This window comes from Sphingomonas sp. A2-49, from assembly GCF_025548555.1.
Lineage (GTDB): Bacteria > Pseudomonadota > Alphaproteobacteria > Sphingomonadales > Sphingomonadaceae > Sphingomonas.
In genome coordinates, this window is record NZ_JAJLPA010000001.1 from 619,845 (window position 1) to 677,515 (window position 57,671).

General features: G+C 65.2%; 48 protein-coding genes (2 of these 48 cut by a window edge). 25 read left to right on the forward strand and 23 right to left on the reverse strand.

What is annotated here, in order from left to right:
* From LPN01_RS02985 to LPN01_RS03010, 6 genes are all read left to right on the forward strand, one after another.
* Positions 1–210, forward strand: the 3' portion of a protein-coding gene (locus LPN01_RS02985; RefSeq protein ID WP_262826849.1) for a type II toxin-antitoxin system Phd/YefM family antitoxin. 24 nt of this gene lie to the left of the window's left edge; the window shows 210 of its 234 coding nt (coding positions 25–234); its start codon lies off the left edge, out of view; the stop codon is at positions 208–210.
* Positions 207–665 (forward strand): PIN domain-containing protein, encoded by a 459-nt coding sequence (locus LPN01_RS02990; protein ID WP_262826850.1) that lies wholly within the window; start codon positions 207–209, stop codon positions 663–665. The genes LPN01_RS02985 and LPN01_RS02990 overlap by 4 nt, the downstream gene beginning before the upstream one ends.
* A 105-nt stretch (positions 666–770) precedes the next feature.
* Positions 771–2,780, forward strand: coding sequence for a ParB/RepB/Spo0J family partition protein (locus LPN01_RS02995; protein ID WP_262826851.1), 2,010 nt, complete (start codon positions 771–773; stop codon positions 2,778–2,780).
* A gap of 124 nt (positions 2,781–2,904) precedes the next feature.
* Entirely contained in the window at positions 2,905–3,822 is a 918-nt protein-coding gene (locus LPN01_RS03000; RefSeq protein WP_262826852.1) for an ArdC family protein, read from the forward strand.
* A gap of 64 nt (positions 3,823–3,886) precedes the next feature.
* Positions 3,887–4,531 carry a hypothetical protein gene (locus LPN01_RS03005; protein ID WP_262826853.1) on the forward strand — a complete coding sequence of 215 codons (645 nt, stop codon included), beginning with the start codon at positions 3,887–3,889 and terminating at the stop codon, positions 4,529–4,531.
* A 231-nt stretch (positions 4,532–4,762) separates the two neighbouring features.
* Positions 4,763–5,734, forward strand: a complete 972-nt coding sequence (locus LPN01_RS03010; RefSeq protein WP_262826854.1) for a DUF2493 domain-containing protein — start codon at positions 4,763–4,765, stop codon at positions 5,732–5,734.
* A 95-nt stretch (positions 5,735–5,829) separates the two neighbouring features.
* Here the strand turns inward: LPN01_RS03010 and LPN01_RS03015 are convergent, their stop codons facing one another.
* Positions 5,830–6,531, reverse strand: a complete 702-nt coding sequence (locus LPN01_RS03015) for a DUF2161 domain-containing phosphodiesterase (protein ID WP_262826855.1) — start codon at positions 6,529–6,531, stop codon at positions 5,830–5,832.
* A 102-nt stretch (positions 6,532–6,633) separates the two neighbouring features.
* Here LPN01_RS03015 and LPN01_RS03020 point away from each other — a divergent pair, with 102 nt between their 5' ends.
* Both LPN01_RS03020 and LPN01_RS03025 read left to right on the forward strand, forming a co-directional pair.
* Positions 6,634–7,089: a thermonuclease family protein gene (locus LPN01_RS03020; RefSeq protein WP_262826856.1), complete on the forward strand. Its 456-nt coding sequence runs from the start codon at positions 6,634–6,636 to the stop codon at positions 7,087–7,089.
* Between the two features lie 260 nt (positions 7,090–7,349).
* Complete coding sequence (locus LPN01_RS03025) at positions 7,350–7,757, forward strand: single-stranded DNA-binding protein (RefSeq protein ID WP_262826857.1); 408 nt, start codon at positions 7,350–7,352, stop codon at positions 7,755–7,757.
* Positions 7,758–7,806: 49 nt separating this feature from the next.
* Here the strand turns inward: LPN01_RS03025 and LPN01_RS03030 are convergent, their stop codons facing one another.
* Positions 7,807–8,022, reverse strand: a complete 216-nt coding sequence (locus LPN01_RS03030) for a hypothetical protein (RefSeq protein WP_262826858.1) — start codon at positions 8,020–8,022, stop codon at positions 7,807–7,809.
* Positions 8,015–8,302 carry a DUF6437 family protein gene (locus LPN01_RS03035; RefSeq protein WP_262826859.1) on the reverse strand — a complete coding sequence of 96 codons (288 nt, stop codon included), beginning with the start codon at positions 8,300–8,302 and terminating at the stop codon, positions 8,015–8,017. Before LPN01_RS03035 ends, LPN01_RS03030 begins: the two co-directional genes overlap by 8 nt.
* Before the next feature lie 411 nt (positions 8,303–8,713).
* Here LPN01_RS03035 and LPN01_RS03040 point away from each other — a divergent pair, with 411 nt between their 5' ends.
* The 4 genes from LPN01_RS03040 (at position 8,714) to mobF (ending at position 14,996) form a co-directional block, all read left to right on the forward strand.
* Positions 8,714–8,956, forward strand: a complete 243-nt coding sequence (locus LPN01_RS03040; protein WP_262826860.1) for a hypothetical protein — start codon at positions 8,714–8,716, stop codon at positions 8,954–8,956.
* A gap of 479 nt (positions 8,957–9,435) precedes the next feature.
* Positions 9,436–9,726, forward strand: coding sequence for a hypothetical protein (locus tag LPN01_RS03045; RefSeq protein ID WP_262826861.1), 291 nt, complete (start codon positions 9,436–9,438; stop codon positions 9,724–9,726).
* The gene (locus LPN01_RS03050; RefSeq protein WP_262826862.1) at positions 9,716–12,043 is read left to right on the forward strand and encodes a type IV secretion system DNA-binding domain-containing protein; all 2,328 of its coding nucleotides are present in this window, start codon (positions 9,716–9,718) and stop codon (positions 12,041–12,043) included. The genes LPN01_RS03045 and LPN01_RS03050 overlap by 11 nt, the downstream gene beginning before the upstream one ends.
* Before the next feature lie 10 nt (positions 12,044–12,053).
* Positions 12,054–14,996 (forward strand): MobF family relaxase, encoded by a 2,943-nt coding sequence (gene mobF, locus LPN01_RS03055; RefSeq protein ID WP_262826863.1) that lies wholly within the window; start codon positions 12,054–12,056, stop codon positions 14,994–14,996.
* Between the two features lie 46 nt (positions 14,997–15,042).
* Here the strand turns inward: mobF and LPN01_RS03060 are convergent, their stop codons facing one another.
* Complete coding sequence (locus tag LPN01_RS03060; protein WP_262826864.1) at positions 15,043–15,963, reverse strand: HNH endonuclease; 921 nt, start codon at positions 15,961–15,963, stop codon at positions 15,043–15,045.
* Between the two features lie 77 nt (positions 15,964–16,040).
* Here LPN01_RS03060 and LPN01_RS03065 point away from each other — a divergent pair, with 77 nt between their 5' ends.
* The 4 genes from LPN01_RS03065 to LPN01_RS03080 all read left to right on the forward strand — a co-directional run bounded on the left by LPN01_RS03065 (position 16,041) and on the right by LPN01_RS03080 (position 25,415).
* On the forward strand, positions 16,041–17,798 hold the full coding sequence (locus LPN01_RS03065) for a class I SAM-dependent methyltransferase (RefSeq protein ID WP_262826865.1): 1,758 nt from the start codon (positions 16,041–16,043) through the stop codon (positions 17,796–17,798).
* A gap of 263 nt (positions 17,799–18,061) precedes the next feature.
* Positions 18,062–24,130: a hypothetical protein gene (locus LPN01_RS03070; RefSeq protein WP_262826866.1), complete on the forward strand. Its 6,069-nt coding sequence runs from the start codon at positions 18,062–18,064 to the stop codon at positions 24,128–24,130.
* A 10-nt stretch (positions 24,131–24,140) separates the two neighbouring features.
* Positions 24,141–24,782: a hypothetical protein gene (locus tag LPN01_RS03075; RefSeq protein WP_262826867.1), complete on the forward strand. Its 642-nt coding sequence runs from the start codon at positions 24,141–24,143 to the stop codon at positions 24,780–24,782.
* Positions 24,783–24,839: 57 nt separating this feature from the next.
* Positions 24,840–25,415: a hypothetical protein gene (locus LPN01_RS03080; RefSeq protein WP_262826868.1), complete on the forward strand. Its 576-nt coding sequence runs from the start codon at positions 24,840–24,842 to the stop codon at positions 25,413–25,415.
* Between the two features lie 33 nt (positions 25,416–25,448).
* On the opposite strand, the gene LPN01_RS03085 is transcribed toward LPN01_RS03080, so the two are convergent.
* Positions 25,449–26,237, reverse strand: a complete 789-nt coding sequence (locus tag LPN01_RS03085) for a hypothetical protein (protein WP_262826869.1) — start codon at positions 26,235–26,237, stop codon at positions 25,449–25,451.
* Positions 26,238–26,336: 99 nt separating this feature from the next.
* Between LPN01_RS03085 and LPN01_RS03090 the strand changes: the two genes are divergently transcribed.
* From LPN01_RS03090 to LPN01_RS03100, 3 genes are all read left to right on the forward strand, one after another.
* Complete coding sequence (locus LPN01_RS03090) at positions 26,337–26,942, forward strand: hypothetical protein (protein WP_262826870.1); 606 nt, start codon at positions 26,337–26,339, stop codon at positions 26,940–26,942.
* 11 nt (positions 26,943–26,953) lie between these two features.
* Entirely contained in the window at positions 26,954–27,517 is a 564-nt protein-coding gene (locus LPN01_RS03095) for a hypothetical protein (RefSeq protein ID WP_262826871.1), read from the forward strand.
* A 674-nt stretch (positions 27,518–28,191) separates the two neighbouring features.
* Positions 28,192–29,127 (forward strand): hypothetical protein, encoded by a 936-nt coding sequence (locus LPN01_RS03100; protein WP_262826872.1) that lies wholly within the window; start codon positions 28,192–28,194, stop codon positions 29,125–29,127.
* A 188-nt stretch (positions 29,128–29,315) separates the two neighbouring features.
* Here the strand turns inward: LPN01_RS03100 and LPN01_RS03105 are convergent, their stop codons facing one another.
* The gene (locus LPN01_RS03105; RefSeq protein ID WP_262826873.1) at positions 29,316–30,188 is read right to left on the reverse strand and encodes a hypothetical protein; all 873 of its coding nucleotides are present in this window, start codon (positions 30,186–30,188) and stop codon (positions 29,316–29,318) included.
* A gap of 208 nt (positions 30,189–30,396) precedes the next feature.
* Positions 30,397–31,683, reverse strand: a complete 1,287-nt coding sequence (locus tag LPN01_RS03110) for a DUF5623 domain-containing protein (RefSeq protein WP_262826874.1) — start codon at positions 31,681–31,683, stop codon at positions 30,397–30,399.
* A gap of 244 nt (positions 31,684–31,927) precedes the next feature.
* On the opposite strand from LPN01_RS03110, the gene LPN01_RS19105 reads away from it, so the two are divergent.
* Both LPN01_RS19105 and LPN01_RS03120 read left to right on the forward strand, forming a co-directional pair.
* Positions 31,928–32,587 (forward strand): helix-turn-helix domain-containing protein, encoded by a 660-nt coding sequence (locus tag LPN01_RS19105; RefSeq protein WP_410482779.1) that lies wholly within the window; start codon positions 31,928–31,930, stop codon positions 32,585–32,587.
* Between the two features lie 93 nt (positions 32,588–32,680).
* Positions 32,681–33,022: a hypothetical protein gene (locus tag LPN01_RS03120; RefSeq protein WP_262826876.1), complete on the forward strand. Its 342-nt coding sequence runs from the start codon at positions 32,681–32,683 to the stop codon at positions 33,020–33,022.
* A gap of 50 nt (positions 33,023–33,072) precedes the next feature.
* Here LPN01_RS03120 and LPN01_RS03125 read toward each other — a convergent pair whose 3' ends face one another.
* Complete coding sequence (locus LPN01_RS03125; RefSeq protein WP_262826877.1) at positions 33,073–33,945, reverse strand: hypothetical protein; 873 nt, start codon at positions 33,943–33,945, stop codon at positions 33,073–33,075.
* Between the two features lie 134 nt (positions 33,946–34,079).
* Here LPN01_RS03125 and LPN01_RS03130 point away from each other — a divergent pair, with 134 nt between their 5' ends.
* From LPN01_RS03130 to LPN01_RS03140, 3 genes are read left to right on the forward strand one after another with little or no spacing between them, the layout of a single operon-like run.
* Complete coding sequence (locus LPN01_RS03130; protein WP_262826878.1) at positions 34,080–34,796, forward strand: helix-turn-helix domain-containing protein; 717 nt, start codon at positions 34,080–34,082, stop codon at positions 34,794–34,796.
* A gap of 5 nt (positions 34,797–34,801) precedes the next feature.
* Entirely contained in the window at positions 34,802–35,749 is a 948-nt protein-coding gene (locus LPN01_RS03135; protein WP_262826879.1) for a nucleotide-binding protein, read from the forward strand.
* A gap of 48 nt (positions 35,750–35,797) precedes the next feature.
* Positions 35,798–36,304: a hypothetical protein gene (locus tag LPN01_RS03140; protein WP_262826880.1), complete on the forward strand. Its 507-nt coding sequence runs from the start codon at positions 35,798–35,800 to the stop codon at positions 36,302–36,304.
* 14 nt (positions 36,305–36,318) lie between these two features.
* Here the strand turns inward: LPN01_RS03140 and LPN01_RS03145 are convergent, their stop codons facing one another.
* Entirely contained in the window at positions 36,319–40,890 is a 4,572-nt protein-coding gene (locus LPN01_RS03145) for a hypothetical protein (RefSeq protein ID WP_262826881.1), read from the reverse strand.
* A gap of 461 nt (positions 40,891–41,351) precedes the next feature.
* Between LPN01_RS03145 and LPN01_RS03150 the strand changes: the two genes are divergently transcribed.
* Positions 41,352–41,612 carry a hypothetical protein gene (locus tag LPN01_RS03150; protein ID WP_262826882.1) on the forward strand — a complete coding sequence of 87 codons (261 nt, stop codon included), beginning with the start codon at positions 41,352–41,354 and terminating at the stop codon, positions 41,610–41,612.
* Positions 41,613–41,614: 2 nt separating this feature from the next.
* Here the strand turns inward: LPN01_RS03150 and LPN01_RS03155 are convergent, their stop codons facing one another.
* From LPN01_RS03155 to LPN01_RS03220, 14 genes are all read right to left on the reverse strand, one after another.
* On the reverse strand, positions 41,615–44,407 hold the full coding sequence (locus LPN01_RS03155) for a conjugal transfer protein TraG N-terminal domain-containing protein (RefSeq protein ID WP_262826883.1): 2,793 nt from the start codon (positions 44,405–44,407) through the stop codon (positions 41,615–41,617).
* Positions 44,408–44,477: 70 nt separating this feature from the next.
* Complete coding sequence (locus tag LPN01_RS03160) at positions 44,478–45,872, reverse strand: conjugal transfer protein TraH (RefSeq protein ID WP_262827062.1); 1,395 nt, start codon at positions 45,870–45,872, stop codon at positions 44,478–44,480.
* Positions 45,873–46,005: 133 nt separating this feature from the next.
* Positions 46,006–46,833, reverse strand: coding sequence for a conjugal transfer protein TraF (locus LPN01_RS03165; RefSeq protein WP_262826884.1), 828 nt, complete (start codon positions 46,831–46,833; stop codon positions 46,006–46,008).
* Positions 46,833–48,593, reverse strand: coding sequence for a conjugal transfer protein TraN (locus tag LPN01_RS03170; RefSeq protein ID WP_262826885.1), 1,761 nt, complete (start codon positions 48,591–48,593; stop codon positions 46,833–46,835). Before LPN01_RS03170 ends, LPN01_RS03165 begins: the two co-directional genes overlap by 1 nt.
* Positions 48,590–49,348, reverse strand: coding sequence for a type-F conjugative transfer system pilin assembly protein TrbC (gene trbC, locus LPN01_RS03175; protein WP_262827063.1), 759 nt, complete (start codon positions 49,346–49,348; stop codon positions 48,590–48,592). Before trbC ends, LPN01_RS03170 begins: the two co-directional genes overlap by 4 nt.
* On the reverse strand, positions 49,348–50,361 hold the full coding sequence (traU, locus tag LPN01_RS03180) for a conjugal transfer pilus assembly protein TraU (RefSeq protein WP_262827064.1): 1,014 nt from the start codon (positions 50,359–50,361) through the stop codon (positions 49,348–49,350). The genes trbC and traU overlap by 1 nt, the downstream gene beginning before the upstream one ends.
* A 77-nt stretch (positions 50,362–50,438) precedes the next feature.
* Complete coding sequence (traW, locus tag LPN01_RS03185; protein WP_262826886.1) at positions 50,439–51,083, reverse strand: type-F conjugative transfer system protein TraW; 645 nt, start codon at positions 51,081–51,083, stop codon at positions 50,439–50,441.
* Positions 51,080–51,619 carry a S26 family signal peptidase gene (locus tag LPN01_RS03190; protein WP_262826887.1) on the reverse strand — a complete coding sequence of 180 codons (540 nt, stop codon included), beginning with the start codon at positions 51,617–51,619 and terminating at the stop codon, positions 51,080–51,082. Before LPN01_RS03190 ends, traW begins: the two co-directional genes overlap by 4 nt.
* Positions 51,606–51,944 (reverse strand): type-F conjugative transfer system protein TrbI, encoded by a 339-nt coding sequence (locus tag LPN01_RS03195; protein ID WP_262826888.1) that lies wholly within the window; start codon positions 51,942–51,944, stop codon positions 51,606–51,608. Before LPN01_RS03195 ends, LPN01_RS03190 begins: the two co-directional genes overlap by 14 nt.
* A gap of 62 nt (positions 51,945–52,006) precedes the next feature.
* Complete coding sequence (locus LPN01_RS03200; protein WP_262826889.1) at positions 52,007–52,366, reverse strand: hypothetical protein; 360 nt, start codon at positions 52,364–52,366, stop codon at positions 52,007–52,009.
* Entirely contained in the window at positions 52,353–54,938 is a 2,586-nt protein-coding gene (gene traC / locus LPN01_RS03205; protein ID WP_262826890.1) for a type IV secretion system protein TraC, read from the reverse strand. The genes LPN01_RS03200 and traC overlap by 14 nt, the downstream gene beginning before the upstream one ends.
* The gene (locus tag LPN01_RS03210) at positions 54,935–55,852 is read right to left on the reverse strand and encodes a hypothetical protein (protein WP_262826891.1); all 918 of its coding nucleotides are present in this window, start codon (positions 55,850–55,852) and stop codon (positions 54,935–54,937) included. The genes traC and LPN01_RS03210 overlap by 4 nt, the downstream gene beginning before the upstream one ends.
* Complete coding sequence (locus LPN01_RS03215) at positions 55,849–56,745, reverse strand: DsbC family protein (RefSeq protein WP_262826892.1); 897 nt, start codon at positions 56,743–56,745, stop codon at positions 55,849–55,851. The genes LPN01_RS03210 and LPN01_RS03215 overlap by 4 nt, the downstream gene beginning before the upstream one ends.
* Positions 56,742–57,671 carry the 3' portion of a TrbI/VirB10 family protein gene (locus tag LPN01_RS03220; protein ID WP_262827065.1) on the reverse strand. 411 nt of this gene lie beyond the right edge of the window, so only the last 930 of its 1,341 coding nucleotides appear in the window; the start codon falls outside the window, past its right edge; it ends in the stop codon at positions 56,742–56,744. Before LPN01_RS03220 ends, LPN01_RS03215 begins: the two co-directional genes overlap by 4 nt.

A 57,671-nucleotide genomic window follows, 5' to 3' on the forward strand; every position in this document is an offset into this window, starting at 1 on the left:
GACGCCAACCAGCATTTCTCCGAGATGCTGCGCGACGTGCAGGACGGCGAAACCTTCGTCGTCACATCGCGTGGCCGCCCGGTCGCAAAGGTCACGCCGATCGATGATCTCGACCGGCAGGGCCCCGCGCTCGATGCGCTGCTCGACTTCGTCGCCACTCTGCCGCGCCGACGGGCGGACGCGTGGCGCCGCGAAGATCTGTACGAGTGACCCGCGTCGCCTTCGACACCAACGTGCTGGCCTATGTCGCGGGCGTTGACCGGCATGCCGATGATGCAGTGAAGATCGACGCCAGCCGCATGCTCCTGAAGCAGCTGCGCGGTCGTGCCGCCCTCGTCGTGCCAGTCCAGGTCCTGGGTGAGCTCTATGTCGTCCTCACCCGCTCGGGTGCATCACGCGACGAGGCGCGCGATGCGGTGCTGCGCATGGCGCAGGCTTTCGGAACCGCGGACAGCAACGCCTCGGCTTCCCTGTCGGCGCTCGACCTGGCCACAACCCACAAGCTGCAGTTCTGGGACTCGCTGATCGTGAACGCCGCCGCCGAAGCCGGCTGCACGGTCCTCCTCTCCGAAGACATGAGCGATGGTTTCTCATGGCGCGGGACCGTCGTGGTCAATCCGTTCGCGACGTCGGTCGATGAGCGTCTGACCCGCCTCATCGCCTGAGTTCGGGCAACCCGCCACCCTCCCACGACTTAGAAGAGGAAAGGAGGCGTCGAGGACGCGAGCCGGCGCAGGCGCGCCCGAGGCTCGTGACCAAGGAGACCGACGATGATCCAGACTATTGCGCTCGGCAAGCTCGTGCCGTCCAAGCGGAACGTCCGCCGCCGCAGCGATGCCGCAGCCGATGCCCAGCTCCGTGCCGATATCGAGGCACGCGGGCTGCTCCAGAACCTGATCGTGACCGCCAACAAGAAGCCGAGGGGCACCTACGCCGTCGAGGCCGGGGGACGGCGGCACAGCGCGCTGAAGGCTCTCGCCGACGAAGGGAAGCTCCCGACCGACTTCGCCGTTCCCTGCCTTGTCCTTGACGACCTCGGCAGCGCCGTGGCGGAAGCGAGCCTGGCCGAGAACTTCCAGAAGCTTGCGCTGAACCCGGCAGACGAGTGCCTCGCCTTCCAGCACTTCATCGAGCAGGGATCTGATGTCGAAGGCGTCGCTCGCCGCTTCGGGGTCACCGTGCGGTTCGTCGAAGGTCGGCTGCGGCTGGCGAGCCTCGCACCCATGGTCTTCCAGGCGCTCGCCGATGGCGAGATCACGCTCGATATCGCCAAGGCCTACGCCTCAACCCCGGATCGCGAGCGTCAGGCCCACGTGTTCGACCAGATGAGCCGCGGCTATGGCGGTGCACATCCGGACAGCATCCGGCGCATGATGACGCAGGCGACGGTCTCCGGCGCTGACCCGCGCGCCCGCCTCGTCGGGGAAGATGCGTATCTCGCCGCGGGTGGGCGGATCGATCGCGACCTGTTCGCCGACGACAGCACCACGCGCTGGCTCGACATCGCCATCCTCGAGCGTCTCGCCACCGAGAAGATGGAAGCCACTGCCGCTGCGGTGGCAGCCGAGACGGGATACGCCTGGGTGCGCCCGACGCTGGATCGCTACGTCGACTGGCAGCAGACCGAGGGCCTGCAGCGCGTCGATCTCGCGCCGCCGTCGCTGACGGAATCCGAGCAGGACCAGATCGCAACCCTGGAGGCGGACGCTGCGGACAAGATGGCGCTGATCGAGGACGAGAACAGCAGCGACGACGAGCGCGCCGTCGCAGAAACCGAACTCGAGAGCATCGAAAAGGCGATCGAGACGCTCACCGAGAAGCCTCCCGTCCTGCCTGAGGAGCTGCGACCCACGGTGGGTGCCTTCCTCGTGCTGGGCCCGGACGGCACCCCGCGTCTCCATCAGACGCTCTATGTCGAACCGGCCCAGGCACCAGAGGCGGTGACAGAGAGTGAAGCCGGCGACGAAGGGCCAGCCTCGCCCACCCGCGCAGTGGGACTGTCACAGCGCCTGACCGACGAACTCGCGATCCAGCGCCGCGATATCCTCGCCGTCCATGTCGCCGCCGACCCGGACTTCGCCCTCGATCTGGCGATCTTCCTGATGATCGATCGCAAGCCTGGACACGGGGTCGAGCGGTACGGCTCGTCGCTCAGCGCCCGAGCGCCTCAGGAGCCTGTGATCGGCTTCAAGACACCGGAGGCCGCGGCAACGCTCGCGAGGATCGAGGCCGAGCAAGCACTCGACCGAAGCTGGACCATGCTGGAGACGGCGAGCGCCCGCTTCGATGCCTTCCGGGCGCTTGGCGCCGATGAGCGCGCCGCGTGGCTCGGACACGCTGTCGCTTCCACACTCGAGGCGAGCGTGCTCGGTGCCGGCGCGAGCGGCTGTGACTTTCACGATCATCTAGGCCAGCTGCTCGGCATCGACGTCGCGGCATGGTGGCGGCCGACAGCCGCCAACTTCTTCGACAAGGTCACCAAGCCCGTCATGTTCGACGCGCTTGCCGAGATCGACGGGCCGGCGCTCGCCGCGCGGTATGGCAACGCCAAGAAGTCCGACCTCGCCGCCGCGTGCGAGAAGATCTGCGCTGGCGACTTCATCGGTGAGGTCGGCACGAAGCACTTGGCGCGTGGGTGGCTGCCGACGGCGATGCGCTTCACACCGGCTCAGGCTGCCGAGGCAGCGCCGGAGAGCACACCTGCTCTGGACGGCACGTCTATGAGCCACGCGGACGCCGGCGACGGGGAGGACAACGCGGTCGACCGCGAAGCAGCCTGAACGACTACGACGCGGGGGCGGCCTCTACTGGAGGCCGCCCCTTTGTCTTGGGGCCGGTGAGAGAGGGGAGACGGCTGTCGCCGGGGGCGAGCCGATCCGGCTCTTATCCGAGAGGAGATGCGCGATGCGCCCCACACGTTCTTCCGCCGTGTCCGTCAGTCCCGCCGAAACGATCACCAACGCCATAATCGAGCGCCTGGAGGCTGGCGTTAGGCCGTGGCGCCAGCCCTGGACCGGTGGCCCGGTCTCACGGCCGCTGCGCGTCTGCGGAACGCCCTACCGCGGCGCGAACGTCATCTGGCTGTGGATGGCCGCCCAGGCACGCGGCTTCATCTCACCGACCTGGATGACCTACCATCAGTCACAACTGCTCGGAGGTCAGGTCCGCAAGGGCGAACGCGGCACCTGCGCGATCTTCTACAAGAGCTACAGCAAGGAGGTCGAAGATCCCGCGACAGGCGAGCGCGAGGACGAAGCACGCCGGGTCCTGAAGAGCTTCACCGTCTTCAACGTCGACCAGATCGACGGCCTGCCCGAACGCTTCAGGCATGAGCCCATCCCGCTGCCCGAGCCGACCGCGCGCGACCACGCGCTCGACGCCTTCTTCGGCGTGATCCCCGCCTCGATCCGTCACGGCGGCGGCGAAGCCTATTATTTGCCGAGTGCCGACCAGATCACGATGCCCGATCCTGCCGCGTTCCGGTCACGTGACCTTTACCGGTCCACGCTCGCCCATGAGTTGGCGCACTGGACGGGACACCACAGCCGGCTCGCGCGCTCGCTGGGCAATCGGTTCGGCAGCGATGCCTATGCCATGGAAGAACTGGTCGCCGAACTCGCCTCCGCCATGGTTGGCGCCGAACTCGGCCTGCCGGTCGATCACCTCGACGACCATGCGAGCTACCTCGCGTCCTGGCTAAAGGTGCTGAAGGCCGACAATCGGGCGATCCTGACAGCTGCCGCCAAGGCCGAAGAGGCGTCTGCCTTCCTGCTGGGCTTCGCTCGCGTTGCGCACGCGCCGGACGCCCTCCTCGCTGCCTGATCCTGCCGCCGGGAGCGAAAGCACGCGTCCGCTCCCGACACTCTCTTTCCGTCGGAGACACCCCATGACCTACGATGTCGGTTATCGCTTCGCGCAGGCGCTCGATCCGAGTGGCCTCGACACCATCGCTGCCTGCCTGCACGCCATCCAGGCCGCGGCCAAGGACTGCCGCAACGCAGGCAAACCGTTCGAAACCGATCCTGCCGTCGTGCTCCTGGCGCAGCATCTCGGGGCCGTCGCACGCGCCAAGATGCCCGACCGGGCCGCGCTGCGGTCGTTATGCGGGCAGGCGGTGGCCGAGATCGCCCGCACACCCCTGCTGACCGTGCTTGCCGCTCGCGGCGTCGACCATGATGCAGACGCCAAGCGGACCTTTCATACGGAGGCACGCCGCGCGCTCCGGCGGCTTGCGGAAGCGCTCCAACTCGCCAGCGGCACGTACGAGATACGGGTCTGCGCGGGCGGGCCGGCGGTCTCCGGCGAGGTCATCCTGCACGGCGAAGAGCTCTATGTGCAGGTCTCGATCGGCGGCTTCGGCCGAGGTGAGATCCTGCTCCGCAGATGCCGCGGCCGCTTCGACTATGTCGGCGAACGCAACCACTGGGCACGGATGGCGGAGTTGGTGGATCCCGCCACACTGGCGGCCCGTATCGCCCGCGAACTCGGGCTTGCCATGCCCGTTGAACTCCAGCCGCGGCTGGTTGCCTGAGGTCACAAGAGAAGGTCTCTCAGACCCCACCTGCGGCCGCAGAGGCCCTCTACCCGCCGGCGGTCCACGCGCAACCCGCCCGCCTGCGGCCCGTGTTGCCTCACCCGGTTCCGGGCACCGGGTGAGGCTGCCCGCGCCAGCCTTGTCGGTGGGTGGCGCTGCGTCCCTGCTGCCGGCGGGTCGGAGGGCTCGCGTCGCCGCAAGGATGCGGCGTCTGACAGGAGACCTCCCATGCCGACCACCCTCGCCGCCCAGCTCGCCGCCCTGGAGCTCGGCCATCTCTCGATCACTACTGCTCGCGGAACGCGTGCTCTCGCCCGTCCCGAACCCGAGGCGATCGACCATACACTGGCCGCCGTCTGGTCCGACCTGTTCGCGCTGTTCACCGACACGATCCTCGAGGATCAGGCCGAGGAACTCGGCTGGGGCTTCGTGAACCTTTTCCACCGTGCGGCAACGAAGGCCTCGACCCGGATCGACCGTGCGACCGACGAGATCCGCTTGTTGCTGGCAACGGCCGACGGCTCAGAAGTCCATACGTCCGAGCTTGAGCAGCAGGTCGAACGTGCCCAGGATGCCGAGGCCGAGATGCTCGCACTCGAGAACCTGCGAGAGACCGCGGCATCCTTGTACCTCGCCGAGACGGGGTCCTCGTGGAAGCCCGCCGGCGGCTCTCGGCTCAGTCACGACGCGCTGACGACATCGGCGGTCGTGCAGGGTCGCGAGTTCCTGAAAGCGCGCGCTGAAGGCAAGCGCCGAGCCGCCATGCCCGAAGGTACCCCGGTCGTGTTCGCCGGTGGGCGGCAGACCTTCCAGACGACCGATGATGCCAAGGCCTATGGCGATGCGATCTGGCAGACGCTCGACCGCGTCCGCGCCAACGTCGCCGACATGGTCCTCGTCCACGGCGGCGACGGCAAGGGCGCCGACCGCCTCGCAGCGTCATGGGCCGAGCGTCACAAGGTGCCCCAGATCAGCTTCAGCCTCGACACGCGCCTGGGCGCACGTGCCGGCTTCCGTCGCAACGAGCAGATGCTCGGACTGAAGCCCCGCTATGTCGTGGCATTCGCCGGCAATGGCGTGCTGGAGCGGCTCGTCATTCAGGCCAAGGAGCGGAGCATTGCCGTGGTCGATCGTCGCGGACCGCTCGGCACCAATCCCAAGCACAACGCACGGGTGACCGGCGCTTCCGTAGCGGGTTGACCGCTCGCTTGGGCGTCGCTTCGGCGGCGCCCTTGCCCCTGTGATCAAGCTCTGTGTGAAGGGCCGAGGCGCAACGGAGGGCGCGTCGCTCAGGACTACGCCGCCTCGCGCTGATCGGTTGCCGCGGCCGCGACATCCCCGCTCCCGACGGCATCCCACCCGGCTGGACTCAGGGCGTACAGCCCCCGCTCCGTGCGCTCGAACCAGCCATAAACATCGCGCAACAGGATCGCGCCAGCATCATCGGCAAGGGCCTTCAGATCGCGCGAGCGTTTCGCTCCATCCCGCATGGCTTCAGCGCACGCGATCGCCCGCTGGCGATAGGCGGTCATGATCGGCCGGCGGGTCGATCCGCCCGCAGTCGGATCTCCTTTGCGCCGGCGATGCTCGGCCACAAGTCGCCGCCGCTGCGGCAGGTTTGGCCTCGGCCTATAGGGAGTCGGTTCGGAGATGACGGTCACGCTGCTCAGCCGCAGATCGACCGTGAGCAGACCGATGCCGAGCATCCGGCAAAGCCGATGCACCCTTCTGTCCTTGTCACGGCCCCGACGTGTTGCGGGCACCGCGACATAGACGAGGTCCGAGGATCGCGTCCGCTCGACGGCCTGGAGCAGGAGCTCGAGCGAGAAGGATAGCTTCAGCTCGGTGATCACCACCAGCGGCGGCTCGCCATCGGCCAGGCCGACGATATCGCAGCCACAGACCTCGCCTTTGACCTCGAACCCGCAGGTCTCAAGGTAGCGCTTGATCGGCGCGTAAAGCGATGTCTCGGTAGTGGCGGCCGACCTGTTCGTCATCCTCTGTGCAGTAGCTGCCGCGCGTTCGGCATCAAGCGCTTCGCGAGCGCTCGACCATCGATCCTGCTGGTCCCGAAACCACTACCGGGTAAGAGGCCGTGAATGCTTCTGCTTCTTCTTTTGGCAAACGCCGTTGCGCCCGGCACGACCTTTACCTGCACGCCCGTGGCGGTGTGGGATGGTGACGGACCGATCTGGTGCGCCGAAGGGCCGCGTATTCGTTTGGCGGGGATCGCCGCGCGCGAAATCGACGAGACTTGCCGGCCCGGCCACCCCTGCCCGTCGGCAAGCGGACGCACCGCACGTGACTACCTCGTCTCACTCTTGGGCGGTGCCCGCGGTACCCGTCGCACCGGCCACGTCGTGGTTCGCGGACCACGCCTCACCTGCGTGTCGAACGGGTCTGCCAGGGGCGATCGGACCGGCGCGTTGTGCCGTTCGCCGCAAACGGGCGACCTCTCCTGTGCGATGGTCCGGGGCGGCTATGCGCTGGCGTGGAAGCGCTATGGCGGCGACCGGCTCTGTAAGTCGGCGGGTCTGTTCTCCAGGCGAAGGTGAAGCGTCAGGGCTTGACCATCGGCTTGGTCAGGACCGCTCCCATCGACTTCTCACCCCTATGGCGGGCGCCATCCGAAGCAACCCGCTCGAGCCCAGGCCCGTGTTGCTCGGGGCTTCGCCCCTCCCTGCCCGCGCCAGCCTTGGTCTCGGGGGTTCCCCTCCGGCCCTGACGGGCCTGCGGTGCGTCGTCTCGGCTTGCCTCGCCATGGCCGGGGCTCCGTCGATCGGGACGGTCCCGACGACCCTTTGGAGTGAGCCCCATGACCAACGCCGTTCTTCTCGTCGGCAATCTCGGCACCGATCCCGAGACCCGCACCACCCGCGGCGACACCCGCGTCACCTCGCTAAGCCTGGGCACCAGCCGCCCCAAGCGCGACAGCGAGGGCAAGACCTTCAAGGATGCGAACGGCTTTACGGCCAAGGAAACCGAGTGGCACCGCATCACCTGCTTCAACGGGCTCGGCAAGACGGTCTCGCAGTTCGCGACCAAGGGCATGCTGGTGTCGGTGCGCGGCCGGATCCACTACAGCAAGTGGACCGACAAGGAGGGCGTCGAGCGGTACGGCTGCGAGATCATCGCGGACGACGTGCAGTTCCTGAGCCGGGGCAAGCCTGCGGCCGAAGGCGGGGCGAGCCAGTCCGACATCGACGACGATCTCCCCTTCTGACCTCAGCGGATCACCCCGGCGGCAATCTGCCGCCGGGGCTCTCCTCACGCTATTTGCGGCTCGGGAAATGCCGGGCGACGATCGCGTCCAGCCGGCGGGTCAGCAGCGCCGCCAGTGTCATCGCATCACGCTCGGCATCGAATGGATCGCGCGCGCAGGCGGACATGATCGCATCGCGCAGCCAGTAGCTGGTTGCCGGATCGGCGATGATCGCGATGACCTCCGCCACATCGCCAACATCGTGTCTCTCGAGGGGCTCAGCCATGGCTGTTCTCCTCGCTTTCGACTGCCGCACCGGTGCGAGGCACAGCAGCCTTGCCAGCCCGTTCGCGAGCCGCACGGTCTTGCGAGGGAGCAGCCACGGCGTCGGCGATAAGACGCCGCAATGCGTCGGCACCGAGCCGTGATCCGCCAGCGTCGAGCACGATTAGACCCAGCTCGAGTGCTGCCGCGCGCCTGAGTTCGGCGCCCTTCGTCTGCATCGCGAGACGCTCTTCGTCATGTCGGGTGAGCGCTTCCAAGGCGCTCGGCTTCTTCTTGGCCACGACCAATCTCCTTACGGTCGAAGCCCCTTCCGCTGGCGATAATGGATCCGCACCCAAGGTGTAGGAAAGCGATTCCTGTGCAGGCGGGCGAAAGAGGTCTCCGCCTCAGGGCTCACCGCATCCAATCGGCCGGGACGGGCATCGAGCCCGCCCCGGCCGAACTCTTCTACTCGCTCAACGATGGGCAGGATGACAGCGGCGAAGACCGGGCCTCAAGGACGACGGGGCCCCACCATTTTTCCGGCCGCGATCAGGCGGTGGGGCCTAATCTCGAGCCGGGTGGCGCGGCCGAAAAAATCGTGACCCCCATCGCCGCTGCGCGGCCGCCCCCTGCGGGTGCGGTCCCTGACCCCCGATCTTCCCCGCTGTCGCGAGACCTCCGTCTTTCACGTGAGATTGAGGAGATGGACGATGACTTACCTCAGCCCGATCAGCATCAACGACAGCAACACCGTGCTGGAGCACGAGGCTTTCATGGCCGCCTACGCCAAGGCAGCGGCCCGGGCGCCCTACAGCTACTTCGACCAGCACATCATCCGGACCGACGATGCCCACTACTGGGTGGCCGATGAAGGGGATTACGAGACGCTGATGCAGGACCTGATAGACCGGATCGTCCACACCGTACCCGCCGGCCGGGACGACGAATACTGACGACGGAGGGGGCGCAACGCTCCCTCTTGTCGTGCTCGTCCAGAGCCCAATCTTCATTGCTGTTGGTCTCTGATCGCGAACTGGCTTACCCGTCCGACCAGCCTTCCACCCCGCCGCGTAAGTGCTTCGATCGCCAAGCTTCGAGCACCGCCTCACTCGGCCCTGGGCTCCTCCGGTATCGACTGATCATCCCGGGTTAAGGCAGCGAGATGACCGCAACCAGCAATCTCTGGGCATAGGGGGACAGGGAGCACACCTTACGCGGTGCACCGCCGGAATATAGTGGGTAGATCAACAGCTTAGTGCCTGACCACCAGTGGCGCGTATCATGGTCAAAGACCACCAGCTCACCATTGATCACCACCCTCGGAAAACTGCGGGAATCCTGCCGCTGGTCCTTGACGCAGAGCCCGTGTTCCGTCTATGTTCTCGCTGCCTTGCGTAGTGCCCACCACGCTCCATGCGAATGGATGCGTGATATGCAACGACGATTTCAGCTCGCCTGCTATGTAACGGATGACCTCAGCACCGCCTTCGCGGCACGTGCTCGGGCGCGGGACCTAACGGTCGCGGCAGCGCTCCGCCAGCTCGTCATCAACGACGTGTTCGGAATGGCCTACGACCCGCGAGAACAGCGCAATCACATCCTCTTCATGACGATCGCAATGGACGGTTTGCTGACCGAACATCCCAATCGAGAACTGCGGTCCCGCCTGATCAAGGAATGGCAGGAGCGCGTCGCACGGGAGGACCAGTCCCATGCGGCATAAGTTCACCAACTTCACCCGGGGCAGCCAGTTGCTCGGCCACTTCGGCTTTATGTTCGCAGCGGGTCTGAAAGGGCCGCTGATGGTGACGGCCGCGACCTTCACCGGCTTGTGCTGGTGGCGGGTATCGGCGGCTCTGTCCGATCATGAAAGCTATCTCTGCTGGATGCGGCTTTATGCCGGCATCTACACCTGGTTCGAGTTCGATCCGGCAAGGGCCGTCAACCTCGAGACGCTGTCGGGCGCACACGTCCTGCTGCCGATGGCCGACGTCACTGCGCACCCGATCGTGCTCGCCGCGTGGGACCGGATGACCTCGGCTGCCGGAAATGCCGCAATGCTCGCCGCGATCATCACCGTCCCCGCGATCGCGGCCTTCGCCTGGCTGGCAGCGTGGTTCGGCCGACGCTCCAAGGAAAGCCGCCACGAGCGCGGCGCAACCCTGGCCGAACTGCCCGCGCTGGTGACTGAAATCGAAGCGCATAACGCCCGCGAGCGGGCATCCGAATATCGCCGCCTGCTGGGTTCGGGATGGCGCTACGCGTCCGCCGCAGAGCTCCGCGAAGCCGGCTTGTACGAGCCCTATTCGCTCGCTGGCGTGCCCTACCCGTGGCGCCTCGAGCAGAGCCACGCAATGCTGATCGGCACCACTGGCACCGGCAAGACCGTCGCCCTGCGAGACCTGCTCGCGCAGGTCCGCGCAAAGGGTGCGAGGGCGGTGGTGTTCGACCTCACCGGTGCCTTCATCGAGGCGTTCTTCGACGAGGCGACCGACACCATCCTCAACCCGCTCGATGCACGCTGTCCGATGTGGTCGATCTTCGAGGATTGCAGCGACGAGGCCGAGCTGACGGCCGCGTCCGAGGCGCTGGTGCCGCACGATGGCGGAGGCTCCGAACAATTTTGGGTGCTCGCCGCACGCATGCTGTTCGTGGAGATGTGCCTGAAGCTTATCCGGGACGGTCGCGCGACCAACGCAGCGCTCAGCACGGAGCTGATGACGGCCAGTCTCGCCCACGTCCACAAGCTGATGGAAGGCACCGTCGCCGACCCGCTCACCGCCCCTGAAGCAGCCCGCATGGCAGAATCAATCCGCGCCGTGTTCAACGCCAACGCCAAGGCGCTCCGGATGCTGCCGACGACGGGGACGCCCTTCTCGGTCAAGCGCTGGGTCATCGGCGACAGCAAGCCCGGAGCGATCCTGTTCGTCTCGGCGCGCTACGTCGACATGTCGGTCGCATCGCGCCTGCTGACGGTGTGGATGGACACCGCGATGAACACGCTGATGACGCTCGAACGCTCGAGCGACCTGCGGCTCTGGTTCCTGTTCGACGAGCTCGGCGCGCTGCACCGTCTGCCCGCGATCGAAAAGGGCCTTCAGACCGTGCGCAACTATGGCGGCGCGATCGTCGCCGGCGTCCACGCCTATGCCAAGCTGAAGGAGACCTACGGCGAGAACATGGCGATGACGCTATCATCGCTCGCGCGCACCAAGATGTTCCTGGCGACCGCCGACCGGGAGTCCGCCACCTGGTGCTCGGACTTCATCGGCCACCGCCAATATCGCGAGATGGAGGAAGGCTATAGCTACGGCTACAACAACGCCCGCGACGCCGTCAGCCTGACGCCAAGGCGCCAGATCGAGCCGCTCCTGCTCCCAGATCAGCTCATGAACCTGCAGCGGCTTCGCGGTTATCTGAAGTTCCCGGACGGCTTTCCGGCAGCCCCGATCCGGCTCACTTACGTCGACTTCCCGCGCCGAGCTGAGGCGTTCGTCGCGCGGCCTAAACTGGCGCTCTCGGAAGCCGGGAACGGGATTGCCGGACGTCCAGACGAGCCTCCTGCCGACGGCGCTGATGCACCCGGGGCGACCGACCAAGGACCAGGTCCGAGCAGCGATGCTCGAGAGCAATCGGTGCCGTCAGACGCCCGATCCGGCCCCTTGTTCGACTATGCCGATCGACGTCCCACAGAGCCCCCGATCCAGCCGGCGGACGTGCCTGCCAGCGCGTCCAATCCCGCCTTGGCGCCGCTACGCCCGGCCTTCATGAAGCCTCCGACTCCGCCTGCATCGCGCGCGGTGAAGATGGGCGGAACAGCACCGCGCGGCGGCCAGGGAGAAGACGCCGAACCGGCGACCCGTCCGGCGTCCGGGAAGGAGCGATCTCCCTTCGCGCCGCCGCCCGGCACCCCGGGAAACGTCGATGCGGGCCGCAGTGTACGGCCCCTCCCCGGCCAGGAAAACATCTCGCTGCGCGAGCTGAAGTCCGGGGTCGCGCCGGGGGACACACCGGCACCGGATGACGGCATCGAGCTCTGAGAGGTGTGCCATGCTGTCGGTCGCAACCGTCCGCTCCGCCAAGGGCGCCGCCGGCTATTTCGCCGCCGATAACTACTACTCGCCCGGCGAAGCGGAGACATCGGGCGAGTGGTTCGGTAAGGGCGCCGACGCGCTCGGGCTGACCGGCAATGTCGACAAGGAGACGTTCGAGGCGCTGCTGAAGGGCAGCCTTGCCGACGGATCGCAGGTCGGCACCCCCGAGCGCCACCGCGCCGGCATCGACCTCACTTTCTCGCTGCCCAAAAGTTGGTCGCTGCTCACGCTGGTTGGTGGTGATCGACGCATCCTCGACGCTTATCGTGCCGCGGTAAAGGAGACGCTCGGGTGGGCGGAGCGCAACGCCGCCGAGACCCGGATGGAGGTCAAGGGCAAGGAAAAGGTGGTCGCTACCGGCAACCTGATCGTGGCCCTCTTCGAGCACGACACAAGCCGGGAACAGGAGCCGCAGGCGCACCTTCACGCTATTGTCGCGAACGCCACCCAGGGGCCGGACGGCAAGTGGCGCGCGCTCCACAACGACAAGCTCTGGTCCTTGAACACCCTGTTCAACGCGATGACGATGGCGAGCTTCCGCGACAAGGTTGAGGCGCTGGGTTACGCCGTCGGTGACCGCGGCAAGCATGGCAATTTCGAAGCCGAGGGGATCCGCCGCAACCTGATCATGGCGTTCAGCACCCGGCGCCAGCAGATCCTCGCCAAGGTCGCCGAGATGGCGCAGAAGACGCCTGAGGCGTTCGCCGCCGCGACGCTGATGACGCGGTCCAAGAAGGCGCCCGTCGCGGACCGTGAGGCGCTCTACGAGGGCTGGCGGGAGAGCGCCCGATCAGTCGGTCTCGACCTTCCCGAACTCATCGAGCAAGCCCGGGCTCGGGTGATTGCTGCGCCTTCTCCTTGGGAGCGTCTGGCACAGGCTGCGGGTGCCGCGACGACACGCGGTCGGGATCTCGTCAGTGCGCTGGCCGATCGGCTCGGCCTTGCCAGGTCCGATCCTTATCTGCCCCGCAATATGCGCTCCAAGGGCCCGGCCGAGGTCGCCGCGGCGCATGCGGTGGCCTCTGCGCTGCGTCACCTCGTGCAGCGTGAAGCCGCCTTCAAGACAACCGACATCTACAAGGCTGCGCTGGACACAGGCCTGCCCACGGGCATCGATCAGATCGAGGCGCGCGTGGCCGCCCTCACGCGGACCGGTCAGCTCGTTGCAGGTACTGGGCGCGCCGAGGACATGATGACGACGGCCCAGAGTCTCGCGGTCGAACGACGGATCCTCTCGGCCGTGGATGCAGGGCGCGGCGCCGGCACCAGCTTCCTGCCTCTCGGCGATGCCGGTGCCGCTCTGCGCCACAAGGCGCAGTCTAGTTCAGGCATCGTGCTCAACCCCGGTCAGGAGGCTGCCGGCGTCCTCCTGCTGTCCTCCACCGACCGCATCATCGCCGTGCAGGGGGTCGCCGGCGCGGGCAAAAGCAGCATGCTGGCGCCCGCCGCCAGACTGATCGAGGAGCGCGGCCAGAAGGTGCTCGGGCTCGCCGTCCAGAACACGCTCGTCCAGATGCTCGAGCGCGCGACCGGCATTCGGTCGATGACCGTTGCCCGATTCCTGCGGGCCAACGCACCGCTCCTTGGCGAGCGCCCAGACAGGGGCGCGCTGACCGCGGCGCTGGCGACGTTCGGCGGAACCGCCATCCTCGTCGATGAGGCCTCGATGCTGTCGAACGCCGATCAACTGAAGCTGGTCGAACTCGCCAACCTGCTCGGCGTCGGTCGGATGGCCTTCGTCGGCGATGCGAGACAGCTCGGGGCGGTCGATGCGGGCAAACCGTTCTCGGTCATGCAGCAGGCCGGCGCGACCACCGCGCATATGCCTCAGAATATCCGCGCACGCGGCGAGGCGGTGAAAGCTGCTGCGGCAGCGGCGCAGATCGGCAATGTCGAGAAGGCCATGGCCGCACTGGCGCCATTCACGGTGGAGGCGCCGGGCCGTGGTGCGGAGGAGGCTGCGGACAGATGGCTGTCGCTGGGGTCGGATGAACGATCACGCACCGCCATCTATGCATCCGGTCGACGGTTGCGCGGCGACATAGACCGCACGGTTCAGGAAGGCTTGTTGGCACGCGGCGAGATCGGCCCCGCTAGCCTCGCCCTGATCGTGCTGGAGCGGGTCAATGTCACCAATGAGGAACTGCGGTACGCGCAGAACTATGCTCCCGGCATGGTGCTCGATGTGTCGGAACGCCGCGACGGAGTTCGGCTCGCCAAGGGTCGCGCCGAGGTCGTCGCGGTCGATGCCTCCGCGGGCACGGTCCGGGTGCGCGGGGCCGATGCAAAGGAGCGGACGTTCCGGCCTGATCGGCTCAGACCCACGCGCGATACCGGGCTGCAGTTGTACGAGCGCAAGGATCTCACGATCCATGAGCGCGATCGCATTCGCTGGACGGCGAGCGACCATAACCGGGGGCTGTTCAATGCGGACCGGGCACAGATCGTCGGGATCGATCGTGGCGTGGTCAGCATCGAAACCTCACTCGGCGTGAAGCTGGATTTGAAGCGGGCTGATCCGATGCTCCAGCGGCTCGATCTCGCCTACGCGCTCAACGCCCATATGGCGCAGGGGTTGACCTCCGACGCCGGTATCGCCGTCATGGAAACGCGCGATACCAAGCTCGTCAACCAGCAGACCTTCCTGGTCACGGTCACGCGGCTTCGGGATACGCTGACCCTGATCGTTGATCGCGCCGATGGCCTGCAGCGTCAGCTTGTTCGCAACGCTGGCGGCAAGACCTCGTCACTCGAGACTGCCGGCGGCATTCCTCACACTGGGCCATCGAGTGCGGCGAACGAAGGCCAGCATAGCGGTGCTGATAAACCGACTACGACACCCGAGAAAACGCTCGATATCGACACCGGTCGTGGGAAAATCTTCGAGATTGGGATCTGAAAACGAGATGGGATCTCGTCTCCGGCTCGGCAGAGCAGGTCCGCACTCATCCGAGATATGCATTCTCCCGGTGCCAGCGTAACGCCTCGGAGGACGGCGGATCGAAGCCAGCGATAGGTCGTGCCAGCGTCGTGCCCTGCATTGCATAGTAATGGACGCCGTTGTCGAAGTCGGCCTTCAGACGCTCTGACACGGCAAAGCGAAGCTGGCTATCGAAGGTGACATAGCCTCGATCGAACAGCTTGTGGATGTCCGTTCGCAGCAACAGGCCGTTGGACACAGCGTGCTCGCCTCCCGAGGCGAACGAGCGAATATGAGCCGCATCAAGGATCGGCAGCGTCCGCTCGCCCGACACGGCGCAGCGCCGCCGGTAGCCGTCCGTAACCGCAAAGCGAAAGGCACCCTGTCCCAGGCGCCGTCGCATGACAGTCGGGCTACCGAACCGGTCGCCGGTCGAGACCTGAGGTGCGGCTGGCGTCGCGGCTAACCGCTCTTGCACCTCCCGCCACAACGCCAGTCCATCAGGCTGATCGGTGGAGTAACCGCGCCCGACCACTGTGTTGGCCGAGAAGTTGGTTGGCGTCGGTATCCAGCGGTCCGCTGGCCAAAAGAACGGCTGCGTCAGAATCCTGCACCCGATGACGGGGTCGTCCCGGTCGCCGAGTTGCCGAACGCGCTTCAGCTTCGCGATGGTGCCGCGCATGTCGGCCAGGCTCGCGTTGCCATTCGCTTCGCCGAACGCTTCCCAAGCGAGCGATAGCGGCGCGAGGCTCGCATGCTCGAATACACCGCCGCCTGCGATCGCGTTCCAGGGGGCTTTCAGCTTGAACAGGAACAGGTCGCCAGGCCTCAGCGCCTTGAACTCGCCTGATCCGGACGGCTGCCAGAAGTTCACGTCTGCCGGATGCAGGCTCGCCAGGTGGTCGAACCACGGCTTGTGTGTCACACCGACGAAGATCCCTACCACCGCGAAAACATCGCTCTGGGTAGCATCATTGGCAACCCTGTTGCGTCTCGCCGACGCATCGTGGACGCTCCGTTGCGATGAACGATCCTGCACTTCACGACCCTGTGGCAGCCTACGATGCGCAGGCTCCCAGCCTCGCGGCCGAGTATGAACGCGTCGACCAGGTAGCCTACCGGTCTACCTTCTCGGACCTCATCCGGCCCGGCGCCGATTCCCTAGCGCTTGATGTCGGCGCGGGATCGGGACGCGATGCCGCTTGGCTGGCCACACTTGGTTACGACGTGGTCGCTGTTGAACCTGCGGCCGGCATGCGGACGGAAGCTCGCAAGTTGAACCGCAACGATCGCATCCGGTGGCTGGATGATCGGCTGCCCGCGCTGAACGCCACTCACGCCCTTGCCCTTTCTTTTGACCTGATCCTGCTATCGGGCGTGTGGCAGCACGTCGCGCCTCATGAGAGACAGCGCGCGTTCCGTAAGCTCGCCACGCTACTCAAACCGGGCGGGCTGTTGATCGTCACATTGCGCCATGGGCCGGCGCCACCCGACCGGCCCATGTACGATGTGACGGCAGGAGAGATCGAGGCGCTTGCTCGGAACCATGGTTTGGCGATTGCCCGCATCGCCCCGGCGTCAGATGCGCTGGGACGACCTGGCGTAGCATGGACCACCCTCGCGATGACCTTGCCCGACGACGGAACAGGAGCGCTGCCGTTGCTGCGGGGCATCGTCCTGAACGATGACAAGTCCTCAACCTACAAGCTCGGTTTGCTGCGGGCGATCGCGAAGATCGCGGACCTGACACCAAGCTTTGGCGTGCCGCACCCCACTGACGATAGCGTCGAAGTGCCGCTTGGTGCCGTAGCGCTGAACTGGGTGCGCATGTATCTGCCGCTCGTTCGTCGCGGTTTGCCTCAGATGCCCGGCAACGCCGGTCCGGACGGGCTCGGCTTCGCGAAAGAAGGCTTCCGGACTCTTCTTGCCGATGGGATAGCGCCCTTGGACCTACGAGTGGGCGCCACCTTCTCCGGTGAGCGCGCCGAGGCCGTGGCTGGCGCGATCGCTGACGCATCGCGCACGATTGCCACCATGCCCGCGAACTTCATCCGCTACCCGAACTCGGAGCAGCGCGTCTTTACTGCCGCAACGGCTCGCTCGTCACGTGGTTCGGCAATTGCGCTGGGACCTGACGCTTTGGGCGCGTTCGGCAGACTGGCCGTTCCCGGACATGTCTGGCGGACGATGCAACGGCTTGGCGTCTGGATCGAGCCGGTGTTGGCGGCTGAATGGGCGCGCCTCATGCGCGGCTACATGGAACGGCAAGGCAGAAGCGCGATCCTAGGCGAACTGGAGGCTGCCCTTGCATGGATAGAGCCTCGACGTGATGTGTCCGTGGCGCGCGATATTGCAGTCGACAGGCTCCGCCGCGGGGAACGCCTGCATTGCGTTTGGTCGGACCGGCCCCTGTCAGATACCACGCTCGATATCGATCATTGCCTGCCTTGGTCGGCTTGGGCCTGCGGTGACCTCTGGAACCTCATGCCCTCACACAGAATGGTCAATCAGCGGGAGAAGCGAGGCCTTTTGCCAAGTGCGAACGCTCTGGCCGCCGCGCGGTCCGCGATCGTCGCGTGGTGGGACGACGCCTGGCTCAGCGATGAAGCATTAGCCGCTAGGTTCGCGAGCGAGGCCGGAGCAGCGCTGCCCGTCGAGATCACTGCTGACAGTGACGCGATATTTGATGGGCTGGCCTGGCGCCGGCTTAGACTTAGGCAGGATCAGCAACTCGCCGAATGGGGCGGGCGTCGGCCAAGCCAACTGAATGCCGATCCGTAGCAGGCGCAGGTAACGGTCTACTCACTTATCGAGCGTGTAGACCCAGTTGCGGACGATCAGGGCATTCAGGCATCGTCCCGAAACCGGACGTCGATTCTTCGACGTCTAATGCTCAGTTTGATCCGCCGTTGAGGCCACGCGGAACGACCGTGAGTGGGACAAAGCTACCGTTCGCCGCCGCCCGCGAGAACGTCCGGTTGTGCCGAAACTGGTAATTCGTTGCGCTCGGCGCTGGCACTTATAATTGCGGCCAGATACTGTCTATGGCGATGAAAAAGTCTTCGGTCGCTCAGCAACCAAGTTATCCCAGGCTCTCGCAAAATCCGCAGGATGAACATGCGTTTTGGGAGCTCGGCTCACGGCGGTTCGAGCAATTTGCGCGCGCACTGCATGCAGCCCAGCCCGACATCCTCAGCACGAACCTCTACGGTCCCGATGGACAAGAGCAGTTCGGTGCTGATCATATAGCATTTCATCGACACGACCCGGCACCTTATCTCGAAGTGGGTCAATCCAAAGCCGAACGGCGGTTCGGGCAAAGCGACATCCGTGCAGCCGCTGACAAGTTCATCGAACATTGGGACCGTCACTGGCGAGAAAATGACGTTCGTCATTTCATCCTATTCGTTGGCTGCGCCATCAAGAGCCGTCAGGCGACTGACGAGATCATCGCCCAAACCCAGAAGTTTGCAGCCCTTGGCATCCAATTTTCGGTGTGGGACTCGTCCGAAATCTATGATCGGCTGCCCGGTGCGAATGTCGCAGTTCGAACCTATCTTGGCCAAGACTGGTATGAGCGAATATTCGGCAAGCCCACAGGGCCACTCACCGGCTTGCAGCAGGCTCTCGAGCGCGGTTGGGACCTGAGCGCAGTCAGCCTCCAACATTATGTGACCCGGCTCAATCAGGCTGAGACCGGTGAGATCGCGGAGCTCAAGCGCCGCGCAAGGCGGGGAGAAACGCCTCGCGTTATCGCGGAACTTGAAAGTGCGCTGCGCTCTGAAGCCGCCGACGCCCTGAGTGCGAGCGTCAAAGCCGAGAAGCTGCGGCTCTTGGCTGGCCTGCTCATCCCCTCGGAAAACTTCACCCGGGTACGACAGCTGCTCGATCAAGCCGACGCGCTCGAAGGAGAGTCGATCAGGTTGCGAGCAATTTTAACGCTTGAAGAACTTGGCCCACAGCCGCTGCTGGACGGCGTTTCGGCCGAGGATATGGCAGAGTTGGCAGAAGTGCGGGCGGTGGCGCTGCTTCGTCAGTGTCAACCACAGACAGCTTACGATGAGTTAGCAGCCTATATCGACGGGAATGACGCTCGGGCCGAGACCCTTCGTCTCGCCGCTTTGGCAAAGCTGGCCGCGAACGATCGCGAAGCGGCCGTCGCTCTGGCAGAGCGAGCTCTTGCCCGCGAACCCGAAACGCGTGCTTGTCAGCAGGCGCTCGCCATCTGCCATTTTCACCGCGCCCTAGCGCCATCGGTTGAGACCGCGGTGGGTGAATGGCCACCGCCGATCGACCAGCCTTTGGTCCGGCTGTCGGATGCGGCCCGGACGGACTTGGAAAGGGCGGAATCTCTTCTCAGTGCGTTGATCGCCGATCCTGCTTTGGCCGCGCACCGTTCTATGGTCATGTGGCACTTCGGTGTCCTGGCCTGCATGCCCTGGCGTCACGCCGACACGACGCAGCGGCTCGCCCAGTTGCAAGCGGATGGAACGCTACCCGCACCGCTCATTGCGTGGGCACTTTCCCGCGCCCTCCCGCTCGACAGAAAAGCCGCCATCGCACAATGTGATGCAGCGCTCGCCTCTGATCCCGATGATTTTGAGACGCTGTTTATCCGAGTGGCGCTCGCAAACGCGGATCGCGACTTCGCGCACGCGCGTCAGATCCTTCAGACGCGTTCAGACACACTGGCAACTGCTGGCCATGTGGAGGTGCGGGATTATTGGCTCGCCGTTATCGACATGGAGACACATCGCCCACTAGGCGAGAGCGCGCTCGACGCGCATCCCTGGCTCCGACTTCGCCGCGCCATGGACACCCGCCGGAAAAAGCCGCGTCGCGTCGCTATCGCCGCGGTCCTGGACGAGCAGCTCGCCGGCAGCGGCGATCCACGCGTCATCTTGGCTGCCACACAAATGCTGATCGAAGCTGGCTGGCATAAAAGCGCGGTGAAGGCGGCGCCCTATCTCCTCGAACAGATCGGCACCGCCGAGGCCCTGGCCGCGGCCGCGCATGCCTATTATCGAAATGGGCAGCCTTCGCAGGTGTTATCGACGCTTGAGCATCTGGACGCCTTCCCGGGCGGAACGCTCCCCGTTGAACTCGAAAGACTGCGCGCAAACAGTCTCGCGGCCGCAGGTGAGTTGGTCGGCGCACGCGATGTCAGCTTGTTGATCGCCCAATCAACGAAGCGGCCCGACGATCTGTGGCGCTCGATCCAGCTCCAACTGGCGATTGGGGCGGCGCCGGAAGCTCTGGCGCTGTACGAACAACATGCCGAAGCCCTGACGAAGCCATCACCAGGGCATATCGCCTTGGCGCGCGCGATCCTGCAGTCTCATCCCGACGCGGCGATGCGCATCACCCGGCAAATCTCTGCCGATGCCCCCGACGAATATGTAACGGCGGCCTTCGATCTGGCGCTTAAGCTGAAAATGGCGGCCGAACAGCGTGTGCTCACGGGCCGCCTCCAACAATTGGGTGCGCAAGGGCGCGGCGGCGTCACGCTCATCTCGATCGACGACATCGTAACGATGATGCAAGAGCGCCGCGAGCAGGTCGAGCGCACCTTCGAGCTTTACGCCAACGGGCACGCGCCGGTCTATGTTTTGGCAAGCTTCCGACAGGAAGCGTTGGCCTCTACCTATCTTGGCCCGCTCCTGAAGGCCCCCGAACCCACGGAACGCCGGGCGATTCTGTCGACCCGCTACGGTCGGCGTTTGGAGGAAGACCCATGGCCGGATGCTCGCACGGATGTCCGGCTTCTGGTGGATATCACGGCTCTACTGACAGCGCACGGGCTCGGGATCCTGGAACTCGCCGAGCGCGCCTTCGCGCCGCTTTGGATTGCGCCCGAAGCCGTTCCTGGCTTGCTGGCGCTACGATCGGACAGCGAGGTTACCCAGCCTGAGCGCATCGACGCAATGCGCGCGGTTCTGGCGCGCCTCGGTGATGGCGAGCTTCACGATCAGGCGCAGCTATCCGCGATCAACACCTTTCACGTGCTTTGGGAAGGCGATGGCGCGGAGCCAAATTCCACCTTGTCCTTCCATCGCCTGTTCGACGTCATAGCGAAGCCGCTCGGAAAGCGGCTCGAGACGAAAGCGCGCGATGCGTTGGGAACGACCCTCGACGCTGCTGCCGTTGGTGCAACCCCTCCGAATGGCGCGGTCGTCACGCTCGACCACGGCATCGCCGTAACATTGGAAGAGGCCAATCTCCTCGGCCCCTTGTGCGCTCAGTTTCAGGTCGGCATCGAGGCGGGCGACATCGCTGAGATCCGCGCAACGATCGCTGATGCCGATCGGCGCCTGGCGACCGTGGAAAGTCTCTCGGCCCTTATCGGCAAGATCCGCGTCGGCCTTGAAGAAGGCACCTATAAGAGCGTTCCGGTCAGCGATGTTCAGCAGCCGGAGCATACGGGGCGGAGCTTCATGCAACTCCTCCAGTCGCTGGCGACGGACGGAGGGATCGCATGGGTCGACGACCGCTATACCTCATCGATCAACAATAGGGATTTCCGGACCGCGACGACCGTCGAAATTCTCGACGCACTTTTTCTATATGGGCGGCTGACAGAGAGTCAGCGTGACGGTTTTCGCCAGCGCCTGCGCGCCGCGCGCTGGCTCTTCATGCCGCTGCGGGGCGATGAGATCGCCCGCTTCATGCGACCCGCGGTGCAAAATGGCGAGCTTCGAGAGACCGAAGACCTGGCCATCATTCGCCGGTACATCGGCGAGGCCCTCATCCATCGCCGGCGCCTGCAATGGCCCGAGCCGACCGCAGTCGAACAAGGTATCAAGGGCGAAGTTCCGTTCTTGCTCGATTCCGGACATGCCATAAGCCAGGCCCTCGCAGCCATCTGGAACGATGACAGCTGGACCGTTGATGATGCCGAAGTCGCATCGGCCTGGATCGTCGATACGCTGGAAATGAGCCTCTTCCCCGTACAGGTTCTGGCGGCCGGGGATCCTAGATCGGACAGCCTGCTCGGCATCCATCTGGGCGGTTTGGCGCTCGTCGCCATCCAGATATTCTCAGGCAAGAGGTCTGACCAGCGTCAGCGCGCCTATTTCGACTGGTTCTGGCGGCATGTGCTCGCGAATGCGCTGCGCGTTCGCCCCGAAATTCGCGGCGGCCTTGAAGAGATGATCGAAAGCCATCTTACGCGGACCGACGACGCACTGATGGAAGATCGCCTGTGGCTTGCCCTGTCAGGGCGGGTGCTGAATGCCATGCCGCTGCCACTTCGTGTGTCACTGCTTCAGCGCCCCGGTATGCGCGAAGCATTCAATCTTCCCGATCACGGGCAGATCACGATCGACGGTCTTGATTTCGATGAACTGGAATTCTGGGACGCCGTCGTCAATGCCGCTGTCGGTCATGTCAAGAAACTGAAGACGATGTGCGGCGAAGCGGCGACTTTGGCGTGGATCGAGAGCGACGGCGATCCCCATCTGAAGCTGACGGTCGGTCGGAGAAAGATGCGTCTCGACGCCTGGCCGCGTCGCGTCGCCAGCGATGACGCCACTGTTCGAAAGGAAGCGCTTCAAGAGCGGGCCGGCGTCATGGACATGTCGGACAAGGACTTGGGCGCGTTCAATGCGTCGCTTGCCTCGACGAACCCGACCTACATGCGCGTGCGGGCGAGCCTCGCAAAATCGCATGAGGCGATGCAGCAATGGTACGCCGATCTTGACACAGGTGTTCGCGAGAAGCGCGCCTTTGCGTTGGCCGATCTTGAACCCGATGCGATCGGCAAGCTCACCCGTCACCTTCGCTTGGACGACGATTTTGAGCAGGCAGCGCAGACGCTGATCGACGAGCGCGGACTGGTCGTGGCTGTGCGCAGGCTCGGCGGCCTCCCCATTACCCCACCAGCATCGATCGCTACTGCCCTCGCGTCGCTCGACCAGCCCGGCATCGCCCGCTTCCTCGATGAGGTCGAAGGTGAAACCTCACCGCCCTGGACGCAGCTCTTTCTTGCCGATGCGCTGGCTGCCTGTGACATGAGCGACTTAATATCGGCCAGAGTGCGCGGCTGGATCGACCGCGCGCTTTCTGACGAGGCCACTCCCCTGTGGGACCTTTACATTGCCTTGGCGCGGTTCACAGCGACCGAAGCCTATGCCCACCCGGACTGGGCCACGCTGACCGCGCGACAGCAGCTCGCCGCCTGTTGGTCACACGCCAGTGCGCTGTCCGAGGCCCTCGTCTCAGGCCGTGTGATTATCGATAAGGTTCTCGATATGATCGCGAGCAACCGGCTTATCTCACCGCGTATCCTGGTCGAGCAACTAGACCTGTTCACCCACGATGCTGCCAACCCCAAGCAGATGGCGGTCGACCGCTTGCGGGCGCATATTGCAGCACCCGCGTTGATCCAGTTTCAGAAACAAGCTTCGCATCAGCAATGGGCGGAGGCCAAGCTTCGCCAACTGGTGGTCGAAACCAACGACGATGGTGAGCGTCCCCGCATGGACATCATCCGTGGGTCATTATCGCCGGATAACGCGATGCCCAGTCGGCTTAACGCTGAGCTCGGCGACGTGTTTGATGCAGTCTATCCCAATGCCGGCACGACATTCCGCGACAAGGTCGAGGGTTTGCTTACAGTGTTGCTTGCTGCCGAGCCCGCGAGCCGCGAGGCTCTCGCCGGCTGGCATTTGCTGCGTCAGGCCAGCGCCGATACGCCCTTGCCAAAGAATCTGGCTGACATTGCGCATGAGCGTGCCAAGGATTGGGATCTATCTCTTCCCGGCGAAGAACTGGAAAGTGCGCGCTTCCACCTCCTCACCTTTGCCGCGCTCGCCGCAGTCAATGGCTGGGTCGATCAGGCTGACAGGATTGATGCCGCCGCGTCTGCGCTTGGCCCGCGTGCGGGCGATGACGAAGCCATGGTGCTGTTCGAGATCGCGATCTGGCGGGCGACATTGATTGCCAACATTCCTGAGCGCCTGCAATTTTTGGCGCGCGACCTTCTTCGGCTCGCGCGTCACGAGCCTCTTCGCGAGCAGGCGATTGTCGCCGCACGCCATTTCGCTCGTAGCCTGTCGGGACAGCATGCAGAGCCGTTCGTGGATGTCATCGGCGAACTAATCGCGACTTATTGATGGCGGGTTTATGCGCCTAACCGTCCTTTACCCCGAAGTGAAGGCGCAGATTGCCCAATTCGCGGGTGGGCTGATGCCTGTTCGTCTTGGCGACGACGAGCAGCTTTCCCTCGTCGTGAAAACGCAGAAAGAGGCGATCCTTGCGGCCCAGATGCACGGGCTGTTCGCCTTCTACCTGCCAGCGCTGCCATCGTCCTCATGCACAACCACCTCGCTCATCACCGCGTTCTTCGATGACGACGACGAGCCCCTCACCATTCGTACCCCGTTGTTCGGCGATGATGCCTTCTCGCAAGACATCATCGAGATCCTGAAATATGATGAAGTCAGCGTCTATTTCTTCGACGAACACAATTACGAGTGGATGAGCTTCCGTACGGCTTTGAAGGATAATGGAAGCTGCCTCGTCGGCGACGACGACATCTACTTGCTCGGCTACCATCCCGAAACGGTAAAGTGCATCCACACCGTGCTGAACGACTGGTTTGGTGCTCGCACGACCGAGGATGACGAGCGTGCGATCCAGGCCATATTCAAAGAATCGCTTTCGCCGAGCGACCTCTTCGTCCTCGATGTAACGCGGGAGATGAACGGTTATCAGGGCGGCGCCGGTTTCCGCCACGACACCCTGACGAGAACAGACCCCGGCTAGCATCAGGAGCGGGACATTTCGGCATGCCTGTCACGGGCCTTCGAGCCCGGCCAGATCATGATGAACCCTAGGCGGAAGGATAATCACAAGGAAATCCTCGATCACCTCGTCCTAACCGAAGAGTTGGCCATCCTCGTCCAGGCAAAGGACAGCCCGACGACGGAAGCCGGGATAACCCGCACGCTCCAGCGCAAGCGACTAGCAACTCACAGCCAGATCGACGCGGCGATACGGCAGATCAACGGCGCCGCCCGCTACCTCGAACGTGAAGGCGTCGCGAAGCTGGTAGTTGCCGGTCAGGATATCGATGTCGACCTCAGCAATCGGCGCGTCATCGGCCTCGCTGTCGTCAAGGAGCTCTTCGACGACGAAGGCACCGCCTACGCTGCGGCATGCGCCAAAATGGCGGGCCTTTCCGGAGGTGGCATAGTGATGGATTATAACTCCTTCCATGCCTTCACCCATCGCTTCGCGTCCCGCGACGCGTTTGTCCACAAACTAGAGAAGCTCATTGCCCGCGTGCGGACGCATGGCTGGATCCGGGTCAAGGACGAGGTGTTCGATGGCATCCTCGATTGGGTAGAGAGCATGCGCGCAGGCCGTCCTGGCGAGAACGATCACCCCGACAAATAGGCGCTAGCCTCGCAACATACCGTGTGCGACTGGCTAGCTTTTCGGAGCGATAATCACGCGTACCCGTAGCGCTCCGCTGTGCTTTTCAAGATCGCGCTCGATCCCGACCGGATTCCCGATCCGGCCTTCGGGATCGTACACGAAGCACACCAGCGTCTTACAGTCGGGATGGCTCTCATAGCGCCCCCGGTCTATGATAAGCTGCTCACCGAGATCCTTTGCCTTCATCGAAACCCGGGTCTTCTTCACTTCGATGACGATCTGTTCGGCCTTCAGCAGGAAATCGACGCGCGACGATCCGCCCGCATAACTTGGCGTCCATTCCTCGGCCCGGATATCGTCGAAATGGAGCCGCAGGATCGAATGTAAGAAATCCTGGACGTCATATTCATCGTTAATCGTAAGCGTGTTTCGATCACTGTAACGCTGCTGAAGCTGTCGCGCGGCGCTGTGGAAGCGCAGGCACAGCTTCTCGATCAGACTAAGCTGGTCCGGTTCGCTTTCTGCCTTATCGTCATCCAGGCTGTACTCCTCGATCTCGAGGATCATGGAGTCGAGCACTGCGGCCGCGTTTTTCAGGCCTCGCAGATACGCTGCCCTGAACTCAGACTCTGGCGTCGAGGTACTGAATGCGCCAAGCGAGTAGCGCACCGCCTTAAAGTCCTCCAGATTCCGGCTCTGCGGCCCGAAGATCCGTTCGATTGCGATCTCAGTGTCGCGATGCCATTTCGTGAACTCTGGACCGGACGAGCTCACAGATATCAGCTGTTCGGAGGCGGTACGTTGGCGCTGCAGGATGGCAATGGACTGCTGCTTCTTCATATTTCGCACGTGCCACATTCGATTGAGCGAGGCCACCTCGTGCGGGGGAGGCGGCGCTTTTCTTGCTGCCGTGAGGCGATGCCTGTAGCTACAGTTGCGATGAGAACCGGTACGATCAATTTCCAGTTCGACGTGTCCGATGTCGTGGCTCGAGCTATGCGCTCACCGCCGGCTTCGAATGCCGCAACAGAGTTCAAGCTGCCTTTCATCACGGTCCTAGCCGATCCCAGCCCGCTGGAGCGTCGGATCGCGAATGAGCTGGTCATCCGCCTCGGCGACCGGCGGGTCCTCAATGCCTGGGAATGCTGCGACAATTGTATTGATGACGCTTTGCGCTCGCTTCAGGAAATTCGCTCGATCCTTCTCGAACGCAGGATTGCGTTGGCTGGCGAGCAAAGCGGTATCTTGAGCCACGTGATCGAACTGATGCTCACGGCCGTCAGGCAGTTCCTGACCTTTGAGCAGAGTCTGGGGAGTGCCGGTATGGCCACGCCTAGCCCCGCTGCCGAATTTTATCGGCCGCACGAGGATCGACAAATCTATTTCGACGCGCTCGAACAGTTACGCGGTCACCTCAGTCGCTGCATGGGGCAGGTCGCGGTCGTCGCCGGCCTCAACGTACCGTCGGACGGCTTCATTGCCGGATATCAGGGTCCATGGCAGATGGAAGCATACAAGCCCATCGTCGACGCGAGTCATACTTGAAGTCGGGGTCGATGGTGGCACAGGAAGAAGCTGGGGAACTAGGTTCAACGATGGCGGAAGGCACATTAACCGAAAGCGAAGCATGGCTCGCCCGACGCGCACCGGGCTTCCAAGACCTTCCCGGCCCCGACCGCCGCGCAATCTATGACTTCTCCTTTTTGTGGAGCCTGTTTGAGGCGCAACTACAAGGCGGCTTTGCGAAGGCCAACACGATCCGTGACATGGTAGACAGCTGGGTCAATGTCGGCGTGTTGAATATCGGCCCGTTCACCGGTGAGCTCGCCTATTTTCGCCATCGCTATTTCGCTGATGGCAAGCTGACCGGCCACTTTCCGCACCTGAACCTTCGTCCCGGCGATAGTCCGCAAATCGTGCAGGCCGTGATCGCGGGGACGAGCGACACCCCCCGTGACCAGATGCTTGCGCTTCTGATGATCGTCTGGCGGCTCAGGAACAACCTCTTCCACGGAGCTAAATGGGCCTACCAGCTGCGCAATCAACTCGACAATTTCAGCCATGCCAATCGTGTGTTGATGCAAGTTCTCGACCAGCATGGAAATCTTCACCGATCCTGACAGGAAGGTGCTAACGCCGAACCTGAGCTGTACTGCCGTCAAGCGGCTGAGTGGTACGCGAATGACCGCTTGTGGCGTAAGTAGACGTTCGGAACTCTGCCGCGGAACGGCAGGTTCTGGTCGTTAGCTGCCGCGATCGCGCGGCAGCCGCCAAAGACCCAGACACGGACATTCCACAGCCTCTTCTCGCTGCCCGCTACCTGCCGCTCGTTCATGTGATCAGCCCTTTGCTATAGTGTCGCAACCAGCACCTCGAAACGGCTAAGATCGAGTCTAATTGCCGGGCCATTTTAGAGCGCTGAGTCGAACTTCCGCGCTGATCCGCATCTATTTGACCGATAGATCGGGGTTTTCAACAAAGCGGAACTACGCCGCACATAGGTCTGTTGCCTATTTCGGAGCCGGACTGCATTTGGAATATCTGGATCAAATTCCGTCAGCATCGTCAATTAGCGATTGCAGTGCTTCGGATCCGGCCCAACGCCCGCTCGGCAGGAACCCGCGCGACATCTACGTTCCGGATCTCCGGTTAAGTTTGGGTGTCGTGCCGGGGCAACCGACGCAGGGCATCAAGATCAAGCCGCGCGATTTCTGATGACGCATCAACCGGCGACTTTCGCCGAAGTGGACTGACAAGACTGGTGTGGCGACGCTGTGTGCGTCATTGATCGAGCATGACAGACGCGCAACGATCACAACGGCGAAGCGACTACGAACGCGGGTTCGAGCGATGCGTCGTCACTTTCATCGACATCCTCGGCTACAGGAACCTCCTCAACACGAGAGATGCCGCCGAGATCGTGGGCATCGTCAACGCGCTGCGGACATTCACGGCGGGCGACAGTGACGAAGACGAGCCGCCACGGCGAATGGACGAACATCGACTGTATTCGCAGTCCTTCTCGGAATCAGTGTCAGACGCCGTTGTGCGCGTGCGCACCGTCGACACGCAGTCGCCCGATGGAGCCTTCGTCCTTGAGCTGATCGATCTGATGCACGCGATGATCGAGTGCGTGAACAGGGGGATCCTCATCCGGGGCGGCATGACTATCGGGCCGGTGCATATCGGGCTGGATGGCAGAGGCCCGATCTTCGGTAACGGGATGGTACGCGCGTTCAAGATCGAATCCGAGGAAGCGGTCTATCCGCGGATCATGATCGATGACGCGGCTCTGGAGGCGTATCTCTCAGACGAGTCACTGTGGAACGACGGTGAGGTCGATGCCGACGAGGCACGCCTGGCGCTGGAGTTTATAGCCGTCGCCGACGATGGATCCCATTTCGTCGACTATCTCCGAGCTGCCGGTCCGGGAGAGTTCGACGCGGGAGTGGTTGGCCAATTCGAGTTCCTACAGCGCCATCGCCAACTGATCGTCGATAACCTGACGACCGAGGATCAGAAGGCGCGGCGGAAGCTCGTCTGGCTGGCCAACTACCACAACCGCTTCATCGTCGATCTGCGCGAGCAATACGACATGGAGGACCCGCGGGGCGAATTCTACGCCGAACTGGAGGTTGCACCGGCGGAGATGTTCGACAGCCTGATGATCGAGGGGGCTTGGACCAGCGTAAGCGCGAGGCTGGCCGAGCTCGCCAGTCGGGAACCGTAACGATCGCGGACACAGGGTGTGCCCTCCTTTTGTGGCATGCCCGGACCAAGCTGATCGAACTGTTTCGTGCTAGCGCCCGGTCATGACCTAGCAGACTGAAGCCATCACGACACCGACGGGCTCTACCAAGCGGTCGCGTTTGACGCAGGGCGACGGACGCCTCGCGCCCGTCGCCTCCACAGCATTCGCTACGCCGCGAGCACCTCGCTTGCCCGGCGCATGCGAGCTACGGCCTGCCCGACCGATTCCACTGTGGGATCGAGCGCATGCTCCATCGCGTCCAGCAGCCTCGGAAGCCCGACGATCCTGTGCTTCATCAGGTGTTCGAGCGCGAGTTCACGCGCGGGCCCACGCGACCAAGTTATCGTCCCCGCCATGGTCGAGAAATGCGCTTCCTGGCGGATGTGAGGAATGCGGACCCACGGATCGACCCTCGTCGAGACGCCGTCCGCCGTGCGCCACATCGGCTTGTAGTCGCGCGAGAACGTGATGATCGCCCCGTCGCCCACCGTCCAGTATCCGTAGGGCAGCCACAGGCGGCTCGGCGCGAAATCGTCGAGCGGCACGCGCGGTGTCACGACCTCGAAGTCGGCGCATATGCCGAAGCCGGTGTCGTATAGGATGTGGGCCGGTCGGCCGAGCGAGAGCAGATACCCATGCCGCACGCTGGCCGGCTCCTTCACCCGGATGACGGTCCCGGGCCTGCCCCGACCCGGCGGCCCGAAAAGGCGATCCCGCCAGATCATGGTGCGCAGGGCCAGCGCTTCCTCGAGCTCCATGTCCGCCAGCAGACGCGAACGCGTCAGAGCGAACTCGACGTCACCGTGGCCGACGCCCAGCCGGTCGGCGATCGACAGGACCAAGGCCTTTGCCGTCGGCGGGTCCGGCGGAGCGGTCGCGACCTTCTCGGCAGCAGAGGCCGTCAGCTCGTGCCAGTCGCGGTGGCCCGTCGCCTTTGCGATGGCCTCCTGCGCGGATGACAGCTTGATCCCGCCGGCCTCCCGCACGAGGATCTTGGCGGCTGCCTTGGGTATGTCGGTGCTTGTGAAATGAACACGCATCTGAACCACTCCGGCGGTGCTTGATAAGGCGTGTCCACTAGGCCCGCGCGCACCTGGAAGAGGTTCGTCGGCGACTTGATCTCCTGCCCGTGAGCTGCGCCTTTGTGGACGGCGTGGCCGGATCAGCCGTCGACAAAATGACATCGCTCGCTTGGAAGCGCAACGGCGGCTGCCCGGCCTTAGAAACCAAGGCCGGCCCCCTCGATCGTCAGTTGCGCCAGCTCGCCAGCGACGCGATGGCTCTGTCTGCCTGGCCGATCACGGCGTCGAGCGGCGGACAGTCCGGATAGTGTTGCGCGAGGATCGCCTTCGCACGTTCGAGCCTACCGATCATCTCCTGCCTGTCGATGGGCGGCTGTGGCCCACCGTCAAGCTCGTGGTAGTAGAGGTCGGAGAAGGTCTTCTGATCGAGCTCCTGGGTCGTATACTCGCGCATCACCCATTCATCGAGCTCACTGCGTATCCGGTCCACGCGCGTTCGGGCGCCGTCCCTCCGCTCGGCGGCGACAAGGACGGACTTCAGCAAACCGCCGACCTCCTGGTGCACCTCCACCGGCATCCGCGCATTCGGGCGCAGCCGACGCCCAACGAACGACATGGTGTAGGCGATCGACGCGCGCTTGCGGGCGGGCTTACGAACCTTTGGGACTGCGACCGCCCTCGCGGCGGCCGCTGCTCGCGTGCCTGGGGTATCGACTTGGGCGTGGTATTCGCCTGAGATGCCGGTCCACCGCGACGCGGCTACCGGTCGCGGCGCGCGCTGAAGTGCATCGGCGAACGATGCGATCGACGGGCCTTTCGAGCGGTCCGCCATCAAGAACAGCCAGCAGCCGCCGTCCGTCCAATACATGCTCCCCCAAGCGGGCTTCACGATTTCCCATCCGTGACGTGCCGCCCAGGCTAACCTTTCCCCACTGATCGAGCCCTCGGCCCGGACATAGGGCTCGTCGGCGCGCACGTGGCGGCAATTTTCAGGATCCCACCAGACCGATGTGTGATCCTGGTCCGGTACCCGGTTGTCGAAGCGGCCCTTGGGATAAGTGCGTCTCGAATCCGAGGGCTTGAGACCGGTCGCCTCGATGAACTGTAGCGTCCGCGCCACCTCGCATACACGCCGGCGGGCGAGTTCCTGGTCCTCGGACATGGAGAGGATAACGAGATGGTCCGGCGCCTCGGCTCGCACGTTGCCGAGGTAGCGGTCGTTCGCGGCTTGGCTGGGCGAGACGAGCTCTCCGTAGGTCCTGACGAAGGCGACCTTCAGGGTTTCCTGGCCTCGAGCCTTGTTGGCTCGGTCAAACCACCTCGCGGTTATCCAGATGTAGCGACGCGTCTGTCCGCCGATTTCACGGTTCGCGTTGGTGAAGTTGCTATAGCCGGCCGCCTGCGCAGCAAGGTCGAGTGCCTCATTGTGCTTGATGCCCTTGTCGCGCTTGAGCGACTTGGCGAGGCTCTTGATGCCGTCGATCGTCGACGGGCGAATGGTCTTCTCCGGCATGTTCATCTCCAGCCCGAAACGAAGCGTCGCCCGCCAACCGCCTCCCGAGCTCGAGAGACATAGAGAAGTCGTCATGCGGCAGCGCTGCTTGCAGCTTCGCTCCTGGCGGGCGGCGGGTTCCTGCCTGAAGAGCCCGCGCAGATGATAGCTGGACCTCGGCGCGATTGGAAGACGGGGAGTTCGGCGCTACATGGCCTGCTAGCTAAAATCTGGGCACAACAAAATCGAGCGAGCGCTCGCCGACATGGTCGAGGCCGACCTGCTGGAGCTGATCGGGCGCGGCCAGACGGAGGGGCGGCGGCTGGACTTCAAGCGCGACCTGCCGGGCGGCGGGGTGTCCGAGGTCCGCGAGTTCCTTGCCGACGTGACATCCTTCGCGAACACTGACGGCGGCGACATCGTCATCGGCATGGAGGAGGATGGCAACGGGGCTGCGTCCGGGCTTCCCGGCGTGTCGACCGACGGCCTCGACAAGGCGATCCTGGCGATGGAGGGACGCGTCCGCGACTGCGTCGATACCCGGCTCCCGGCCTTCCACATTCACGTGGTGCCCTTGGCGAGCGGTCGTGCGGCGCTCGTCCTGCGGGTGCCGGCGAGCCTTCTGGCCCGGCACCGTGCAGTCTATGGCAAGATCAGCCGCTTTCACGCGCGGAACAGCCGAGATGGACACGACCGAACTGCGTGCGGCTTTCGAGGCCAGTGGCTCGGTGCCGCAGCGCCTTCGCGCGCTCCACGATCGCGCGGTCGCTCTGTCACAGGGGGGACCTGCCGTGCACGCTCGAGCGCGCGCCGACGATGGTGGTCACGGTGGCGTCCCTGTCGATCCTCCGAGAAGCGCGGGACATCCCGTTCACCCGCGAGACGGCGGTCCTGCCGCCAAATTCCGCCGGCGGCATCTTCATGACGGCCGGGCTCGAGGGCTATGTGGTCCATGCGCAGATCGGGGGACGACCCGCGGATCGCCCGCGCGTGGTCCTACAATCATCGTCGTGGATACGTGGACCATGCCTGGATCATCGGCGGAGTCCCCAACGGACGCCACTTGATCTGGCGCCGCTATGTCGAAGAGGCCATCATCGGTGCAGTCCGCGGTTCGATCACCCGCCTGAACAACTATGGCATCGATGGTCCCTGGGTCGTGATGGCGACGCTCATCAACGTGAAGGGGTTCGCGGTGATCATGGGTGACGACTACCTGACCGACGCCGCTTGGCAGGATCCCGCCTTCCTCGGCCAGATTACCGACGATCACCTCGCGCCGGCGTCACTCAAGCCGATGCTCGTCGCGTTCTGGCGGGTGTTCGGGGTCGATGTTTCGCCGGAACTGTCAGAGGGCTAGTCGCGAAGGGGCTGTCGCCAACATTCCCATTCCGAGCGGTAGCGCCCGCCTCAATATTGGTCGGGAGCGTGGCCGAATGCCGCCCATCGCTCGGCTTCCCGCTCCGCTTCTAGATCCTCCAACGGCACCTGCAGCTCCCTGAAGTCCAGATCATACATCGGCAGTTGCCAGTAGCTCCATATCGGACGGATCAGGTCCTGCGTGGCGTGGCTGCGCACCAGACCTTCGGCGTGCAGGCGATCGACGAGCGACCGCAGCAGCTGCCGGTTGTCGTCATAGCCCTCGATGCCGGTGAACGATCTCGCGGCCCAGGTTTCGGAAACGGCTTGCAGGCCGGCGCGGGTGAGAACCCCGATCGCGTCGAGGGCGCGTGCGAGCCGGAGGACAAGCGGTTCGTCGGTGAAGGCGCCTCTGCCGAACACCTGTGGCTGGTTCCAGATCGGGGCGCCGTTCTCGTGGATCTCGATGTCGGCATACATCGCACTCTCGCGCGCGTAGCGGTTCCAGTTCGGCATGATGATCTCGCCGGCATAGCCTTCGAGACCGTGCGCCCGCCGCCACTTGTCGACATAGGAACGCAGCTCAGTCACGTTCACCGGCTTCCATCCCTGCGCGTCGGCGTAGATCAGCCGGCCGAGATGGCTGTAGTAGGTCCGTATCACCTGTCCGCAGGTCTGGGCGACGCGAGAGGGCGGGCATCGCACGAGGTCAATGAGGATCAGGATTTTGGCGGCCTCTTCCTCGCAGAAACCTTGCAGCACCTGCGACTCCCGGGTGCCTCCGAGCTGGGTCGCCGCGGCCCAGAAGCCCTCGGCGCTTTGCAGGATGATCGGCAGGCCGTCTGCGATCAGATCCAGCCGGTCCGCCGGGGCGAGTCTGCAGAGCACCGAAGCCTGCTTGTTGCCGAACGCCACCTTCGCCATCTCGACCGTCCTTCTCGCCGCGCCCCGACCCATGATGGGTGCCTGATGCCTCCCTGAAGTGGTGTGATGTGCTCCGGCTGTGAGACTGCCATCGACATGGAGGTGACCTTGTGATTGCTTGCGGCACGATGGAGATGAGTGACAAGATCAAAGCGCTCAGGGCGAAGCACGCGATGACGCAGGAGGATCTCGCGGCCGTGGCGGGTATCGGCGTCGCCACGGTGCAGCGCGTCGAGCGCGGCGACCGCCCCGGTCCGAATACCCTTGCCTCGCTCGCGGCGGCGCTCGGCGTGCCGGCAGCTGACCTCGGCGACGACGTCCCCGACACCGAGACCTTCGAGCCGTATGTCGCGCTGGATCAGATAACCGGTGGCCGGCAGCTTGTCGCGCTGCTGCGCGCTGGACCGAACATCGATTTCGGCTTCTGCGAGCTGGACAACCTCGACGACGCCCGCGCCATCGAGCTGTTCCAGAACTTCTGCAGCGAGGTCGCTGCACAGGCGGGATCATTGTCGCCTGTCGCTCAGGTCGCCCGCGAAATCGAGGCGAAGGACAGTCTGAAGAAGCTCGCCGATCGCGGCTTCATGGTCGGTGCCGGCGGTTTTGACGTGAAGGCCTACGAGGTCGACGATGACGGGGGGGCTGGCCTGGCGGTGATATTCGGCCAGTGGGACGAGACGCGGACTGCGCTGCGGGTCGGTCGCCGAGCCGACGAGATCGCTCGAGCACACGTCCTTCGCACACTCGGCTTGTATGAGAATGTGACAGGGGGTCTAGTCCAGCCGCCGTCACCGGCGGTCGCTGACCAGTGGGGCAGCTTCGGCGCGCAACCCAGCCAACAGGAGGCGTGAGGCGGATGTTCAACGTGATGGTGACCGCCAGCGACAACGCCTGGGAAGAGGGTGCCTATATCTGGGACCGGACGCGCGTCCTCGAGCACACCGACGACGCCATCCGCGAACCTTTGCGGGCGCTGACCGGACCCATCCTGGAGGAACTGGCCAAGCTGCCGACGCTCTTCATGTATGAGCAGAGCGCCGAGGGAACGCCCCGCGTTGGGTTCATCCGGCGCATCCAGCAGCGCGGCTCCGAGATCCGCGTCATCTTCGAGTTTGACGAGACGGTGCAGCCGCTCACCTCCCAGGCCATTCTCGACATGCGGTGGGACCTGCACCTCGACGATTTCGAGTTCAGCCGGACGCATTGGGCGGTGAAGGACGGGAATCTGACCGAGATCCTGCGCGACCACGGTCTGGCGGCAGTGGAACCGCCCGTTGTTGACGCGCAACCTGATGCGGAGCCCGCGCCACAGCCGGCCGTCGAGGTGACGCCCGCCAAGGTGTTCCTGGTGCACGGGCGCGACGAGGCGGCGAAGCACTCGGTCGCGCGCTTCCTTGAACGCCGCGTCGGTGTCGACGTGGTGATCCTGAGCGAGCGCCCCAACCGCGGCCGCTCGATCCTGACCAAGTTCCAGGACGAATCCGGTGGCGCGGCGTTCGCAGTAGTGCTGATGACCGGCGACGATCTCGCCCACCTCCGCCCCGAGATGCTCGCGGCAGGCGAGCAGCAGGGCGCGCCCGTTCCGCGTCCAAGGCAGAACGTCCTGTTCGAGATGGGCTTCTTCATCGGTCGGCTCGGGGTCGACCGCGTGTGCGCGCTGGTCTCGCCGGGCGTCGAGCGTCCATCCGACTACGACGGCGTGGTCTTCGTGCCCTTCGATGACCAGGACGGTTGGCAGCGCAAGCTGGTGACGGAGCTCCATGCCGCTAATGTGCCCGTCTCAGCCACCTGGTGGCAGGCGTGACACGGCGGGTGGCGGTCGGGTGATCGCCCATTCGGTAAGGGCCTGACCATGGCGACGCGGGAGCAGCTCTATGCCAAGTTCGGCGAGACCGCCGAGGCTGCGCAGCTGTTCGAGACGGAACTCGCCACGCTGCTCCTCTGCGTGCAGGGCCTCGAGCAAGGATGGCACGTGGCGCCGGACGGCGAGGCCGCCGCGAAGGTCCTGCACGACATCGACCGGAGCACACTCGGCCAGCTGCTCGCGAAGCTGAGGCTCAGTTTCAGTTTCGACGAGGCGGTGACGGAGCAGTTCGCCTCCGCGCTCAGTGCGCGCAACCGGCTCAACCACGGCTTCTATGAACGCCACAATTTCGCGATCCAGACCGACGGAGGACGCGATGCCATGCTGGCGGGTCTGTCAGCGCTCCACGATGAGCTCTTCAACGCCTGGCGCATGGCGGATCGGATCAGCACCGCGTTCCACGAGGCATTCCTGCACGCGCGCAGCGAGGTGACCGGTGGGCCGACGCCTGCTGCGGGTGGCACCCCGCGTCCCGAACCCCAAGGCGCCGGCTGACCGACGGCCAGCTGTCACCGCATGACCTCGTTGATGAGGCTAGTCGGCCGGCGCTGGCCGAGGAACGTCTTTGCGGCGTTCTCCGACATCTTCTCGGCCGATTTGCCCAGCCGCTGCGGCATGTCGCCGCCGACGAGTCTGAATTCGGGATCGCGGCGCGGCGATGGGCTGAGCAGCTGCCGGCGGTCGGCGGAGGCGATACCCAGTTCCATGAAGCGCCACCGCTCGTGAGGGTCGTTGGCCGCCGAAGCGAGCGCGAACCAGTGCGCCGAATGCGCGGCACGTTCGTATCTCGCACGCGCGGCGCTCGCCGCTCCGCCGAGAAACCCGCGTCCCCACTCGCGACCGAGCAGTTCGTCGGAATGCGCGTTGGCGGGACGGAACGAGGCCGTGGTGATTGCCAGCGCGTGGTCCGCAGCAGTGTCCGACGCGAGACGCTCGTCGATGAAGCGGTCGAGCCACTCGTTCGCACCTGCCGCCACGGCGGCGAGCGTCAGGCGTTCAATCGCCCTATCGTCGAGGGCGCCGCGATAGGCATCGAGTCTAAGTCGGTCGATCTCTGGCGACGAGGTCGCGGAGAACAGCGCGAGGTGACGGAACTCGTGCTTCGCGTCGCCGACCTGCACGACGAGATGCGACTCCACCGACCACAGATGCCCGAGGACTCTGGCCGCGAGATCCGGGTCGATCTCGGCGTAGTTCTGAGCCAGCGCGAAGCCTAGGTTCTGCAATTGCCGCAGGACGCGGTGATCCTCCGTTCGGAGGATCGTCCGAAGCCATCCAGCGTATCGCTCGCTCTGCTCGTTGGCGAGTTCGGCAAGGCCGATGGTATATGGACGGCGCGCGAAGGCTATGGCGCCTTCGCTCATCAGGCTGGCCATGAAGCGGTCGACCTGGTCGCTCAGCAGCTTCCGGCGATTGGCGAACTTGGCACCAGAGGCGTCGCTCATCTCCTCGTTGAGCGCCTCGATGGCCGCCACCGGGTCGTCGGGCCTCTTCTCTCCTCGATCGACTAGTTTCAAGCGGGTTTCGGCGGGATCCTCGCCCACTTCGAGCACGATGGTGGCATCACGCGGCTCTTCCACGTCAAGCGGTTCCACCAGGTCGTCGATGACTGTCTCGATGGTGTCCGCGAGCCGGTCGCGTGCTGCGGGCAGCCTTGCCGCGACCCAGTCGAGATGCTCGACCGGCACCTCCTCCACCAGATCGACGCGAGCGCGCCGGCCGATGGCGCTGGCGATCGCGCTTCGCACTGCGCTCGCGCGCCAGCTCTTGTCCTCGCGTGGGGGCGCGTCGAGCGCCATCACGGCATCGTCCAGGCCTGCATCGTTGCGATTGCGCGCGAACTCGGCTGCGGCGGCGGAGACCTCGGCGTCGTCGCTGGCGAGGCACCTGGCCACCATCTCGCGCAACTCGTCTGTTACGTCGGTCGTCGAAGAGGCCAGGAAGAGGAGCGTGCGCTCCAGTATCCTTGGATCAGCGTCCATCACCTGTTCCAGACGGGCCTCCGATTCCGCGCCGGAAAGCGGCTTCGCCAGCGCCGCGTAGCGGAAGTAGTAGGGCGCGCGGGCGGGCAGCGACTGCAGCAGATCGAGCTGCTGTCCTGCGTCCAGCGTCGGCATGACGCCCTCGACCAACATTCCTGTGACGAAGTTCTCGTCGCCGTCCGGAACGAGCGCGGGGTTCTCCGCGATGTCGGCGATCCGCTTCCGTGTTGCGGCGACCGCCTCCTCGCTCATGACCTGGGAAAGCCACGGCATGTGCCAGCCGAGTTGACGCAGCGGCATGTCTGTTCGCGTCGCGATCGAACGCGCGAGCGTGTCCAGGATATTCCTGAAGCCGGCCGGGTCGAACCGGATCAGCAGGTCGTGGTTGCGCTCAAGGTCGTGATCCTCGGGCGTGGTCCACATGCCGCTCCAGGTCTGGTTTGCGTCCAGACCCGCGATGCGTTGGGTCAGATCGTCCACGCCCTCCGGCGCCTCCGTCGCGGGGTCCAGCGGATCGGGTCGGTCGTTCCGGTAAAAGACGCGGTCGGCGCGCGGGCTGAGGGCCTGGGCCTCCTGCTCCGCGTCGAGCGAGCCGAGCAGCCGAAGCGCGCAGGCCGCTGCCTCCAGCGCGTGCTCGGAGGTTTCGCCGCGCGTGAGCTCGGCGATCTCGGACCGCACGGCCGCGGCGACCTCTGCAGGATCGACGCGGTTCAGCCGCACGACCCAGGAAAGATCCTCGTATGGCGAGTGCGTGTTGCCAGCGAGCGTATAGACGAAGGCGAACGCGACGATGCCGCTCGCGAACTCTGCCAGCGGGCGTCCGTAGAGGAACAGTGCCGCGGCCGAGGCCAGGCCTGCCGACGCTGGGAGCTCGGTGCACCGTTCGGCGAGGAACCGTCGCTTCGTTTCGGTCATCTGGGCCAGTCGCGCCTCTACCCGCGCGTCATGCTCCTCTTGACGCCTCGCGCGGCCGGATCCGTCGCCGTTGTCGGGGAGCCTTCGCGACCAGGTGCCCAGCCACCGGTTCATGCGCGCCCTGAACGCTTCGGCGACGCTGTCGCGCTTCGCGGCATGGAGAAGTAGCTGAAGGAAGCGGCCATCGTCGCGCTCGGCGTGCCTGGTTTCCCAAGCGTCGATGAAGGGGTCCGGACGCGCCGCTACGTAGGTCACGAGATCCTCGAAGGCGTCGTCGCCCAGGTTCTGCAGCGACATCCATCCGCTGGTCAGAGCGGCAATTCCGCGACGCGGATAGTTGGCGTCGAGCGTCGCGACGGCGATCGCGGCCGTCAGGATGTCCCCGACGGTATCGAAACCGCGGATCGGGTCGATGATGCCGTCCAGCGCCTCGTCGAGATCCTCGACGCCGTCGCGAGCGGCGGCGCCGAGCTCGTCGGCGACGAGAAGGCCGAGCGCGAAGTGGAGCGTCTCTTCGCGGAACTGGTATCGCCGGCTCGAGCTGTCGAAAAATTGACCTTCCTCAATGTCGCTCAGGTCGTGGGCAGGGTCGCGGCCGTCCTGCCGCTGGGACGCACCCGAGCGGCTGCGCCACTCGTTCCTGTCGAAGTCGGTGCCGGGCCTCTCGCGGTATTCCCGCGCATGACGCACCAGCAGGTCGCGGAAGTCCTCGTCGTTGTGGCCGACGAGGTCGTCGCGTTCGCGGAGCCGGTGACGCCAGTACTCGAGCAACAGCCTGTCGATGCTGAGATCCTCGATGCCGGACAGCTGCGGCAGCAGTCTGAGCGCCAAGGCGCAGATGCGCGGGTTGCGCATGAACTGATTGAGGCGCGGCGGCAGCGCCGCGGGGTCCACCCCGTTCTTGCCGAGCACATCCGCGAACTCATGGTCGTCGTAGTTCTGGATGTGGACCGCTACCACCGTCACATAGGCCGGCAGCCGATCTGCCACATCCCGGTTCCAGTAACCTTCACGGCATGTCGCGATGACGACGCCGCCAAGCGAGTGCACTGCCGGCATGAGCGTCCGAAGGATCGCCGCCCACGGCTTGCCGCTTGTCTCGTTCAGACCATCGACGAGGACGACGAACCGGCCGCGGGTATCCCCGCCCTGCGACCAGCGTTCCAGTCGGCGGCGCCAGCGCGCGATGGTCGGCGCATCCCTCCTCGAATCCTGATGCGCCGCGAGGCGCGCCAGCATCTCGAGCGCCTCCTCCGTGTCGGACAGCTGATCCGCAATGCGGCCAACGGACAGCATGAGGATCGGTCTTGGAGCCGCGGCCAGCCACCAGTTTGCGACCGACCACGTCTTGCCTGATCCGTCTCCCCCGAGCACCGCGACCAGTGAGTCCCCCTCGACGTCAGCCGCTGCCGTGGCGATCGCCGCTCCTATGGCGGTCTGGATGGTGGGTCGGTCCGCAATCAGCGCCGGTGTCTCGAGCGGCGTCAGGAACTGTGAGAAGTTCCGCTGCGCGAGCTTGCTGCTCGCGAAATTGCGCTCGCACCATTCACCGCTCTTGCTGCGGAACGCGTCGAGCCCGAGCAAAGCCGGTGAAAGCTGGGCCTGCAGTTTCGAGAGGCTGGCATCGAAGTCCGGATCGCCGGCGATGTCATCGAGCCCGGCGGTAAGGTCGGCGAGCTGGGGCGGGTCGAGCAATCCAGTTGCCCAAGCGACCACTTCGATCCTGACGGCGGCGAGCAGCACGGCCAGCGGCGGAAGGCCCGTGTCCGTCCAGTCGAGCGTGAGGAGCGTGATGCCCTGGCCGTCGAGAATCTCCTCGAGCTGGCGCTGCGTCGGCTCACTGACCTCTACGGTTGCCGCCAACGCCCAGAGGTCGATGCCGCCGGCCAGCACCCCGGCCGCGAGCGCGGCCTTGCCCACCAGTTCCTGAAGGGGGACGCTCTCCTTGTAGCGTTTGGCCTCCATGGCGATCGAGAACGGCGCGTTGGGTGTCGCCGCGTCGCGCCCGAACTGCGCCCCCGAGCGGGCTAGGCGGAAGGTCAGGCCGGTTGTTTCCGCCAAGACATGCGCGATCAGGCCCTCGAAGCCCTTAGGCCCGGCGGCAGGCTCCCAGAGTCGCAGCACATCGTGAAGCGCTAATCGAACGGCGGCGGAGGGCGTGGGCGTGGTGGTCGTTGTCGACATGCAAACGTCCTAGTGCGCCCGCGCGCACCCGCAAGCGAGGGGGCCAGAACGGTCCAAGGCAGATCAATCCCCCGAGGGTTGTGGAAGTGTCGATCCGGTCCTCTCATGCCGCGCCACATGGCGTAGAGTTCTTCGTCTTCGAGGCAAACGCGATCGTCGAGCGTGCGCGCAAGAGGGCACATGCGTCCGCTTACGCCCTCTTGGCTCCGAAAGCAGCCGTTCCGGTATCCACCCAGAAAAGCCCGTGCCGGCGCTCCCGCGTCCGAAGCGGCACTGCTATCTTTGGTACCTGCCTCCGTTGAGCACTGAGTACGTCGAGGCTCCAAAGCGGTGCAGCTTCTCAACTTGCAGCCCGACGCGCACACCCTGCCCGAAGAGCAGAGCCAGCGGAGAGGATCGAATTCCACTCGCGACAAGGAGGCACATCAGATATGCTGCCGATATCAACGAGGCTCACGGCGATGTCTGATCCTGCAATTGACGCTCAGGTCCATGCGCATGCTGATCGCCTGCGAGCGTTGGAGAACGAAGCCGCTTGGCAGCGCCGTGCAGCGAGCGATGACGGGTTCGACGGAATTCGCGAATACAGCCGAGCCTGGCACGAGAACCGGTCGACCGCCTATTTGCTGCGGAAGAGTTGGACTGACCCCGTGAACCGCTGGTTCATCATTGCGGTGGTTGTCGGCATTGGTGCGATCTGGACTTACCTACTTACTCAATAGCATCAGTCTCGTTTGAGAGGAGATAGAGGCACGGACCTGCTCCATTCTCTGACTTGTTCTACGCCGTCTTTCCCCGGCTGCCGCTCGGCGATAGAAGTATCTTCTTCTCGGACCTGTCGATTTCTTTCGATCTTGTCTTTCCCTCGCCCTTGAGCATGGACTACCTCGCCGCGGATATCGTTAGCTCGGCCGAGCAGATCTTCCCCTCCAGGCGCGCCTGCTAGCGTTGGGATGGATTGAGAGGCAAGGGTGCCTCCGGCACGAATATCATCAATGTTGGATATCGAGGGTTGGGTTAATCCATCCGAATTCGGTGCCAACAATTGACCTGCTATGTCGGCGCGCATGTCCGCTCCGACATGTTCGATATACTTCGACATTAACAGGTCGCGTTCGAGCACGACCTGAGGATCGGTGCTTCTCCAGTGGGTTCCGTTCGCCGGGTCGAATTGCCGGTACACCAGTGGCGTGCTTGCAATTTCCGCGCGTGCGAATGCAAGAAAGGCGTCGCTGGTATTAAGCGAACCACTAACTCCCTCGCCATCTTGCGTGGACCACCGCGCCTCAAGCCGGTTTGCCTCTTCATAGAACCGGCGCGCTTCTCGGCTGAAGTTATGCGCTTCCGTCATGCTAGAGCTGATCCCGGAGGCGCTGCTCGATATATCTGAACGGGAACTCGTCTCAACTGACCGACTAAATGCATCGCGGTTCTCGGACCAACCGCGATTGGCCGACCAGCTTTCCAGCGCATCCCGGATTCTTGATCCTTCACGAGATACCGATGCCGTGTCACCGTCTGTCCATCTCTTCGACATCCCGGCGCTACCCGTCGCGGAGACACCCCCAGAAAAGACGCCAAAATTACCTCCCGCACCAGCGGTTAAGCTTGCCGACCCGCTCACAAACTTCTCTGTCGCAATCGAGTCTGCCACCTCTGCACGCAGCCCGAACCGACTCTGAAGCATGCGTGATGCCTGATCGACCTCGTTGAAGCTGCTGGTGATGTTCGAGCGATCCTCGGCGCCATAGCTGTTAGCGATCGACTGGTCGTTGCTGACCGCATGGCGGAACTCGTTGAACCGGTTGACGGCGTTGCTCACGCTTTCACTGGCTTGGTTGGACAGCGTCTCGCCGCGCGTACGGGTCTCACTCGCGACACGTGAGGCCTCGGTCGCAACTGACTGCGTCACCTGTGGGCTGAACGGCAGCTTAGATACGGGTACGTCGAGCAGGTCGTTGGCGGCGAAGCTTGTCGATAGCGTGCCGGTTTCGTTAAACGCGCGGGTCTGCGCCGCGCCATAGGTGAAGCTCGGCGCCTGGTTCCACTGATCGTGCTGGCGCGTCTGGATCGTCTGGTTGTCGAAGCTGGCGTTGCCGACGCCAATGTTGCCGGTCGATGCCTCGCGAGCGGCCTCCTCGGCTGCGTTCTGAGAAGGGTTGAGGTAGCTGGTCGCCTGGCTCGAAATCGCCATCGCGCCCTTCGCAATGCCGCCGGCCAGGAACGGGATGGATGCTACGAGATAGCCGGCAAGCATGCCGATATCGTCATTGGCCTCACTCATGCTCGTGAAGCTCGCCAGCGTGAGCCCGTTGCCGCCCCCTGCCCCGGCCACCTCCGACGCACCCTTGAACATCATGACCATGTGCAGGATTACGTAGAGCGGTCCCCAGGCCGCGAGATAGAAGAAGCCGGTGACATAGCCCCGCAGCGCCAGCGGGCCGCTCTTGGGCATCAGGAAAAGCGGGAATAGCACTGGGAATAGCGCGTAGAAGACGACGGTCAGCACGATGTTGAGCACCGGCACCCACTTCATCGCCGAATGCGCGATCGAGCCGTAGGTCCGCTTGGTTTGGATTTCCGCGCGGGTCTGCGCATAGACATCGACGCTGCCGGTGCCGGTTGCGCCCGCGGCCGAGTGCATCGCCTGGCTCATGGCGTTGATTGTCAGCGTCTGCTTGAGGATCTCGCTGGCGGAGGCCGAGACGCCGGTCAAATAGCGATAGGCGACGGGAAGATCGGCGAACAGCTTAGCCTTGGCGAGCTCGGCGCTCTGCCGCGGGTAGAGCTGCCGTCCGAAGACACGACCGAGATCGTCCGTCATACCGGCCCACTGCGTGCTGAGCGTCGTGTACGCGTCGCGGCAGGTCTCTATTGAGGAGGTGACCGCCCCGCCAGCATCTCGGGTCAGGAAGCGCTGCGCCCGCGCTTGGCTACCGGGTCCGATCGCGCCCCAGATATCCGGCGCGTTGCTCAGCGTCTCCATCGAGTAGCGACCGAGCAGCACGTCATAGAAGACGCACTGCCGGAAATGCTCATCGAGATTGGCGGCGAACTCGGAATCATTGATGCGCAGGTTCTGCGTCGCCTCGAACAGCCGCGAGCCATAGATCATGCCATTGCGGCTGTAATCGAGGTCCCCCGGCAACCCGAACACGAGCTCTGCCGAGCCGACCAGATAGTCACCCACCTGCGAGGTGAAGCTCGCCATCATTGCCAGCCCGAGCGGCACGTTTGCGACCTGCGCCGGCGCGAGGCTCGGATTGATGCGATCGGTGACGTGGACATCGAGTCGCGGCACCATCAGCACCATGTACATGAGCGTTGCCTGCAGAAACCAGTTCAGCCAGGCGCGCCAGTCGGCGTTGAACGCGACGATCAGCACCGAATAGCCCAGCCCCATCACCATGCAGACCTGGAGCAGGCTCTTGTAGCCGCCGTCTCCCGTCCAGGCCGCAACGGCGTTGAGCACGTTCACGACATACTCGCCGCCACCGATCGTGAAGAGTTCAACCATCGCCATTGTCCGTGCTCATCTTGGAGGTTGGTGGATCACCGGCGCTGCGCCCCGGCGATCGGCGGCACGCCTAGTTCAGCCCGCGCGCGCTCACGCCGCGCGACCAGTCGAGCGCCGCCGCCATGCCGGGCGACATCGAGTTGGCGAGCACGTTCTCGAGGAACTGCGTCTTCTGGATGATCGCCATGATGGCGGTGATCCGCGCTTGCGTGGTCTGCTGCCGGTCGGCGAGCGTCGTCCGCGCGGTGTTGATCTGCGCGCTCCACGCCGTCAGCTTGGCCTCGTCGGCCGCGATGAAGCTCGCCTTCGACTTGCCGACCTCGCTCACCAACTGGTCGAGGATGGCGTAAAGCAGGTCGATCGAGGCGATCTCGGCCAGGGTCGAGCGATCGTCGGTCGAGAGCCCGCGGGCATAGGCCGCCTGCACGGTCAGGATCTTGTAGAGTGGCACCGAGGCGATCTGCAGCAGCTCCTTCTGCTCGGGCGTGATCGCGCTGTCGGTGCGGATCGCATCGACCATGCCGTCGATGAGCGCGGTCACCCGCGGGCGGATCGCTTTGACGGTCGGCACATCGAGTGGCTTCAGGGTCGGGCTGAGGCACTGGTCCTCGGTGTCGCAGGCATAGACCTGGACCGCGCTCGCGCTGGTGCCGTCGAGCAGCGCAGTGACGAGCGTTGAGGTCGTGTCGCCCGTCAGCGGCTGGAACCGCCCTGGGTCACTATCGGTCGGCGGCACGTAGATGATCGTGCCGACCATGGTCATCACATATTCGGCGAGCTCGCGGTCGAAGCTGCCGCCGGCGTTGAAGAACTTCGAGCCCTTCAGCACATGCCAGGTGTAGTTGCGCGGCACCGCCGAGTTGACCGCATCCCACTTTGCGGGGTCGGCGCCATCGATGGTCGAGCGACGCTCGCCCTTGTTGCCGCAGCCATGCTTGGCGGCCGCATAGTCCGAGAAGATCCCGTCCGAGTTGCCGATCGCTTCGCAGATCGCCTTGTCGGCGAGATCGCCCTTCGGCCAGACCGACCCGACCAGCGCCTGGGCGGCCTCGCAGCTCGAGATGTTAAGCGCGTTCATCATCTGCGCCTTTTGCGCAAACTCATCCATGACCTTCGAGCATTCGGGGCAGACGGTGTCGATCGCGAGCTTGAAGGCGAAGCCGACGGCGTTGTTCGCCACTGCCTTCAGCATCGCGACGATCTCGCTCGCGTTGATGAACGAGAAGGAGCCGGCGAACAGATCGATGCCGCCGCAGCCCGCGCGCGCCGAGGGCAGCTGGAGATTGGCGAGGTTGGTCGTCTTCTGGGGGAAGCGCGTCCATACGTTGCCCAGGCTGTAATAGCCGGCCGACTGCCCCTGAAACGCGCTTGGGCCGGTGACGTTAGCCGCGCCGCCAGCGTCGCGGACGAAGTCGTCCATTGCCTTGGCGACCTGGGCGCTTGCGGGCGCGACCGGCACGATCATCGGCACGAGCGCGCCGGCGACTCCGATGCGGCAGCCGAGTGCGACGACGGTCACGCTCGCGCGCCTCACGAGGCGCTTCGCTACCGCGATGACGCGTTGGGAGTGGCTACGCCGCGGGCGTGGCGACGAGGGTTCAATAGTCACTGCCGGCCTTTCTCTGGGTGAGCGCGAAGATGCGGTCCATCAGCTCGTCGGCGGCGATGACGCCGTAGCCGATCGGAATGGGGGTGCGGGTGGCACTGTCGAACAGCACGACAGCAGGCGTCACCTGCGAGGTCAGTCCCATCGCGGCGCGCTGGTTGGTCTCGACGGTGTAGCGGGGGAACGTCTCGGACGGGCCGCCATCGGTCGAGATCGCGCGGACGGTGATGCCGTGGGTGTCGGCCACGGCCTTCACGATCGGTGACATGACCGAGCACGCGCCGCAGCTCTGCGCGAAGAAGTAAAACAGACCGTACCGCTTGCCGAGTTGGCTGAGCGTGCGGTCACGTTCGGCCTTTCGGGTATCCAGCCACTGGCGCTTCGCAACCGTGCCGACCGGCCGCTGAAGCGTATAGTCGAGCTCTGGCGTCTGCCAGATCGCCCGCTGCCACACGTCCCCGAACAGCGAGGCGCGGTCGAGCTGCGCGCGTTGGAAGCGGATATAGGCCGTGACGTTCGCGGGGCTGGGATCGAGGATCGCGCGTGCCTTGAGCTCGCGCAGCTCGGTCGTGACCGCCTCGAGTTGCTCCGCAGCCGACGGCGTCGGAGCCGACGGTAGCGTGGCGTCCGGCTCTGCCGGCTTAGGCCGGTCGCAGTAGAACCAGGTCCCGAGCCGGCGGTCCTCGCAATAGAAGCGATCGCCTTGCTGTGGGGTCGAGGTCGTCTGGGCTGGTGCCGCAGCAATCGCGGCCCGAGCGGTCGGCAAGGCCACTGCCAGAAGCATCGCCACGGCGGCGAGTGGATGGAGTGAACTCCTCATCAGCGTGGTCCGTTCAGCGTGTAGAAGTCGGTGATCTTCTGCTGGACCGCAGCCACCGTGCTCAGCTCCTCGGGCAGTCGCGCGGCGTCCTGGAACTCGGCATAGACTTCGGAGAAATCCATGAGCGACAGGTCGAGCCGGGCGAACTCGTCGACCGTGAAGCCGAGGCAGGTCTCCCGCTTCGGCGAGCCCCAGGGCTTGCCGATCTGTGGCCGGCCCTGCTCCTGCAGGATGCGGCTGAGCTTGGACTCGAAGCAGCAATAGGCTTTGCGCTTGGTGACGCACACGCCGAGCACGCTGCTGGAGCAATAGCTACCGACATAGTGGCAGAGCCCGGTCGCATCGCGCTGGTGAAGCAAGATCTCCTCGCGGCTGCAGCCGAGCGCAACGAGCAGCTGGCTGCCCGGGATCAGTGGAAACGCCTTGCCCTTGCAGCAGTTGAGCACGCCGAACACCGCGCTCTTGCAGGTGTTGCGCGTCCCCTTGAACAGGCTGAGTGTATCGGGATCGAACTCGCGCCCCGCCTGCGCCGCGGCGTTGAGCGCGACCGCGGCATCCTTGAACTCGGCGTTCGGCTGGCGGTCGATCGTCTCGCAGTCGCCGTTGATGCAGTAGATGTCGCCGTCGCAGATATACTGCTTGTCCGGGCCGACCTGGTCGGGGATCGCGCAGCGATAGATGCGCTCCCAGGTCGAGCAGGGCTCGTCCTCGCTGAGGCACTCGCGGCGTGCGAAGCTGCAGGCCGGGTTGGCGTTGAGGCTCCCGCAATCCTGGGCCGGGACCGCGCGCGCGCATTGATAGCTCTTCTCCCAGACCCAGCAGGGTCGCGTGACAGCGACACCGTTCACGGTCCGCGTCACCGGATCGCTCGAGGTGCAGGTCTCCGCCTGCGCCACGCAGCCCGCATCGGCGCTGAGTGCAGCGCAGGCTCGCTCGTCTCGCGCCTCGGAGACCCTGTTCTGGTTGCTGGTCGAGATGAGCGTCCCGCCGGCTACGGGCGTATCGCAGGCGATCTCATCGATCGGCTCGCCGGGCTCGGTGCAATATTGCTGGCCGTTGCGGGAGTAGCCCTGAAGGCAACGGCCGGGATGCGAGCCGACGTGGCGGCAGGTGCCGCCCATATAAGGCTCGAAGACCGCGCAATCGTCGGCACGGTTGAAGCCGGCGTTGAAGCTGCTGCAATAGTAGAGGTGGCTCGTCGTGCTCGTGACGGAAACGTTGAGTGGGATGATGCAGCGCTCGGTCTTCTGCTCGAGCGCAAGCCCGTCATTGCAGGTCGCCTCATAGCTGCCGGCCGAGCCGCTGCCCGGTGGCAGTTCGCGACAGCTCCCCTGCCCGCCACCAACGCCCATGCCGGTGACGTAGGTGTTCGGATCGGCCGACACGGCTTGACCACGCGCGATCGTCGCCTCGATGTCCGCAGGCGCGATGCGTGCTCGGCGATCGAATGAGGAGCGCACCGCCTGATAGCCTTCGTGACTGGTTGCGGCGGCTCCCGCGGCGCGGGCCAGCGCGTCGGGATCGTCGAACAGCGACGACTGCGACGGTGATGCGTCGAAGTTCGGCACGCTGTCGGCCGTCGGCGTCTGCTGAGCCGCGTCCTGCGCTCGGATCGCGATCTCGGCCGCAAACGCCTTGCCATCGTTGCGGGCTTGGCTTGGGTTCCCGGCCTGACCGAGCGCGCCACTACCGGCCAAGCCGGCGCTGAACAGCATCACAAGTAGCGCGATGCCGCGTGGCTTCCTGCTGAAGAGGCTCATCGCTGTGCTCCTTCCAGGCGAGCCCGATAGAGGTTGGCGATCCCCGCTCCCGGTCCAGAGCCCTGCGCGAAGGTCTCGAGCGCATGGCCAAGGCTGACATTGCCCGACATGCGGTCGTGCGGCGGCACCTGGGTGGTGCAGTCGAACCCGTCGCACAGGTCGAAGTCGGTCGACGTGACGACATAGGTCGGCACCGTCGTGACCGCGAAGGCGCGGAACAGGCGCGGGTCGATCCCGACCGCATTGCTGCCGCCGGCTGGTACGACTCTCGCGAGCGCTCCGGTAAACTGCTTGACCGAATTGCCTGGGAAGCCGCGGAAGACGACGACGCCCCCGGCGCGGCCCACCTCGTCGATCATCTGGCGCAGCGAGGCGGCCGGCATGGAGAGACTGGCGAACGCCACCAGCCGGGGAGCGTCTTCGCTCCAAGCGGCCTCGCGGCCTGCTGCCGCCACCATCGCGTCGAAGTCGAACGTGTCGGCCGGCCGCACGCTGGCAACGGCGGTGCGCGCATGCCGCGCGGCGTTCGCCCGGGCGGCGGCTGCGCTCTGCGCGGCTTGCGCCCTCACGGCCTCGCCACGCCTGGCGATGACGCTGCCGAACGCCTCGGCATCTTCGGGCGAGAGCTTGGCGCGCTCGCGCACCTTGGCGAGAGCGAGCCCGTCGACAGTCTGCGCGCCACCGCCGCTGGCAACGCCGAGCGCGAGACCTATGGCGGTCAGTACGGCGCCGATCACGAGAGGAAGACGGCGCATCACAGCACGCAGCAATTGCGTTTGCGCCAGACGAGATAGCCCATATCTTCTCCGATCGCGGGATAGACCTGGCCGGCCGACATGAAGGTCGTGGAGGCGCCGATCGGCGCGCAGGCGTAGCGCCCGCCGGTCTGTGGATTGGGATTGGTGGCCTGGAACCGGTATTGCTGCTTGCGCATCACCGGCATCAAATATTTGCCGCACAGGCCTTTCGAGCCCATCGTGCCCCAAGCGACGAATTCGCGGTGGAGCTTGTAGGCGAAGCGGGCAAGTGCGAGCCGCGAGGCCTGCACGTGGCCGATCGAGGCGCCGACGTTACCGTTCAGCGGGTACATCGTCCCCTGGCAACCGGCGCACCAGAACAGCGGATCGGTCGGCAGCTTGGCGGTCGCAGCGATGCAGTCGGCAGCACAGGCAGCGAGTGCGAGCGGGTTGGCGAACAGCACCGCTTCGGGGTTGATCAGGGCGGTGAGTTCGCTGTCCTGCCACAGCGGATCGATCTCGGTCAGGTACAGGATGTCGATCGAGCCCGTCTCGAGGCATAGGAAGTCGGTGACGATCTCCATCCAGTAGATCAGCGGATAGGCGTACCAGTGGACATGCCAGCCGCTGGTGTTCTGCGCCTTGCCACCGACCGCGCTCGGGCCCGCGATCGTCTTGAACCCGATGTCGAACCCCGGATCGAGCTTCAGCCCGCCCAGATTGACGAAGCACCAGGGCTTCATGCTGACGTCGGCGAGCCGGACTGGCTCCCAGAAACCCATCGCGATGCCGGGCCTGATCCCGCAATTGCAGACCGGCAGGTTCGGATTGTCGGTATCAGGACGCCCGGCGATCGACGGCCAGATCTTGAGGCCGCCCACCGACATCGGGAACAGGCAGCTCCAGCAGATGTCGGTAATCGGGTTGACGAACCGGCCGGTGCAGCGACCTGGCGCGCCGGCAGCGCGCGCCGGCGACGCGAGCACGAGCGCGGCCAGTGCGATGACGGCGGCGAGCAGTATGAGCGTCATGCGGGTGCGGCGGACTCGCTGCTGGTGGCGCTGGCGCGCCGCCACGAGCCACGCCGGCGGATTTGGAGTATGTGCGGTCACTTGCCGCCCTCCTTTGCTTTGGGGATGGCGATCTCGCTGACCTTGAGCGTCCGCCCGACCTGCTCGATCACCGCCGGCACCGCGCGCACGCCGAACTTGGTCGTAAGCGTCCCCGACTGGTCGAAGTAGAAGCGGCGCTGCTCGGCTTTCATCAGCGCGAAGGGCGAGCCGCGCACGAGGATGAGCTTGGCGTTCAGCGCGGTCGTCTTGGTCTTGGCCCAGGCAACCTGCTCTGGGTCGTCACCGTCGAGGAACACAAGCCGCTGGCGTAAGGGCACGGTGTCGAGGGGGTTCACGCGAGTCCCCCGCGCCACGATCACGCGACCCTTGCCGTCACGAAGGTCCTGTTCGACCGTGATGGTGGGGTCGTGGATCCAACTTCTGGACTGGCTCGCGACGACGATCCCCTTGACCGGCGGGGGCCGCTTGACGCGCGCTTCGGTGCGCGCGGCCAGCTCGCGATTGGCGCGATCGAGCGCGCCCGACGCCTGCATTGTGGTGAGCTTGTTCTGGATGACAGACAGCAGATCAGTCTCGATCACCGGAAACACCGCGCCCTGCTGACCATAGTCGCGCGCGGAGACCGCCTGCGACATGAGGGACAGGATCATGGCGCTGGAAAGGAGGAGGAGCCGCTTCACAGGATCGCCCTCCCCACCCCGATGATGCGCGGACGGCAGACCCAGCCGATCGCGGCGTAGCGGCTGTCGAAGCTGTCGCGGTGGGGCGTGCCGACGAAGTAGCAGCCGCGCGGGATGGTACCGGTGGGCCCAAGCGAGAGCGGCTCGCCGAACCGGGTCGCGCGCTTGGCAAGCGCCACCGGCTTGCCGTTGACGGAGAACAGCCGGCCATGCCGCGTGATCCGGTCGCCGGCGACGCCATAGACGATCTTACCGAACGGCTGCGGGCGAGCGCCGAAATGACGGGCGAGCAAGGGTCCAGGCGGCGGCTCAAAGAAAATGAAGTCGCCGCGGACCGGCACTCGCTGCCGATCGATCAGAAACGCCCAGTTCGGCAGGCTGGTCGTGGCATTGACCAGCAACGCGTGGTCATCGCTCCAGCGGGCAAGCTCGCCGAGGCTCACCAGGCCGATGCCGACCGCAGCATAGATCAGATAGCGCCGGCGCCGGGCCGTGCCCCAGAAGGCGGGCGCCGGCTGCGTCTCAACGAGGGTCATGACCGCCCTCCAGCGCGCGCTTGACCTCGGTACGGACAAGCTCAGTGCGATCGGGGACGCTCTTGCCAAGCGTCGCCTCGGTGACGAGGACAGTGGTGCCATCTGCACCCAGCGCGCTGACGGACCGGTTGATGGCGGCGAGATAGGCGGCGGTGCGGCTCGCGGTCTGCTCGGGGGTGCCGCCGTTGCGGCTCTCGGCAGCAACGAAGTCGCCCACCAGCGTCGACAGGCTGACCGACACGATCTGCCGCTTCGATAGGTCGAGCAGCAGGCGCGTTGCCCAGGCCGCCCAGACCAGGCCCGCGAGCAGGAGGATCGTCGCCACGACGTGCGCTACAGGCCATCCAGCAATCGTGCGCCGCGCCGGCCTTGGGGTGATGGCATCCCTCATTGCTCGTCCTTTCGAGACAGCTCGCGCCGCATGCGGTCGGCAAAGGCAGGCAGCCGGGCGACGAGGAACAGCAGCGCGAGCGCAGCCGTGAGGCTGACAAGCTCGAGATCGAACTCGGCCCGGCGTGCGGCGTCGGCGGCGAGATAGTGGCTCGCGAGATTGTCGAGGTGCGCGAACAGGATCGGCAAGCGGGCATCGGCGGCGAGGATAACCACTGCCAGAATCGTCCCGAGCGTGACGAGCAGCGTCCCGCCGAGCCAGAGCGTGGTGCTCAGCGCCAGGTGGCACGCATCCGCTATAAAACGCCGCAGCCGCACCCTACGGCTACCCAGAGGCCGGGGATCAGGCGCGGGCATGCTGCGCCTCCCTTGTGCTCGAGGTCTGAGGCGCATCCGGGAAGGCCACGGCCTCGAGCGCCTGTTCGATCGTGTCGCCCGCAGCCATGCGGCGCTCGATGGCGGCATAGGTGTCGGGCGAGGACGAGAAGAGCGTTGCCGAATAGGGATCGAGCACCAGCCGGCCGAGCGCCTGGACCTCGGGGCCGCGGATGAACACTTCCGAATATTCCGAGCCGCTGCGCTTCAGCGAGCGGATCAGACTTTCGGTACGATCGTCCATGTCGAGCCGCTCGGACTTGCGGAAGTCGGCGATCGTCTCGGGCTTCTGCTGGAGGACCAGCATCCAGTCGCTGTTCTCGAGCGCAGCGGTCGCGCCGCCCGACTTGTAGAAGTCGTTGAGCGACTGCGTCGCGGTCGCCAGCGCGCCACCGTATTTGCGCGCGGTACGGGCATAGGTCTCGACGAATTCGGACATCGAGCCGCCCTTGAGCATGCTCCAGGCCTCATCGATCAGGAGCAGCTTCTTCACCGAGCGCGGGGTGCGCGTCATCGCCTGGCTGGTCATGAACATGATCGCGGTCAGCACGACCGAGCGCAGCTCTTCCCGCGTCGCCAGGTCCGACATCTCGAACACGGTGAAGTCCGCCTCGAGCCTGAGCGTCGCCTGCCCATTGAAGAACCCACCGTAGGTGCCGCCCGAGAGGAACGGCCCCATCGCAATCGCCAGGTTGGCAGCATCGGGATTGCCGGTGTCGGTGAGCGCTCGCGCGACGCCGTCGATCGAGCCTGCATGCCCCGCGGCTTCCCACACTTGGTTCACCGCCTGATCGATCAGGCCGCGCTCGGTGTCGGTCAGGCGGTCGATGAACCGCGCCATCTGCCCGACAATGCTTTTCAGCATCGCCATGCAGTCGAGCCGATAATCCTCGTCTGCGGCCACTCGGTCGGCGTCGATCATCGAAAAGGGATTGAGGCAGAAGCCCGAGGCCAGCGTGAACTCGATGAACGCGCCGCCCTGAAGCCGGCACGAGTTCATGAAGCTGCGGCCGTCATCGATCACGACGACCTTGGCACCGGCTCCGCACAAAGCTGCGCACATCTCCTGCAGCAGCACCGACTTTCCCGATCCCGACTTGCCGAGGATCGCGACATTGTGGTTGCCCGCTCCGTTCTCGAAGGGCGACCAGAAGAAGGGCTGGCCGCGCCGCCCGACGAACAGGAGATGCGGGACGTTGCCGCCGAGATACTCGCCTTGCACCGGCGCGATGTTGGCGGCCGTCGTCGAGAGCATGGTGCGCATGCGCTTGCACCGCTCCATGTCGGTCCCGAGCCCGTCGCCCAAGGTCATCGGCATGGCCGCGAGCAGCCCCTGGATCTGCAGGTAACGCTCGTCCGCGAGGTCCCAGCCAGCCGCCTTGTACAGCGACTTGATCGTGCGCTCGTTGCGGTCGCCCTGCCCTTCGGGCGAAAAGGCAGTGACCCCGTAGAAGGCGCGCACCAGCCGGCGCCCCTCCTGCATCTGCGCCTGGACCTCGCGCCATTCGGCCGCCTGTTCGCGCAGCTTCGGCAGATAACGGGCCGAGCGGCCTTCGCTGAGCGAAGTCGTGCGGAGGAACTTCATGCCCGCGCGCGCCGAGGCAGCCTCCTGGTCGGGATAGACGAGGCAGAGCATCGTCGCCGCGGGACAGGGCATGCGCAGCTTGTCGGTGAACAAGTCCCCGATCAGGCGAGCACATTCCCACGGCGCCCAGCGCGTCGGCATGTTGCGCACGCCGAAATGCCGGACGTCGAAACGGTCGGGATAGATCTCCCCGATCTCGGGTGCGCCTTCGTCCGTGGCACCGGTCGACCGGAAGCGTTCGGTGCGCAGGCACAGCCGGCTCTCCTCGACGACCAGCTCGATGTCGCGACGGATCGCCTGGTCGGCGATCGGGTCGAGCGGGTTGTAGTCGATGGCGTCGTCCTGCGGCGCGGTCGTCGGCGAGGTCAGATCATCGAGGAAAGCGATCAGCTGGACAGGATCGACGTTGGCCACGGGGACGTCGAGCGAGCGCAGCACGCCCGTCAGGCTTTCGCGAACAGCGACCAGCTCTTCCTTGCTGGTGGCGCTACCCGCCGGAACACCGACCGAGATGAGGATCTGATGATGGCGGGCATGGAAGGGCGCGCTTGCCGAGCCGCTGGTCCAGACGAGGTCGTAGAGGCATGCCGCGCGACGCCGCGCGATCGCTTCATACACCCCGCCCCGCGCATAGCGCGGCAGGAACCATGGCGCGATGTTGCGGCCAATGCGTGGGGAAGCCCAGTGGACGATCTGAACGCAGGCACCCGCCGGTAGGCCTTCGGAGAAGAACTGACCGAGCAGGTCGCCGGTCCGCTCGTCCGCGCCGACCAATGGTGCCACGTTGAGCACGAAGCCCATCGATCGCGCGTTGAGGTACAGCCGGGTGGTGGGCTCGTAGACGCGGTACGGCAGGAAGCTCGACAGCATGTCGAGACCGATCACCGGACGCGCCGCTTCCTGCGCATCGACGTCTCCGAACAGCCCGCGCGACAGCGTGTCATAGAGGGTGCGAAAGGACAGGCTCATTTCGGCGCGTCCTTCGGGCTGGTCGCGGGCGCGAACACGCCGTCGAGATCAGGCTCGGCTGGCGGCTGACTGAGCTGCTCCATCGCAGGTTTGGCGAGGGCGCGGACTCGCCCCGCCGCGATGGCCCCCGCGATGCCAGTCGATGGCGTGCCCCTGGCCGGAGCCGGTGCAGGGCCGATGCCCTTGATGACCGGCAAGGTCTGCGAACGCTCGAGCGGCACCTTGCTGAGATCGATGGTCGCGGGCCGGGCGATGCGCCGCCCGGCTTTAGCCGCGGCAATCGCCTCCGGCGTGGGTCCTGGCACGATGCCGGTCCGGGGGAGCGCACCGACCGCGGTGATAGGGTGAGGGGCTTGAGCGGGGAGTGACTCAAGCCCCTCGATTGCCGGAGCAGATGCTCCAGCAATTACCTCGCGCAGGGAGGAAGGGGCGGAACTGCGCGAGATCTCGAAACTGGGGGTGGCGTTGGCCTCGCCGGAAGCTGCCCCGTTTGCGGAGCCGACCGGCTTCATGGTCCAGGCGGCATCCTCGACGACGACATGCGCGGTGGCTTCGTCGTGGAGCACGCCGGAACGATCGACATGCGCCGGGAACACGACCCGGAGCGTTCGCTCGCCGGTGCGGCCGACGGGCCCCGGACCTTGCGTCGACCGGAACGGCTGCTGCTGGGCGCTGGGCTTCTGATCCGCCTCGGCGTCACCTGAGCCGACCATTGTCTGGACCGCGCGGGCATCGATCGCCGACATCGGCGAGCATGTGCCGTCGGGTGCCCGGCAGGCGAAATCACCGCTGACATTCCCGCCCAGCGTGGCGCAGCCGGTGCTCGCCAGAAGCGCTGCGAGCGCCGTGCCGTACAGCCCTGCCCGAGCAATGAGGCGGACGTGGCGATCGCGACGGAGTACGGTGCGGATCATGCCGCACCCCCGGCGACGAACGCCTTGAGCTGTGCCGCCGGGCGGAAGCCCTCGAGCACCGCGCCATCGGCGCGGATGATGACGGGGGTGCCGCCAAAACCGTGCCGCTTGGCGAACGCCTCATTGGCGTCGAGCCCGCCGGTGTCGCACTTGCCGGCAACCGGCAGCGCCTTCTGCTCATAGGCGGCGTGCAGGGCACGCGCCGGGTCATTCGAACAGAGCACGCGCTCGGCCATGTCCCGGCTGGCGGCACCGAAGATCGAGATGGGTCGCTCCTCGACGCGCGCACCGATGGCGCGCAGCTCTTCGGTCAGCCGGCGACAATAGCTGCAGGCGAAATCGCTGAGCACGACAAGCTTGGGTCCGTTTGCGGGTCCCCAGTGGATCGCGCCGGCGGCGGGCAGCTCGCCGAGGTTCACCTTGGCTGGCGTTGCGGGGGCCTGAGGCGGCGCGGTCTTGTCGGCTTCTGCCTTCTGGCGCGCCGCGCCGGCGACGAGCAGGTCGGGGTTGAGCGCCAGCAGCCGCGTCGCGGTCAGGTCCGCCCGCGTTTCCATGTCGTAGACGCGGCCGATCATCAGGTAGCGCGCACCGCGATCGACGTAGAACAGCGTGGTGCCCGCGACGACCTCGCAGATCCCGCCGAGCCCACCGCAGTCGACCGCATTGATCACGGTCTTCGGCAGGCGCTTGGCGAGCGCGGCAAGCACCGCCTTTGCTTCCGCGCCGGCCGCGATCGTCGGCGTCGACGCGTGCGCAGCGACCGCGTTGGCGAGCATGCCGGTGCTGACACCGACGCCGAGCGACGCGGCCGACAGCAACGTCCAGAAAGCACGGCCTTCGAGCCGCCTGAAGCGATCGAGCTGCAGTGCTCGAGAAAAGACAGAAGAAGTCATTGCGTGTTCCTCACGTAAACGCCGTCCAGAAAGACGATTTCGACATCGATGCCGGTCGGCATCTCGATGACCGGCTGGTATTGCTCGGCCCGCTCGATCAGATATTTGGAGACCGTGTCCGCGGCGTCGCCGGCACCTTGGCCGAGCCCGCCGGTAACGATGTCGCCGGGCGACAGCTTCTCGCGCTTGCCGTCGGAACCTTGCGTGATCCCGGAGAAGACGCTGTTCGCATTGGCCGAAAAGCCCCGGCCGAACCCGCCGACGATCCCGGCGATCAGCGCTTGGCTGACAAGGCTACCCTCGCGGCTGACGACGCGACCGCGCACGCCTGTCTTGCCGGCGAAGCTGATGAAGCCCTTGACCTCGCTCACCGCGACCCGGCCGCCGGGCTGGTCGCAGGTCATCTTGGCAAGCTTCACATAGACCTTCTCTGCCGAGAGATCGCCGCGCGCCGCCCCGTTGACGACACAACCCTGGATGCGGGTCGTGAGCAGCTTGCCGTTGTTCACCACCGATCGTGCCGGTCCGGTGATCCGCAGGACAACCGGGAGCGGGTCGGTCTGGCTCGTGACGCCTGCCGAGGCATCGACGCCGACAATGACACGCGCCGGAGCGTAGCTGTTCGGCGGAAGATATTCGGGACTGTCCTCCACCTCGATCGCCGGGGCACCGGGACGACCGGACCGAAGCCCCGTCTTGGTCGCTCCTGCGCTCTCGGGGGCACCTGTGCCGAACGATAATGTCTTGACCTGACGCTCGGGCGGCGCAGCCTCGTTGCCCGGCGTGGCTGCGAGATCGGGCGACAACGGCGAGCCGGACGGTACCGACGAGCCCTGTGCGGAATAGCTGCCGCCGGGCCCGTAGGCCGATGCGGGCGTGGTCGCCGGTGGGCTCTGCGCGGCGCGGCTGGCCTCTGCGCGCAGCCC

What these genes read in the sequence shown, in the direction of transcription:
- LPN01_RS03090 (WP_262826870.1), top strand. Translation starts at nt 26,337, where the DNA reads ATGAGAACCGGTACGATCAATTTCCAGTTCGACGTGTCCGATGTCGTG.
- LPN01_RS03005 (WP_262826853.1), top strand. Translation starts at nt 3,887, where the DNA reads ATGACCTACGATGTCGGTTATCGCTTCGCGCAGGCGCTCGATCCGAGT.
- LPN01_RS03145 (WP_262826881.1), bottom strand. Translation starts at nt 40,890, where the DNA reads ATGTCGACAACGACCACCACGCCCACGCCCTCCGCCGCCGTTCGATTA.
- trbC (WP_262827063.1), bottom strand. Translation starts at nt 49,348, where the DNA reads ATGCGCCGTCTTCCTCTCGTGATCGGCGCCGTACTGACCGCCATAGGT.
- LPN01_RS03025 (WP_262826857.1), top strand. Translation starts at nt 7,350, where the DNA reads ATGACCAACGCCGTTCTTCTCGTCGGCAATCTCGGCACCGATCCCGAG.
- LPN01_RS03170 (WP_262826885.1), bottom strand. Translation starts at nt 48,593, where the DNA reads ATGAGCCTCTTCAGCAGGAAGCCACGCGGCATCGCGCTACTTGTGATG.
- LPN01_RS03210 (WP_262826891.1), bottom strand. Translation starts at nt 55,852, where the DNA reads ATGATCCGCACCGTACTCCGTCGCGATCGCCACGTCCGCCTCATTGCT.
- LPN01_RS03190 (WP_262826887.1), bottom strand. Translation starts at nt 51,619, where the DNA reads ATGACCCTCGTTGAGACGCAGCCGGCGCCCGCCTTCTGGGGCACGGCC.
- LPN01_RS03215 (WP_262826892.1), bottom strand. Translation starts at nt 56,745, where the DNA reads ATGACTTCTTCTGTCTTTTCTCGAGCACTGCAGCTCGATCGCTTCAGG.
- LPN01_RS03105 (WP_262826873.1), bottom strand. Translation starts at nt 30,188, where the DNA reads ATGCGTGTTCATTTCACAAGCACCGACATACCCAAGGCAGCCGCCAAG.
- mobF (WP_262826863.1), top strand. Translation starts at nt 12,054, where the DNA reads ATGCTGTCGGTCGCAACCGTCCGCTCCGCCAAGGGCGCCGCCGGCTAT.
- LPN01_RS03050 (WP_262826862.1), top strand. Translation starts at nt 9,716, where the DNA reads ATGCGGCATAAGTTCACCAACTTCACCCGGGGCAGCCAGTTGCTCGGC.
- LPN01_RS03075 (WP_262826867.1), top strand. Translation starts at nt 24,141, where the DNA reads ATGCGCCTAACCGTCCTTTACCCCGAAGTGAAGGCGCAGATTGCCCAA.
- LPN01_RS03030 (WP_262826858.1), bottom strand. Translation starts at nt 8,022, where the DNA reads ATGGCTGAGCCCCTCGAGAGACACGATGTTGGCGATGTGGCGGAGGTC.
- LPN01_RS03080 (WP_262826868.1), top strand. Translation starts at nt 24,840, where the DNA reads ATGATGAACCCTAGGCGGAAGGATAATCACAAGGAAATCCTCGATCAC.
- LPN01_RS03200 (WP_262826889.1), bottom strand. Translation starts at nt 52,366, where the DNA reads ATGCCCGCGCCTGATCCCCGGCCTCTGGGTAGCCGTAGGGTGCGGCTG.
- LPN01_RS03020 (WP_262826856.1), top strand. Translation starts at nt 6,634, where the DNA reads ATGCTTCTGCTTCTTCTTTTGGCAAACGCCGTTGCGCCCGGCACGACC.
- LPN01_RS03140 (WP_262826880.1), top strand. Translation starts at nt 35,798, where the DNA reads ATGGCGACGCGGGAGCAGCTCTATGCCAAGTTCGGCGAGACCGCCGAG.
- LPN01_RS03000 (WP_262826852.1), top strand. Translation starts at nt 2,905, where the DNA reads ATGCGCCCCACACGTTCTTCCGCCGTGTCCGTCAGTCCCGCCGAAACG.
- traC (WP_262826890.1), bottom strand. Translation starts at nt 54,938, where the DNA reads ATGAGCCTGTCCTTTCGCACCCTCTATGACACGCTGTCGCGCGGGCTG.
- LPN01_RS03150 (WP_262826882.1), top strand. Translation starts at nt 41,352, where the DNA reads ATGTCTGATCCTGCAATTGACGCTCAGGTCCATGCGCATGCTGATCGC.
- LPN01_RS03045 (WP_262826861.1), top strand. Translation starts at nt 9,436, where the DNA reads ATGCAACGACGATTTCAGCTCGCCTGCTATGTAACGGATGACCTCAGC.
- LPN01_RS03010 (WP_262826854.1), top strand. Translation starts at nt 4,763, where the DNA reads ATGCCGACCACCCTCGCCGCCCAGCTCGCCGCCCTGGAGCTCGGCCAT.
- LPN01_RS03100 (WP_262826872.1), top strand. Translation starts at nt 28,192, where the DNA reads ATGACAGACGCGCAACGATCACAACGGCGAAGCGACTACGAACGCGGG.
- LPN01_RS03155 (WP_262826883.1), bottom strand. Translation starts at nt 44,407, where the DNA reads ATGGTTGAACTCTTCACGATCGGTGGCGGCGAGTATGTCGTGAACGTG.
- LPN01_RS03095 (WP_262826871.1), top strand. Translation starts at nt 26,954, where the DNA reads ATGGTGGCACAGGAAGAAGCTGGGGAACTAGGTTCAACGATGGCGGAA.
- LPN01_RS03130 (WP_262826878.1), top strand. Translation starts at nt 34,080, where the DNA reads ATGAGTGACAAGATCAAAGCGCTCAGGGCGAAGCACGCGATGACGCAG.
- LPN01_RS19105 (WP_410482779.1), top strand. Translation starts at nt 31,928, where the DNA reads ATGGTCGAGGCCGACCTGCTGGAGCTGATCGGGCGCGGCCAGACGGAG.
- traU (WP_262827064.1), bottom strand. Translation starts at nt 50,361, where the DNA reads ATGACGCTCATACTGCTCGCCGCCGTCATCGCACTGGCCGCGCTCGTG.
- LPN01_RS03070 (WP_262826866.1), top strand. Translation starts at nt 18,062, where the DNA reads ATGGCGATGAAAAAGTCTTCGGTCGCTCAGCAACCAAGTTATCCCAGG.
- LPN01_RS03085 (WP_262826869.1), bottom strand. Translation starts at nt 26,237, where the DNA reads ATGAAGAAGCAGCAGTCCATTGCCATCCTGCAGCGCCAACGTACCGCC.
- LPN01_RS03160 (WP_262827062.1), bottom strand. Translation starts at nt 45,872, where the DNA reads ATGATCGTGCCGGTCGCGCCCGCAAGCGCCCAGGTCGCCAAGGCAATG.
- LPN01_RS03165 (WP_262826884.1), bottom strand. Translation starts at nt 46,833, where the DNA reads ATGAGGAGTTCACTCCATCCACTCGCCGCCGTGGCGATGCTTCTGGCA.
- LPN01_RS03040 (WP_262826860.1), top strand. Translation starts at nt 8,714, where the DNA reads ATGACTTACCTCAGCCCGATCAGCATCAACGACAGCAACACCGTGCTG.
- LPN01_RS03110 (WP_262826874.1), bottom strand. Translation starts at nt 31,683, where the DNA reads ATGCCGGAGAAGACCATTCGCCCGTCGACGATCGACGGCATCAAGAGC.
- LPN01_RS03135 (WP_262826879.1), top strand. Translation starts at nt 34,802, where the DNA reads ATGTTCAACGTGATGGTGACCGCCAGCGACAACGCCTGGGAAGAGGGT.
- LPN01_RS03015 (WP_262826855.1), bottom strand. Translation starts at nt 6,531, where the DNA reads ATGACGAACAGGTCGGCCGCCACTACCGAGACATCGCTTTACGCGCCG.
- LPN01_RS02995 (WP_262826851.1), top strand. Translation starts at nt 771, where the DNA reads ATGATCCAGACTATTGCGCTCGGCAAGCTCGTGCCGTCCAAGCGGAAC.
- LPN01_RS03125 (WP_262826877.1), bottom strand. Translation starts at nt 33,945, where the DNA reads ATGGCGAAGGTGGCGTTCGGCAACAAGCAGGCTTCGGTGCTCTGCAGA.
- LPN01_RS03065 (WP_262826865.1), top strand. Translation starts at nt 16,041, where the DNA reads ATGAACGATCCTGCACTTCACGACCCTGTGGCAGCCTACGATGCGCAG.